The organism is Hamadaea sp. (genome assembly GCF_013362815.1).
Lineage (GTDB): Bacteria > Actinomycetota > Actinomycetes > Mycobacteriales > Micromonosporaceae > Hamadaea.
Map to the genome: position 1 here is coordinate 53121 of NZ_JABFVK010000019.1, position 56253 is coordinate 109373.

At 68.9% G+C, this 56253-nt stretch carries 55 protein-coding genes (1 of these 55 cut by a window edge); 27 read left to right on the plus strand and 28 right to left on the minus strand.

Features of this window, described 5'->3' with window-relative positions; genetic code table 11:
* Positions 1–87: 87 nt before the first annotated feature.
* Positions 88–918 carry an oxidoreductase gene (locus HOV77_RS11750; protein WP_290861308.1) on the minus strand — a complete coding sequence of 277 codons (831 nt, stop codon included), beginning with the start codon at positions 916–918 and terminating at the stop codon, positions 88–90.
* A 69-nt stretch (positions 919–987) separates the two neighbouring features.
* Between HOV77_RS11750 and HOV77_RS11755 the strand changes: the two genes are divergently transcribed.
* The gene (locus HOV77_RS11755) at positions 988–1440 is read left to right on the plus strand and encodes a MerR family transcriptional regulator (RefSeq protein ID WP_290861310.1); all 453 of its coding nucleotides are present in this window, start codon (positions 988–990) and stop codon (positions 1438–1440) included.
* Between the two features lie 218 nt (positions 1441–1658).
* On the opposite strand, the gene HOV77_RS11760 is transcribed toward HOV77_RS11755, so the two are convergent.
* On the minus strand, positions 1659–2588 hold the full coding sequence (locus tag HOV77_RS11760; protein WP_290861312.1) for a site-2 protease family protein: 930 nt from the start codon (positions 2586–2588) through the stop codon (positions 1659–1661).
* Between the two features lie 49 nt (positions 2589–2637).
* Between HOV77_RS11760 and ligD the strand changes: the two genes are divergently transcribed.
* The 4 genes from ligD to HOV77_RS11780 are packed head-to-tail and all read left to right on the plus strand — an operon-like array spanning position 2638 to position 5664.
* Positions 2638–3588 carry a non-homologous end-joining DNA ligase gene (gene ligD, locus HOV77_RS11765; RefSeq protein ID WP_290861314.1) on the plus strand — a complete coding sequence of 317 codons (951 nt, stop codon included), beginning with the start codon at positions 2638–2640 and terminating at the stop codon, positions 3586–3588.
* A gap of 23 nt (positions 3589–3611) precedes the next feature.
* The gene (locus tag HOV77_RS11770; protein WP_290861316.1) at positions 3612–4208 is read left to right on the plus strand and encodes a TetR/AcrR family transcriptional regulator; all 597 of its coding nucleotides are present in this window, start codon (positions 3612–3614) and stop codon (positions 4206–4208) included.
* A 59-nt stretch (positions 4209–4267) separates the two neighbouring features.
* On the plus strand, positions 4268–4888 hold the full coding sequence (locus HOV77_RS11775; RefSeq protein WP_290861318.1) for an L-threonylcarbamoyladenylate synthase: 621 nt from the start codon (positions 4268–4270) through the stop codon (positions 4886–4888).
* Between the two features lie 56 nt (positions 4889–4944).
* Positions 4945–5664, plus strand: a complete 720-nt coding sequence (locus tag HOV77_RS11780; protein ID WP_290861320.1) for a permease prefix domain 1-containing protein — start codon at positions 4945–4947, stop codon at positions 5662–5664.
* Between the two features lie 27 nt (positions 5665–5691).
* On the opposite strand, the gene HOV77_RS11785 is transcribed toward HOV77_RS11780, so the two are convergent.
* Entirely contained in the window at positions 5692–6012 is a 321-nt protein-coding gene (locus tag HOV77_RS11785) for a helix-turn-helix transcriptional regulator (protein ID WP_290861322.1), read from the minus strand.
* Positions 6013–6083: 71 nt separating this feature from the next.
* On the opposite strand from HOV77_RS11785, the gene HOV77_RS11790 reads away from it, so the two are divergent.
* The gene (locus HOV77_RS11790; protein WP_290861324.1) at positions 6084–7565 is read left to right on the plus strand and encodes an alpha/beta fold hydrolase; all 1482 of its coding nucleotides are present in this window, start codon (positions 6084–6086) and stop codon (positions 7563–7565) included.
* A gap of 134 nt (positions 7566–7699) precedes the next feature.
* Here the strand turns inward: HOV77_RS11790 and HOV77_RS11795 are convergent, their stop codons facing one another.
* From HOV77_RS11795 to trpB, 3 genes are all read right to left on the minus strand, one after another.
* Positions 7700–8431: a GntR family transcriptional regulator gene (locus tag HOV77_RS11795; protein WP_290861326.1), complete on the minus strand. Its 732-nt coding sequence runs from the start codon at positions 8429–8431 to the stop codon at positions 7700–7702.
* A gap of 94 nt (positions 8432–8525) precedes the next feature.
* On the minus strand, positions 8526–9239 hold the full coding sequence (gene trpA, locus HOV77_RS11800; RefSeq protein ID WP_363260073.1) for a tryptophan synthase subunit alpha: 714 nt from the start codon (positions 9237–9239) through the stop codon (positions 8526–8528).
* Positions 9236–10420: a tryptophan synthase subunit beta gene (gene trpB, locus HOV77_RS11805; protein ID WP_290861328.1), complete on the minus strand. Its 1185-nt coding sequence runs from the start codon at positions 10418–10420 to the stop codon at positions 9236–9238. Before trpB ends, trpA begins: the two co-directional genes overlap by 4 nt.
* 47 nt (positions 10421–10467) lie before the next feature.
* Here trpB and uppS point away from each other — a divergent pair, with 47 nt between their 5' ends.
* Positions 10468–11235, plus strand: coding sequence for a polyprenyl diphosphate synthase (uppS, locus tag HOV77_RS11810; RefSeq protein ID WP_290861505.1), 768 nt, complete (start codon positions 10468–10470; stop codon positions 11233–11235).
* A gap of 32 nt (positions 11236–11267) precedes the next feature.
* Here uppS and HOV77_RS11815 read toward each other — a convergent pair whose 3' ends face one another.
* Positions 11268–11828, minus strand: a complete 561-nt coding sequence (locus HOV77_RS11815) for an AAA family ATPase (protein ID WP_290861330.1) — start codon at positions 11826–11828, stop codon at positions 11268–11270.
* A gap of 55 nt (positions 11829–11883) precedes the next feature.
* On the opposite strand from HOV77_RS11815, the gene def reads away from it, so the two are divergent.
* The 3 genes from def (at position 11884) to HOV77_RS11830 (ending at position 15080) form a co-directional block, all read left to right on the plus strand.
* A complete protein-coding gene (gene def, locus HOV77_RS11820; protein ID WP_290861332.1) occupies positions 11884–12531 on the plus strand; it encodes a peptide deformylase in 648 nt (215 codons plus the stop codon).
* A 64-nt stretch (positions 12532–12595) separates the two neighbouring features.
* Positions 12596–14050 (plus strand): MFS transporter, encoded by a 1455-nt coding sequence (locus HOV77_RS11825; protein WP_290861334.1) that lies wholly within the window; start codon positions 12596–12598, stop codon positions 14048–14050.
* A gap of 184 nt (positions 14051–14234) precedes the next feature.
* Positions 14235–15080, plus strand: coding sequence for an LLM class flavin-dependent oxidoreductase (locus HOV77_RS11830; RefSeq protein WP_290861336.1), 846 nt, complete (start codon positions 14235–14237; stop codon positions 15078–15080).
* On the opposite strand, the gene HOV77_RS11835 is transcribed toward HOV77_RS11830, so the two are convergent.
* Positions 15081–15677, minus strand: a complete 597-nt coding sequence (locus tag HOV77_RS11835; protein ID WP_290861338.1) for a TetR/AcrR family transcriptional regulator — start codon at positions 15675–15677, stop codon at positions 15081–15083.
* Between the two features lie 91 nt (positions 15678–15768).
* Between HOV77_RS11835 and HOV77_RS11840 the strand changes: the two genes are divergently transcribed.
* Positions 15769–16878, plus strand: coding sequence for an FAD-dependent monooxygenase (locus HOV77_RS11840; RefSeq protein WP_290861340.1), 1110 nt, complete (start codon positions 15769–15771; stop codon positions 16876–16878).
* Here HOV77_RS11840 and HOV77_RS11845 read toward each other — a convergent pair.
* Complete coding sequence (locus HOV77_RS11845) at positions 16868–18967, minus strand: EAL domain-containing protein (protein WP_290861342.1); 2100 nt, start codon at positions 18965–18967, stop codon at positions 16868–16870. The two genes, HOV77_RS11840 and HOV77_RS11845, sit on opposite strands and share 11 nt — an antisense overlap.
* A gap of 159 nt (positions 18968–19126) precedes the next feature.
* Positions 19127–20119: an N-acetylmuramoyl-L-alanine amidase gene (locus HOV77_RS11850; protein WP_290861344.1), complete on the minus strand. Its 993-nt coding sequence runs from the start codon at positions 20117–20119 to the stop codon at positions 19127–19129.
* A gap of 236 nt (positions 20120–20355) precedes the next feature.
* Between HOV77_RS11850 and HOV77_RS11855 the strand changes: the two genes are divergently transcribed.
* The 4 genes from HOV77_RS11855 to HOV77_RS11870 all read left to right on the plus strand — a co-directional run bounded on the left by HOV77_RS11855 (position 20356) and on the right by HOV77_RS11870 (position 25205).
* A complete protein-coding gene (locus tag HOV77_RS11855) occupies positions 20356–20718 on the plus strand; it encodes a YciI family protein (protein WP_290861346.1) in 363 nt (120 codons plus the stop codon).
* A 10-nt stretch (positions 20719–20728) separates the two neighbouring features.
* Positions 20729–21970, plus strand: coding sequence for a sigma-70 family RNA polymerase sigma factor (locus HOV77_RS11860; RefSeq protein WP_290861348.1), 1242 nt, complete (start codon positions 20729–20731; stop codon positions 21968–21970).
* Positions 21971–22012: 42 nt separating this feature from the next.
* Positions 22013–22966, plus strand: coding sequence for a YihY/virulence factor BrkB family protein (locus HOV77_RS11865; protein WP_290861350.1), 954 nt, complete (start codon positions 22013–22015; stop codon positions 22964–22966).
* Between the two features lie 100 nt (positions 22967–23066).
* Positions 23067–25205, plus strand: a complete 2139-nt coding sequence (locus HOV77_RS11870; protein ID WP_290861352.1) for a glycoside hydrolase family 3 protein — start codon at positions 23067–23069, stop codon at positions 25203–25205.
* A 94-nt stretch (positions 25206–25299) separates the two neighbouring features.
* Here the strand turns inward: HOV77_RS11870 and HOV77_RS11875 are convergent, their stop codons facing one another.
* A complete protein-coding gene (locus HOV77_RS11875; RefSeq protein WP_290861354.1) occupies positions 25300–26529 on the minus strand; it encodes an FAD-binding protein in 1230 nt (409 codons plus the stop codon).
* A gap of 132 nt (positions 26530–26661) precedes the next feature.
* Here HOV77_RS11875 and HOV77_RS11880 point away from each other — a divergent pair, with 132 nt between their 5' ends.
* From HOV77_RS11880 to HOV77_RS11890, 3 genes are all read left to right on the plus strand, one after another.
* The gene (locus HOV77_RS11880; protein ID WP_290861356.1) at positions 26662–27981 is read left to right on the plus strand and encodes a hypothetical protein; all 1320 of its coding nucleotides are present in this window, start codon (positions 26662–26664) and stop codon (positions 27979–27981) included.
* A 175-nt stretch (positions 27982–28156) separates the two neighbouring features.
* Entirely contained in the window at positions 28157–28858 is a 702-nt protein-coding gene (locus HOV77_RS11885; protein ID WP_290861358.1) for a hypothetical protein, read from the plus strand.
* Entirely contained in the window at positions 28855–29040 is a 186-nt protein-coding gene (locus HOV77_RS11890) for a hypothetical protein (protein WP_290861360.1), read from the plus strand. The genes HOV77_RS11885 and HOV77_RS11890 overlap by 4 nt, the downstream gene beginning before the upstream one ends.
* Here the strand turns inward: HOV77_RS11890 and HOV77_RS11895 are convergent.
* From HOV77_RS11895 to HOV77_RS11920, 6 genes are all read right to left on the minus strand, one after another.
* Positions 29034–29303 (minus strand): DUF6582 domain-containing protein, encoded by a 270-nt coding sequence (locus HOV77_RS11895; RefSeq protein ID WP_290861362.1) that lies wholly within the window; start codon positions 29301–29303, stop codon positions 29034–29036. The genes HOV77_RS11890 and HOV77_RS11895 overlap by 7 nt on opposite strands.
* A 76-nt stretch (positions 29304–29379) precedes the next feature.
* A complete protein-coding gene (locus HOV77_RS11900; RefSeq protein ID WP_290861364.1) occupies positions 29380–30312 on the minus strand; it encodes a dihydrodipicolinate synthase family protein in 933 nt (310 codons plus the stop codon).
* Positions 30309–31319 carry an ABC transporter ATP-binding protein gene (locus HOV77_RS11905; protein WP_290861366.1) on the minus strand — a complete coding sequence of 337 codons (1011 nt, stop codon included), beginning with the start codon at positions 31317–31319 and terminating at the stop codon, positions 30309–30311. Before HOV77_RS11905 ends, HOV77_RS11900 begins: the two co-directional genes overlap by 4 nt.
* On the minus strand, positions 31316–33331 hold the full coding sequence (locus HOV77_RS11910) for a dipeptide/oligopeptide/nickel ABC transporter permease/ATP-binding protein (protein ID WP_290861368.1): 2016 nt from the start codon (positions 33329–33331) through the stop codon (positions 31316–31318). Before HOV77_RS11910 ends, HOV77_RS11905 begins: the two co-directional genes overlap by 4 nt.
* An 11-nt stretch (positions 33332–33342) precedes the next feature.
* Complete coding sequence (locus HOV77_RS11915; RefSeq protein WP_290861370.1) at positions 33343–34302, minus strand: ABC transporter permease; 960 nt, start codon at positions 34300–34302, stop codon at positions 33343–33345.
* Between the two features lie 80 nt (positions 34303–34382).
* A complete protein-coding gene (locus tag HOV77_RS11920; protein ID WP_290861372.1) occupies positions 34383–36011 on the minus strand; it encodes an ABC transporter substrate-binding protein in 1629 nt (542 codons plus the stop codon).
* Positions 36012–36149: 138 nt separating this feature from the next.
* On the opposite strand from HOV77_RS11920, the gene HOV77_RS11925 reads away from it, so the two are divergent.
* Positions 36150–36917: an FCD domain-containing protein gene (locus tag HOV77_RS11925; protein ID WP_290861507.1), complete on the plus strand. Its 768-nt coding sequence runs from the start codon at positions 36150–36152 to the stop codon at positions 36915–36917.
* A 94-nt stretch (positions 36918–37011) separates the two neighbouring features.
* On the opposite strand, the gene HOV77_RS11930 is transcribed toward HOV77_RS11925, so the two are convergent.
* Positions 37012–38199, minus strand: a complete 1188-nt coding sequence (locus HOV77_RS11930; protein ID WP_290861374.1) for a sialidase family protein — start codon at positions 38197–38199, stop codon at positions 37012–37014.
* Between the two features lie 149 nt (positions 38200–38348).
* On the opposite strand from HOV77_RS11930, the gene HOV77_RS11935 reads away from it, so the two are divergent.
* Positions 38349–40202, plus strand: a complete 1854-nt coding sequence (locus HOV77_RS11935; RefSeq protein WP_290861376.1) for a sialidase family protein — start codon at positions 38349–38351, stop codon at positions 40200–40202.
* Positions 40203–40296: 94 nt separating this feature from the next.
* Here the strand turns inward: HOV77_RS11935 and HOV77_RS11940 are convergent, their stop codons facing one another.
* On the minus strand, positions 40297–40965 hold the full coding sequence (locus HOV77_RS11940; RefSeq protein ID WP_290861378.1) for a FadR/GntR family transcriptional regulator: 669 nt from the start codon (positions 40963–40965) through the stop codon (positions 40297–40299).
* A 135-nt stretch (positions 40966–41100) separates the two neighbouring features.
* On the opposite strand from HOV77_RS11940, the gene HOV77_RS11945 reads away from it, so the two are divergent.
* Entirely contained in the window at positions 41101–43074 is a 1974-nt protein-coding gene (locus HOV77_RS11945) for a beta-galactosidase (protein WP_290861380.1), read from the plus strand.
* Between the two features lie 201 nt (positions 43075–43275).
* Here HOV77_RS11945 and HOV77_RS11950 read toward each other — a convergent pair whose 3' ends face one another.
* From HOV77_RS11950 to HOV77_RS11960, 3 genes are read right to left on the minus strand one after another with little or no spacing between them, the layout of a single operon-like run.
* Positions 43276–44220, minus strand: a complete 945-nt coding sequence (locus tag HOV77_RS11950) for a transglutaminase-like domain-containing protein (protein ID WP_290861381.1) — start codon at positions 44218–44220, stop codon at positions 43276–43278.
* Positions 44217–45077 (minus strand): MerR family transcriptional regulator, encoded by an 861-nt coding sequence (locus HOV77_RS11955; protein ID WP_290861383.1) that lies wholly within the window; start codon positions 45075–45077, stop codon positions 44217–44219. Before HOV77_RS11955 ends, HOV77_RS11950 begins: the two co-directional genes overlap by 4 nt.
* A 46-nt stretch (positions 45078–45123) precedes the next feature.
* The gene (locus HOV77_RS11960; protein WP_290861385.1) at positions 45124–46359 is read right to left on the minus strand and encodes an MFS transporter; all 1236 of its coding nucleotides are present in this window, start codon (positions 46357–46359) and stop codon (positions 45124–45126) included.
* Between the two features lie 58 nt (positions 46360–46417).
* Between HOV77_RS11960 and HOV77_RS11965 the strand changes: the two genes are divergently transcribed.
* Positions 46418–46870, plus strand: coding sequence for a MarR family transcriptional regulator (locus HOV77_RS11965; protein ID WP_290861387.1), 453 nt, complete (start codon positions 46418–46420; stop codon positions 46868–46870).
* Between the two features lie 33 nt (positions 46871–46903).
* Here the strand turns inward: HOV77_RS11965 and HOV77_RS11970 are convergent, their stop codons facing one another.
* Positions 46904–47563, minus strand: a complete 660-nt coding sequence (locus HOV77_RS11970) for a DUF402 domain-containing protein (RefSeq protein ID WP_290861389.1) — start codon at positions 47561–47563, stop codon at positions 46904–46906.
* Between the two features lie 140 nt (positions 47564–47703).
* Between HOV77_RS11970 and HOV77_RS11975 the strand changes: the two genes are divergently transcribed.
* Positions 47704–48699, plus strand: a complete 996-nt coding sequence (locus tag HOV77_RS11975) for a hypothetical protein (RefSeq protein WP_290861391.1) — start codon at positions 47704–47706, stop codon at positions 48697–48699.
* Positions 48700–48784: 85 nt separating this feature from the next.
* Here the strand turns inward: HOV77_RS11975 and HOV77_RS11980 are convergent, their stop codons facing one another.
* Positions 48785–49411 carry a response regulator transcription factor gene (locus HOV77_RS11980; RefSeq protein ID WP_290861393.1) on the minus strand — a complete coding sequence of 209 codons (627 nt, stop codon included), beginning with the start codon at positions 49409–49411 and terminating at the stop codon, positions 48785–48787.
* Complete coding sequence (locus HOV77_RS11985; RefSeq protein WP_290861395.1) at positions 49404–50525, minus strand: GAF domain-containing sensor histidine kinase; 1122 nt, start codon at positions 50523–50525, stop codon at positions 49404–49406. Before HOV77_RS11985 ends, HOV77_RS11980 begins: the two co-directional genes overlap by 8 nt.
* Positions 50526–50617: 92 nt before the next feature.
* On the opposite strand from HOV77_RS11985, the gene HOV77_RS11990 reads away from it, so the two are divergent.
* From HOV77_RS11990 to HOV77_RS12000, 3 genes are all read left to right on the plus strand, one after another.
* Positions 50618–51310: an SDR family oxidoreductase gene (locus HOV77_RS11990; RefSeq protein WP_290861397.1), complete on the plus strand. Its 693-nt coding sequence runs from the start codon at positions 50618–50620 to the stop codon at positions 51308–51310.
* Positions 51311–51380: 70 nt separating this feature from the next.
* Entirely contained in the window at positions 51381–51725 is a 345-nt protein-coding gene (locus HOV77_RS11995; RefSeq protein WP_290861399.1) for a VOC family protein, read from the plus strand.
* Positions 51722–52774, plus strand: a complete 1053-nt coding sequence (locus HOV77_RS12000) for an S-adenosylmethionine:tRNA ribosyltransferase-isomerase (protein WP_290861401.1) — start codon at positions 51722–51724, stop codon at positions 52772–52774. Before HOV77_RS11995 ends, HOV77_RS12000 begins: the two co-directional genes overlap by 4 nt.
* A 50-nt stretch (positions 52775–52824) precedes the next feature.
* Here HOV77_RS12000 and HOV77_RS12005 read toward each other — a convergent pair whose 3' ends face one another.
* Both HOV77_RS12005 and HOV77_RS12010 read right to left on the minus strand, forming a co-directional pair.
* A complete protein-coding gene (locus HOV77_RS12005; RefSeq protein WP_290861403.1) occupies positions 52825–53031 on the minus strand; it encodes a CsbD family protein in 207 nt (68 codons plus the stop codon).
* A gap of 233 nt (positions 53032–53264) precedes the next feature.
* Positions 53265–54065, minus strand: a complete 801-nt coding sequence (locus HOV77_RS12010) for a protein phosphatase 2C domain-containing protein (protein ID WP_290861405.1) — start codon at positions 54063–54065, stop codon at positions 53265–53267.
* Between the two features lie 112 nt (positions 54066–54177).
* Here HOV77_RS12010 and HOV77_RS12015 point away from each other — a divergent pair, with 112 nt between their 5' ends.
* Positions 54178–55158, plus strand: a complete 981-nt coding sequence (locus tag HOV77_RS12015) for a LuxR family transcriptional regulator (protein ID WP_290861407.1) — start codon at positions 54178–54180, stop codon at positions 55156–55158.
* Positions 55159–55502: 344 nt separating this feature from the next.
* Here HOV77_RS12015 and HOV77_RS12020 read toward each other — a convergent pair whose 3' ends face one another.
* Positions 55503–56253: the 3' portion of a pirin family protein gene (locus tag HOV77_RS12020; protein ID WP_290861409.1), read on the minus strand. It continues 218 nt past the right edge of the window; only the last 751 of its 969 coding nucleotides appear in the window; its start codon lies off the right edge, out of view; its stop codon occupies positions 55503–55505.

The window sequence follows — 56253 nt, forward strand, 5'->3', positions numbered from 1 at the left end:
GTGTCGCGTTATCCGGCATAAGGCGGCTATTCGAGCGCGGTATACCGCGTTATCCGGCGTACTGTGATGATCTTGCCAACTGAGCGGCTAGAGGTCGGTGGACAGCGCGACGTGCTTCCACTGCTCCAGTTCGCGCCGAACCAGGTCGAGTTTCGCCTCGATCCGGGCGATCGAGTCCTGGCCGAGCTGAAGGCGCAGCGGCGGCGTTTCCACCTCGGTGATGTCGAGGATGGCGTTCGCCGCCTTGACCGGGTCGCCTGCCTGCTTCCCGTCGTTGGTGCCCATGCTCTGCCGGACCGCTCCCGCGCCCGCTTCGTAGTCGGGGATCGTCGCAGGCTCGGTGCGCAGGCTCGCCGGGTTCAGGAAGTCGGTGCGGAAGCCGCCCGGTTCCACGATCGTCACGCGTACGCCGAGCGGGGCGAGCTCGCCGTGCAGCGCCTCGGAGAGCCCTTCGACAGCGAACTTCGTCGCACCGTAGAGCCCGACGCCGGGGGCGGTGGCGAAGCCGCCGACCGAGCTGAGGTTCAGGACGTGCCCCGAGCGCTGCGCCCGCAACACCGGCAGGGTGGCCTTGAGAGTGTTGATCACACCGAACACGTTGACGTCGAACAGGTCGCGGGCGGCCGCGTCGGAGACCTCTTCGACCGCGCCGACCAGGCCGTACCCGGCGTTGTTGACGACGACGTCGATCCGCCCGAAGCGCTCGACGGTGGCGTCGGCGGCGGCCTGCAACTGAACCGGGTCGGTGACATCGGCCGTCAGCGCGAGCAGATTCGCCGGCTCCTCGGGATAGGCCTTGCTGACGGCGGCGGCGTCGCGCGCCGTCGCGGCGACCTGGTGACCCCGCTCGAGGGCGGCCCGGACGATCTCGGCGCCCAGCCCACGGGAGGCGCCGGTGACGAAGAAGACTTTGCTCATGTCCCGAAGGTAGAAGCTAGAGTCGGCTCTAGATCAAGCCGGGAAACCACCGATGTGACAGGGGTCGCCATGGATCTGACCATCGGCGAGGTCGCCGAGCGCAGCGGGCTCAGCGTCCACGCGCTGCGCTTCTACGAGAAGGAGGGGTTGTTCGCCAACCCCGTACGCCGTACGGCAACGGGTCGCCGGCTCTACCACGAAGAAGACGTGGAATGGCTCGCCGTATGCACGAAGCTGCGTTCGTCGGGGATGTCGCTGGCGGTGATCCGGCAGTACGTCGAGCTGGCCCGGCAGGGTTCGGGCAACGAGAAGGAGCGGTTGAGTCTTCTGCGCGCGCATGAGGAGCACGTGCTGGACCAGATTCGGGAGCTGAACGAGTGCCTGGCCGTCATCCGGTACAAGGTCGGCATCTACGAGGGCGCCCTCGAACGCGGTGAAGCGAACGAACTGTGGAATCCGTCCCACGCCGAACCGGCCGAGCTGGCCGGCACGGACGAGGACTGCCACCGCGCCGCGGCGTGATTCCGGCCTCGTTGATCGTCGGCTTCCGACGTTCTTGGCGGAGATCAACGGAGAAAATGTGGGGCTATGGCACCGCGAATCTTCCGCTGATCATGGAACTCGGATGATTTCGGCAACGGCGAACCCCCGCCTCCACCCTCTTCCAGAAGGCTGATTTCCGCAGGCTGGGGGCGGGGTCGGGGGCAACGATGAGGGGGGCGGGCGGCGGCAAGAGCCGGCTAGAACCAGCCGCGCCAGAACTGGAAGAGCTGGTAGCCGTAGTAGATGCCGTTGACCGGCGTACCGGAGCTCTCGGTGATCCAGAAGGTCAGGTCGCCGAAGCTGTCGCGTACCCAGGGCAGGTAGAGCAGCAGGAACACGATGACCAGCCCGAACGGGCGGATCTTGCGGCCGATCTCCTGTACGCGTTCGGGTAGGTAATGCTCGATCATCCCGTAGCCGTCGAGGCCCGGGATCGGCAGCAGGTTCAGCGCAGCGCTCGCGACCTGCAAGTACGCCAGGAGCGTCAGCCCGGCCCAGAAGGCGGCATGCGGCTCGCCGAGGTCGTAGATGCCGGTGGGGCCGAACTGCGCGGTGACGAAGAGGAGGACGGCCGCGAAGACGATGTTCACCGCCGGTCCGGCCATGGAGACCAGGGCGTCGCGATGGCGGCTGCGCAGCCGTTCCGACTCCACCAGTACTGCACCGCCCGGCAACGGCAGGCCACCGGTTAGCAGGGCGAACAGCGGCAACACGAAGGTCAGCAGGGGATGGCCGTATTTCAGCGGGTTCAGCCGCAGGTAGCCCTTCTCGGCGATGGTGTCGTCGCCGCCCCGGTGCGCCACCAGGGCGTGGGCGTACTCGTGCAGGCAGAGGCTGACGAGCCAGCCCGCCAGGATGAAGACGAAGACGGCTGCCTGACTCGGGACGACGCCCGACCACATCGCCCAGCCGCTGGCCCCGGCGAGCGCCACCAGCAGCAGGAACAGCCAGGAGATCCCGGCACGCCGCCGCCGGGGCGGGCGGGGCAGCCGCCGGAGCGCCTTGCGCCGGTCCCGGGCCACCTCCGCCTCGATCGCACGGGCGCGTTCGTTCCAGCCTCCCTCGGCGGCCAGCCGCTGGAGCGGATCGTCGAGTGGGTCGAGGTAGTCCTCCCCGGCGTCGGTCACGAGGCGTGAGGCTACCGCAAATGTCTGTGGTTCTGGTTACTCTCAGGGCATGGGCGAGGAGCGGGCCGGCGTCGCGTTGACCAACCTGGATCAATCCCTGTTCGAGGGCGCGGAGGCGACGAAACGCGATCTCGTCGCATACCTCGACGCCGTCAGCCAGCGGATTCTGCCGGTGCTGCGCGATCGGCCGCTCTCGGTGATCCGCGTCCTGCGCGGGCAGAACCCGTTCATGCAGAAGAACGTCCCCAAATACACGCCCGATTGGGTGAAGACGGTGACGCTCTGGGCGGAGTCGTCGCACCGCGAGGTGTCCTACGCGCTCTGCGACGATCTTCCGACCTTGATGTGGTTCGCCAATCAACGCGCGGTGGAATATCACCCGGCGCTGACCAGGGCACAGCGTTGGGCGTACCCGACGCATCTGATCATGGACCTGGACCCGCCCGAAGAAGGCGGTTTCGCGCAGGCGGTGACCGCCGCGCACCTGGTCCGGGAGGCGCTCGCGCAGGCCGGGATGGCGGGCGCGGTGAAGACGAGCGGCGCAAAAGGTGTGCACGTGTTCGTGCCACTGGCCGGTGAGCCCGACGCTGAGGAGGTCGCGGCGGCCACGCGCGCGGTCGCGGCCCGCGCGGAGCGGCTGGACCCGCAGGTGGCGACGACCGCGTTCATTCGCGAGGACCGTGCGGGGAAGGTCTTCCTCGACTCGACCCGCGCGGGCGGCGCGACGGTGGTCGCGGCCTATTCGCCGCGACTTCGGCCAGGCACGCCGGTGTCCTTCCCCGTCGCGTGGGATCAGCTTGATCGGGTGTCGCCCCGAGATTTCACGATACGCACAGCGGTGTCCCTGCTTGGGGACAGTGATCCGTGGGCTGAGTCGATGCCCCCGCCGCAGCAGTTGGACCCGGGGCTGGTCGAGGAGGGGCACACCATCCCGATCGCCCGTGTGCAGGCGATGCACGAGGGCAAACGGCGCGCGCGGGCTCGTCGCGCCGAATCTTGAGGTTGATGGACTACAGTCCGGTTATGCCTCAGGAAGCCGAGCTTCTCGCCGCGCGTACGCCGGCTCGGACCGAGCGTGCCGATGCCGCCCGCAACCGCCGGGCGGTGCTGGACGCGGCGGCGACCCTGTTCCGCGAACGCGGGGCGGAGTCGGTGACGATGGACGAGGTCGCCGCGAAGGCGGGGGTCGGCAAGGGCACCCTGTTCCGCCGGTTCGGTGACAAGTCCGGGCTGGCCATGGCGGTGCTGGACGAGGCCGAACGGGAGTTGCAGGAGCGCATCCTGTCCGGTCCGCCACCGTTGGGCCCCGGAGCCGCGCCCGGTCCCCGCCTCGTCGCGTTCGCCGGGGCGTACCTGGAGTTCTTGCTGGCCAACCTCGACGTCGTCCGCATGTCGGAGACCGCGTCACCGAGCGCGCGTTACCGGATCGGGGCGTACCGGTTCTGGCATCTGCACGCCCGCATCCTGCTCGAAGGCACCCCCGATCCCGATTTCGCGGCGCACGCGCTGCTCGCTTCGTTGTCGGCGGTTCATGTGTCCGCGCTGCTGACCGACCTCGATGAGGAACGCGTACGCGAAGGAGTGGCGAGACTCGCCCGCTCGTTGTTCCTCCGCTCGTAAGCTTCGGCTGTGGCGCTGAGCATATGCTTCGCCTGTGGCGCTGAGCATATGCTTCGCCTGTGGCGAAGTACTTCGACGTGCATCCGGACAACCCGCAATCGCGGTCCATCCGGCAAGTGGTGGATCTGCTGCGGGAGGACGCGCTGATCGCGTACCCGACCGACTCCTGTTACGCACTGGGCATCCAGCTCGGCAACCGGCCCGGCCTGGAGCGGATCAAGGAGATCCGGCGGCTTGACGACCGGCACCACTTCACCCTCGTGTGCCGGGACTTCGCCCAGCTCGGCCAGTTCGTGAAGATCAGCAACTCAGTGTTCCGGCTGGTCAAGGCGGCCACTCCGGGCAGCTACACGTTCATCCTCCCGGCGACCAAAGAGGTGCCGCGTCGGCTCATGCACCCGAAGAAGCAGACCGTCGGCGTACGCATCCCGGACCACCGGGTCGCCCAGGCGCTGCTCGAGGAGCTCGGTGAGCCGATCCTGTCCAGCACCCTGCTGCTGCCGGGGGAGGAGGAGCCGATGACGCAGGGTTGGGAGATCAAGGACCTCCTCGACCATCAGATCGACGCGATCATCGACTCCGGGGAGTGCGGGACGGAGCCGACGACCGTGGTGGACCTGTCCGAGGACGAACCCGAGATCCTCCGCTACGGCGCCGGGGACCCGTCGCGCTTCGAGTGACCGCTGAGGGTTCTCCCCGATGGCGAGGGCGGGCCGGGCGGGGAAGACTGGTCGGCGTGGCTGGTGCTGTCGACGACTACGTCCACGCCCTCGGTCAGCGGTTGCGCGGTCCTCGTCGCCTACGGATCGGCATGCTCACCGAGGTACGCGAGGCGCTGACCGACGCAGTGGACGCCTGTCGCGACGCCGGACTGTCCACACCGGAGGCCGAGGAGCGTGCGGTCGCGGAGTTCGGCCCGATCCCGCCGCTCGCCGAGGAGTTCCAGGAGCTGCTGGCGGCCGCCCGGGGACGGCGTACGGCGTGGCTGCTGCTCGTCGTGATCGGCATCCACCATGGACTGTCGGAGGTGCTGGGCCGGGTCAGTGCGTGGCACCAGGACTGGGGTACGGCCGCGCCGGGTCCGGCGTACCTCGTGTTCGCCCGGTTCACCGACCTCTTCGTCGAGGTCGCCCTGGTCACAGCCGTTGCCGCCGTCGTCGCGATGGGCTGGGGCACTCGCCGACTCGGGCTGCGCCTGCCGCTCGTACGCGCGACCGCCGTGCTCTCGACCGTCGTCGTGGCGGCCACCTTCGCCGCCGGTACGCTGCTCACCCTGCTCGCTCCGGCCGGTTCCGCCGTCGGGCAGCTCATCTGGATCGCGCCGTTCTCCGCCGTGCTCGTGTCCGCTCGGCGTACCTGGACCGCGGCGCGCTCGCCCGCTCCGCCGCTTGGCCTCCTCGCGCCGGATCAGGGTTCACTGTCGAATCTTGGGCCAAGATTCGACCCAGAACCCTGATCCAGCCCCGAAACGGGGCTCGCCGGATCAGGCGAGGCGGAGGACGGACTCCACCGCCGTCGTGAACTGCTGCCAGTCCTGCTTGTCGGCGGCGAGCGTACGCCGACCGGCCGCGGTCAGCTCGTAAGTGCGCCGCTGCCGCCCGGAGTCGCCGGCCCAGTCGCCCTGAATCAGCCCGGCCGTCTCGAGCCGGCGCAGTGCCGGATACAGCGAGCCGGTCGGATAACTCAGTACGCCGCCGCTGCGTACGGCGAGTTCCTGGCTGATGGCATAGCCGTGGCGCGGGCCGTCTTCGAGCACGGCCAGCAGCAACGTTTCCAGGTGCCCGCGAAAGAGGTCCTGACGCACGCAGACAGTCTACATGCGTAGGGTGTATGGTCATACCGTCTACATGTAGACCGCCTACATAAGGAGACGTCATGAAACCCCTCCGAATCCTGCTGGCAGTCGTGCTGCTGGCGACGACGTCTGCGGCCGCGGCCGGCGAACGACAAGGACTCAGCTGGTCCAGTTGCGGCCCCAAGACCGACCCGACGTCGCAGTGCACCACTTTGCGCGTACCACTGGATTGGTCGCGCCCGAATGGGCGCAAGATCGACCTGGCGGTGGCCCGGCATCCGGCCGCGGACCAGGCGCACAAGATCGGCACGTTGTTCTTCCGTCCGGGCGCGGGAGTCCTGATCGTCAACCAGGTGGCGACGCCGGCGCACGGCGGGCTGGGCCTCATGCCGGGCGTGGTCGACCGGTTCGACCTGGTGGGCATCGATTCCCGGGGCGGTGGCCTGGACTTGTCCTACGGCACCGCCGACGCGACCGTCCACAGTGCTTCGCTGGGCTGTCAGCGCGCCTTCGACGACCCGGCGGTGAGCCGATTCCCGGCGGACTTCGCCCACTATGTCCAGCTCGTCCAGCACAACCGGACCGTCGCGGCGGGCTGCGACCAGGGCCTGATCCGGAACTTCGACGCCGAGACGCAGGCGCGCGACGCCGAGGCCCTGCGCGTCGCCCTCGGTGCGGAGCAGATGACCTGGTTCGCCTGGACCTACGCGAGTCTCATCGCGCAGACCTACGCGCAGCTGTTCCCGGGCCGGATGCGGGCGCTGGTGCTCGACAGCCCACTCGATCACAGCGTGCCGACCGCGACCTACGTACGCACCCAGGTACGCACGACGGAGGAGGCGTTCAACCGGTTCGTCGCCTGGTGCGGCAGCGATCCGAGCTGTGCCCTGCATGGCGAGGACATCCCGGCGATCTACGACGAGATCATCGCCCGGGCGAATCGGGAGCCGTTCCCGGTCGCCGGGCTGGATCACGGGCTCACCGGCGAAGAAATCGGCTACCTCGTGATGTACGTGCTGGAGAACGGCACCGTCCCGGCCGGCTACGGTGGGTGGTCCGATCTGGCTTGGGCGCTGGGGAATCTGCGTACCGGTGACACGACCGGGTGGGCCGGGGCGTACGCGGGCACGCTCGCTCCCGCGTACTACCACCCTTATCGGGCGACCGGCTGTGTCGACTTCCCGCGCGACATCACCGGGTACGCCGAGTTCAAAGCGCTTCGGCGGGAGCTCGCGCAGCTCGCTCCGCACACCGGAGGAGTGTCCGACTCGTGGGACTACGTCAGCGGATGCCTAGGCTGGCCGGTTGCCTCGACGGCACCTCGACGGCCCGTGATCGTCCACAATGCACCGCCGACGTTGCTGGTGATCACTCGGCACAATCCGCTCGCTCCGTACGAGCTTGCCGTCCCGGTGGCCGGCCAGATCGAGGGAAGTTCGACGTTGGTCTATGAGGGTGATGCTCACATCGCCTACTTCAACTCTTCCTGCGTACGCGACGCTGAGCTCGCTTTCCTGACGACTGCTGCGCCGGGTACGACCAGCTGCGCCGACGGCTCCTGACCGCTTGCTCCCGACCCGGGCGAGTTGATCAGGCTTTTACGGAGTTGATCAGGGACTTACGGACACGACACGCCGATCGAGCACGCCCGAAAGTTCATGATCGCGCAGAAAGACGCAGCGAAGGCGGGCGGGGGTTAGATGGCTCCCCAGTGGAGGGACAGGCCGGTGGCGGCCCGGTCGGCGGTGATCTGCATCATGCTGCCGAGGATCGTCGCGCGGTCCGCCACTAGGGCCGTCCCGTCCGGCGCGTACGTGATCCGGTCGCTGACCAGCACCGGTGCGCCCTCGTCCTCGTCGAGGTGCCGGGCCCCGTCGGCGTCGAGCACGTCCGGCCGGATCGTCTCGGCGGCCCGGGCCACCACCACGCCCAGGTCGGCCAGGGCACCGTAGAGACTCACGGTGGTGAAATCCGTGTCGCGTAACCGTTCTGCGTGCGGCTCGCGTACCCAGGAGATTTGATGAATGGCGCGGCGACCGGCGAACGCGCGGACCCGTTCCAGCCGCAAGCCGGTCTCGGTCTCGCGAACCCGCAGCCGCGCCGCGATGCGAGCGGGCACGCGGCGCTGCGCGCGAGAGATCACCGTGGTGCGGACCTCGTGGCCCTGCTCGCGCAGATCGTCGGCGAAGCTCCGCAAAGATCCCAGCTGGTACGCCAAATGGGGCGGTGCGACAAAGGTGCCTTTGCCCGGCTGCTGGACGATCAGCCCTTCGGCGCTCAGCTCGCGCAGGGCCTGCCGCAGCGTCATGAGAGTGACGCCGTACGCCTGGCTCAACTCGCGTTGGGCGGGCAGCGCCTCGCCGGGGGTGTAGTGGCCGTCGCGGATCTTCGCCGACAAGTCTTCCGCGATCTCCCGATACCGCGCCACTTTCCTCCTCCCAGGTTGGCTGCAGATCACGGTTATGCATGTCTCAACCGGCTGGTTTGGCATGCGTAACCGTGATCTGCTGCTTGCCCGAGGATCATCGCACGTCGAGCGCGGCGCGCAGCGACCCCACGAACGCGCCGACCTCGGTGGGACCGGCGCCGTCGAGGACGCGCCGCATCACCGCCGCGCCGACGATGACCCCGTCGGCCACCGATGCCGCCTCGGCGGCCTGAGCCGGGCTGGAGATGCCGAAGCCGATCAGCACGGGCAGGTCGGTGACCTGCTTGAGCCGGGCGGCGAGGGTGGCGGCGGAGGGTGCGAGGCGGTCGCGTTCGCCGGTGGTGCCCATGATCGAGACGGCGTAGACGAAGCCCTGGCTGCGCCGCCCGATCTCGGCCAGCCGGTCGTCCGGGGTGGCGGGGGAGGCGAGCAGGCTGACCGCGATGCCCGGGACCTGGAGCTGATCCACCTCGTCCAGGGGCAGGTCGGGCACGATCAGCCCGGTGACCCCGGCGGCGGTGAGAGCTTCGCCGAATCCCTTCCGCAGCGCGAGGTTGGCGTACGTGCTCGCGATGATCGGCACGCTGGTCCGCGCTTGAGCCAGGTCGTCGAGGATCGAGGCGGGCGTCGCTCCCCGGGTGAGCGCGGCGTCCGAAGCCTCCTGAATGGTCGGACCGTCCACAGTGGGGTCGGAGAACGGCAGTCCCAGCTCGATCTGGTCGGCTCCGGCGTCCTCGAACGCCCGCAGGTACGCCGTCCACCCAGGCGCGACTCCGCCGGTGAGGTACGGCATGAGCAGCTTCGTCACAGCTGCGCCTCCTCGATCAGGGTGGTGATGTCCTTGTCGCCCCGGCCCGAGAGCGTCACGAGAACGGTCGAGCCTGCGGGAAGCTCCGAGGTTCCGGCGGCACGGAGGACCCAGGCCAGCGCGTGCGCCGATTCGATGGCGGGCAGGATGCCCTCGGCCCGGGCGAGCCGCACGGCCGCCGCGATCGCCTCGTCGTCGGCGACCGTCACATAGCGGGCGCGTCCGAGATCGCGCAGGTACGCGTGTTCCGGCCCGACGCCGGGGTAGTCCAGTCCGGCCGCGATCGAGTGCGCTTCCTGAATCTGACCGTGCTCGTCTTGAAGGAACAGCGACCGGAAGCCGTGCAGTACGCCGATCGCCCCGTGCGAAGCGCCGGAACCGCCCGCCGCCTCGACCCCGATCAGCTGGGCGGAGGTGTCGACGAACCCGGCGAACGTGCCCGCCGCGTTGCTGCCGCCGCCGACGCAGGCGACGACGTAGTCCGGAACGGCGCTGGGCAGGTCCGCCGCGCACTGCCGGCGTGCCTCGTCACCGATGACGCGCTGGAACTCCCGCACCATCGTCGGATAGGGATGTGGGCCGATGACTGAACCGACGCAGTAGTACGCCTCGTCGGCGTCGGTGACCCAGTGGCGCATCGCTTCACTGGTCGCGTCTTTGAGCGTACGGCTGCCGGCGGTGACGCTCACGACCTCCGCGCCGAGCAGTCGCATCCGGAAGACGTTGTGCGCCTGCCGTTCGATGTCCCGCTCGCCCATGAAGACCTTCACCGGCAGGCCGAGCAACGCCCCGGCGGTGGCGGTCGCGACGCCGTGCATGCCCGCGCCCGTCTCCGCGATCAGCCGCGTACGCCCCATGCGGCGGGCCAGCAACGCCTGCCCGAGCACATTGTTGATCTTGTGTGAGCCCGTGTGCGTCAAGTCCTCCCGTTTGAGCAGCACGGTCACGCCGAGTTCGGCCGACAGCCGCAGAGCCGGCGTCAGCGGGGTGGGGCGTCCGGCGTACGCCGACAGCAGCGCGGCGAGGTTGCCGCGGAACCCGGGATCGGCCCACGCCTCCGCGAACGCTTCGGCGACCGCCTGGCAGGCGGGGATCAGCGACTCGGGGACGTAGCGCCCGCCGTATCCTCGCTCGCCGAAGCGGCCGGGGGCGGACGTGGCCGCAGCTGTTATAGAACTCATGAAACAGTTATAGAACAGTTGAGCGCGTGCCCGCAAGCCGGTAGGTTCTGCGCGTGATCTATCGGCTGTACGCCCAGCGCCTGCGCGCCCGCCTGCGACCCGAGCAGCTGCCCCGACACGTCGCGGTCGTGATGGACGGCAACCGCCGCTGGGCCAAGCAGCAGGGGTTCGACAACCCGAACATCGGCCACCGCTACGGCGCCGAGCATCTGGACGAGCTGCTGGACTGGTGTGCCGGGCTCGGCATCCCGAACGTGACGGTGTACGTCTGCTCGGGCGACAACCTGCGTAAACGCGACTCCGACCAGGTGACCCACCTGATGCGGATGATCGAGGAGGTCGTCGCCGAGCGGCTGCGCCACCCCGACGGTCAATGGCGGCTGCACGTCGCCGGTCGCCTCGACGACGTGCCTGCCTCGACGCGTGCCGCGCTCAAGCGGGCGGTCGACGAGACCCGGGATCGGGAAGCGCCCCTCGACCTCACGATCGCCATCGGCTACGACGGCCGCGAAGAGATCGTCGACGCCGTACGCTCCCTGATCGACTTGCAGTCCCGGCTCGGAGTGACCGCCGAGGAACTCGCGGAACGGATCAGTCCGGAGGACATCGCCGCTCACCTCTACACGAGCGGCCTGCCCGATCCGGACCTGGTCATCCGGACCAGCGGCGAGATCCGGCTCTCCGGCTTCCTCATCTGGCAGGCGGCGTACTCCGAGCTGTACTTCTGCGACGTGTACTGGCCCGGGTTCCGGTACATCGACTTCCTGCGGGCCCTTCGGTCGTACGCACGGCGGCAGCGGCGCTTCGGCGCCTGACCGCATTCGGGCGGCTCGGGCGCGCTCACGAGCTACGCGGGGGCGAGCGCCCGAGCAAGACGGGCGAACGCGCGTACCGGAGCGGGCGAGTCCACGAAGGACAAGATCCGGTCGGCGCACTCACGCGGGCTCAGTTTGCTCGTGTCGACCTCGACGTCGTACTCGGCGTGGCGATGCACCAGCGGGTAGTGGGACTCCGCCTTGCCGATCGGGCGGTCGCCGCGGGCAGCCTCCCGCCGCTGGAGCTCCGGCAGCGGGCAGTAGACCTTGACGAACACCACGTCGGCCGGGAACAGCTCCACACATTCCCGCAACCACTCCGGGCGGCGAAGGACGTGGTCCAGCACGACGTCGTTGCCGGCCCACGCCATCCCGGCAGCGGCCCGGTGGTAGCCCCCGGCCAGCCGCTGGAGCGTCTCCTCCAGCTCTTCCGGGGTCATCGGGCGCTGGTGGCGCATCGAGTTCAGGGCGTCGACCGGCATGAAGTAGTAGGGCCGGTCGAGCAGCGGCAACAGCTCTCGGGCGATGCTCGACTTGCCGGCGCTCGAGGTGCCGTTGAGCAGGATGATCTGGCCGATGCGCGGGGGCTCCATGATCACGACCCTACAACTGCTACGTTGCAAGGAGTCCGTCAAGGGAGGGGATCCGATGGCCGAGCAGCCCGTCGACCGTCGTGTACGCGTACTCGGCCGGCCGGTCGACGAGTATCCGGAGGTCCCGCCGGAGGCGGAGCGGGGCGCGGCGCTCCGGGTGACCGTCGTCGGCGAGGAGATCCTGCACCGGCCCTGCCGCGACGTGACCGAGTTCGGTTCGCCGGAGCTGACGAAGCTCATCGACGACATGTTCGCCACGCAGCTCGTGGCCCAGGGCGTCGGCCTGGCGGCCAACCAGGTCGACGTGGACCTGCGGTTGTTCGTCTACGACTGCCCCGACGACGACGGCGTACGCCATGTGGGGCACGTGTGCAATCCGGTGCTGGACGAGCTGCCCCCGGCCGAGCGGCGGTTGGTCGAACACGACGAGGGTTGCCTGTCCGTCCCAGGCCCGTACGCCCCCGTCTCCCGGCCGGATCACGCGATCGTGCGCGGTCAGGACAAGGACGGCAATCCGCTGGTCCTCGAGGGCTTCGGCTACTTCGCGCGCTGCTTGCAGCACGAGACCGACCACCTCAACGGCAAGCTCTACATCGACCGCCTCGGCAGCCGCCAGCGCAAATCGGTCCTCAAGGAGATGGAGCAGCGCAAGGAAGAGGTCTTCGCGCGCCGGGCCGAAAAAGCCGCCACTTTGGGCAAGTGACCGTGTAGAGAACGGGGCTTCGGCTCCGACCCGCTCGTGAACCGTTCACGAGAGGGGAAAGACGATGCACGAGGTGACGCAGCGAGCCGGCTGGCGCGAATGGGCCGGTCTCGGCGTACTCGGGCTGCCGACGCTGCTGGTCTCCATCGACGTCTTCGTGATGTTGCTGGCCCTGCCGCACATCTCGGAGGCGCTCGGCGCGACGAGTGCCCAGCAGCTCTGGATCATGGACATCTACGGCTTCATGCTGTCCGGCTTCATGATCACCATGGGTACGCTCGGCGACCGCATAGGGCGGCGCAAACTACTGCTGATCGGCTCGGCCGCCTTCGGTCTCGCCTCGGTGCTGGCCGCGTTCTCGACCAGCCCACTGGCGCTGATCGCCGCCCGCGCGCTGCTCGGCGTGGCCGGCTCCACGCTCGCGCCCTGTGCGTTGGCGCTGATCACGGCGATGTTCCGCGATCCGAAACAGCGTGGTCTCGCGATCGGGCTCTGGCTGGTCTGCTTCATGGGCGGGGCGGCCGTCGGTCCCGTCGTCGGCGGCGTACTGCTGGAGAACTTCTGGTGGGGCTCGGTGTTCCTGCTCGGCGTACCGGCAATGCTTCTGCTCATGATCCTCGGGCCGCTGATCCTGCCCGAGCACCGCGACGAGGCCGCGGGCCGGCTGGACTTCCTCAGCGTCGCGTTGTCCCTGGCCGCGATCCTGCCGATCGTCTACGGGCTCAAAGAACTGGCCCGCGTGGGCGCCGAGCCGGCCCCGTTTCTCGCGCTCGCGGGTGGGTTGTTCTTCGGCATCATTTTCGTACGCAGGCAGCAGCGACTCGACGACCCGCTGCTGGATCTGCGGCTGTTCGGAAACCGTGCGTTCAGCACGGCTCTGGGCTGCATGTTCGCCGGGACGATGCTGATGGGCGCGCTGATGATGTTCATCTCGCAGCACCTGCAACTCGTCGGCGGGCTCTCCCCGTTGCGAGCCGGGCTGTGGATGCTGCCAGGAGTCGCCGCGTCAGGGATCGCGTTCCTGGTCTCCCCGTTGCTGGCTCGGCGATTCCGGCCCGCGTACCTGATCGGCGGGGGCATCGGGCTGTCGTGCATCGGGTTGCTCGTCCTGACGCAGGTGCCGGCGCACTCCGCGCCCGCCCTGGTCGCGACGGGGTTCGCGCTGACGAACCTGGGCGCGGGCCCGTTCGTCACCCTCGGCACCGACCTGGTCGTGGGCAACGCCCCGGCGGCGAAGGCGGGCTCGGCGGCGGCGCTCAACGAGACCAGCGGCGAGTTCGGCTTCGCGCTCGGCATCGCAGTGCTCGGCAGTCTGGCGACGGCGATCTACCGCTCGTCCACTCCGCCGGCCGCCGGTGAGACCCTGGCGGACGCGGTGCTCGGCGGGGACAACTCGGTGATCGCCGCAGCTCGGGCCGCCTTTGTGACCGGTATGCACCTGGCCGCCGGGCTGAGTGCGCTGATCCTCGCCGGAGTGGCGGTCGCCGTCGTCGTCCTGCTGCGCCCCGCTACGCGCTAGCCCTTCGGGCTGCGCCGCGTCAGCCCGTTCGGGCCCCGCGTCAGCCCCCTTGGGCTGCAGATCACGGATATGCATGCTTCCCGAGCCCTCGGAAGCATGCATATCCGTGATCCCGCGCGGGCGCAGGGGTCCGGCGCGGGCGCAGCGGGGTCCGGCGGGCACGCCGCAGGGGTAGGGTGCGAGCGTGATCAAACTCGGCGCCGTCTTCCTTCCCCAGTGGGCCCCCGAGCGGTTGCGCCCGATCGCCGAGGCGGCCGACGAGGCGGGCCTGGACGAGTTGTGGCTGTGGGAGGACTGCTTCTGGGAGAGCGGCATCGCGACGGCGTCGGCCGCGCTGGCCTGGACCTCCCAGCTGAAGGTCGGCGTCGGGCTGCTCCCGGTGCCGTTGCGCAACGTCGCGATCACCGCGATGGAGGTCGCCACGCTGCATCGGTTGTTCCCGGAGCGCGTACAGGTCGGGATCGGGCACGGCGTCCAGGATTGGATGGCCCAAGTCGGGGCCAAGGTCGACTCGCCCGTCACGTTGCTGCGGGAGTACCTCGATGCGCTGAAAGCGTTGCTGCGCGGGGAAACCGTCACGACGCACGGCCGCTACGTCCACCTCGACGACGTCAAACTCGTGTGGCCGCCCGCCGAGGCCCCGATCTTCGTCGGCGCGGTCGGACCCAAGACGCTGCGTCTGGCCGGGGCGGCCGCCGACGGCACCATCCTCACAGGTGGGACGACCCCGACGCGTACGCGGGAAGCCCGGCAGCTGATCGGGGCCGACGACAAGCCGGTGGTGGTCTACCTCCATGCGGCGACCGGCCCCGACGCCCGCGTACGCCTGGAGGCCGAACGAGTCCGCTGGGGCTACGAGTCGCTCGACGACGTGGCGGTCTACGGCGACGCCGAGGCGATCGCGGCCGGCGTACGCCGGTGGGCCGACGCGGGAGTGACGACGGTGGTGCTGCAGCCGACGCACGACGACCCCGACCCGGAAGGGTTCGTCCGGTTCATCGCGCGCGACGTCCGGAATGCTGCTCTCTGATCAACTCGGTGTCAGCAGCGCCTTCTCCACCGCCGCCCACATCCGGCGCTGCATCTTCGCGGGATCGTCGAGTGCGCCCGGCTCGTCGAGGAGCATCTGCAACGCCGCCGACACCGCGCCGATGAACGCCCCGACCGTCGCGGCCGCCTCCACCAGGTTCAGCTCGTCGGCGTACGCCCGATGCAGGTGAGCGGCGATCTCCAGCTGGGAGTCCAGCTGCACCTGCAACGCCCGGCCCCGGACGGCCGGAGTGGAGTGCATCAACTGCAGCCGTAGCTGGGCCATCGTGCCGACCATCTCGGTGTTGCCCGTATTGACCTCGTGCAAGGTCCGGATCAGCACTTCGACCGGGCGTTCGCCCGGCTGCCGGTTCTCGATGGCGGCGATCGCCGCGGCCACCCGCAGGTCGGCCTCGGGAAACAGCAACTCTTCCTTGCTGGCGAAGTAGCTGAAGAACGTACGCGTGCCGATGTCTGCGGCCGCCGCGATGTCGGCGATCGTCGTGCCGTCGTACCCGCGCTCCGCGAACAACTCCGTAGCGGCGTCGATGATCGCCTGCCGGGTTCGGGCGCGTTTGCGTTCTCGCAGCGTCTCCATGCCGACAGCGTACTGCATCGAACGCGGATCTGCACTAAGCGCGAAACTGCACTGTTGCAATTCTGCACTGAGTGCAGTTATGGTTCTGGGCATGACTAACCGAACCGTTCTGATCTCCGGTGCCGGCGTGGCCGGGCCGACCCTCGCGTACTGGCTGGCCCGGCACGGCTACCGGCCCACGGTCGTGGAGCGCGCCCAGGGCATGCGCTCCAGCGGCAACCCGATCGACGTCCGGGGACCGGCCATGGCGGTGGCTCACCGGATGGGCATCGTCCCGGCGCTTCAGGCGAAGGCGACCGCGGTCACCGAGCTGACCTTCCTCAATGCGGCGGGCCGGCGGGTCGGCCGGATGCCGATGCCGCCGCAGACGGAGTCGATCGAGCTGCCCCGGATGGATCTGGCGACGGTGCTGCTGGACGCTGCCCGCGACGACGCCGAGTTCGTCTTCGGCGACTCGATCTCCACGCTCCAGCCCGATGCGGACGGTGTCGATGTCACCTTCGACCACGGCGAGCCGCGCCGATTCGACCTGGTCGTCGGGGCCGACGGCGTGCACTCGTGGACCCGGCGGCTTGTCTTCGGCGACGAGAGTCAGTTCGTGGAGCAGCTGGGCCTGTGGGTTGCCACGCTGGCGATCGACGGTCTCGGCCTCGATCCCCGGCAGGTGCTGATGTACAACGAACCGGGCCGGGCCCTGTCGCTGCATCCGGGCAGCGGCAAGCCGATCGCCGCCTTCATCTGGCGTTCGCCCGCCGACCCCGGTTACGACTATCGCGACACCGCCGATCACAAGCGGCGGCTCGCCGAGGCGTACGCCGGTGGCGGATGGCGGATTCCGGAGATGCTGCGGCACGCCGGTGAGACCGACGACCTCTACTTCGACGCGGTCAGCCGGGTCAGCCTGGAGCGCTGGTCGGCCGGCCGAGTGGTGTTGCTCGGTGACGCCGCTTCCTCGGTGTCGCTGTTCGGCGACGGGTCCACCTTGGCGATGGCGGGCGCGGCGACACTGGCCGACGCACTGGCGGCGCACCCGGCCGACCACGAGACGGCGTTCCGGGCGTACGAGGCGGCGCATCGGAAGCTGGTCGAGCCGAAGCAGAACGGCGTCGGTCAGGCGTCGAAGCTGCTCATCCCGTCGACACGACTGGGCATCGGCGTACGCAACGCCGCGTCGAACGTCCTCGCCGCGATCAGGAGGTGACCCGCAGGGCGGAGGTGGAAGGGGAGGGGTGGCGGGCGGCGGCGCGGACGGCCTCGCGGGACAGCCACACCGGCACCATGTCCCCGGGCATCGGCCGGGCCATCAGGTACCCCTGAGCCAGCGTGCAGCCCGTGGCGGCGAGCATCTGGCGGGTGTACTCGTTCTCGACGCCCTCGGCCACCGACCGCAGGCCGAGGGCGCGGGCCAACTCCACAGTGGAGCGTACGATCGCCGCGTCGTCGCTGTTGCGAGCCATTCCGCCGACGAACGACTGGTCGATCTTGATCTCACTCAGCGGCAGCTTCCGCAGGTGTTGCAGCGACGAGTATCCGGTCCCGAAGTCGTCGAGGGCCACCCCGACGCCCAGCTCGGCGAGCCGCTCAACGGTGCTGTGCGCCCGGGCGGCATCCGACATCAGGGCGCTCTCGGTGATCTCGATCTGGATCAGCTCCGGCGGTACGCCGTACACCGCGAGCCGGCGGGCCAGCTGGTCGACGATCTCGCCGCCGTGCAGGTCACGAGCGCTGACGTTGAGCGAGGCGCGCAGGTCGAGACCCTGCGACCGCCATTGCGCCACCTGCTGGACGACTTCGTCTATCACCCGCGTGGTGAGTAGTTGCATGACCGCGGTGTGCTCGGCGACCTGCAAGAGCTCGGCGGTGGGCACCGGTCCGCGGCGGGGATGCCGCCAGCGCAGCAGCGCCTCGACGCCGATCGGCTCGCCGGTGGTCAGCGAGACCTGCGGCTGATAGTGCAGGGTCACCTGCTCGCGCTCGGTCTCCAGGGCCTGCCGGAAATCGGTGAGCAGGCCGAGCTGGTGCGGGCTGGTGTGCCCGGACGACGGGTCGTAGACGGCGGCGGTGTCGCCGCGGCGCTTCGCCTCGTACATCGCGAGGTCGGCGTGCCGCATCAAGGTCGCGAAGTCTTCGCCGTGCTGCGGGTAGACGGCGATCCCGACCGATCCAGTGATGTCGATGGGCAGGCCGTCCAGGCGCAGCGGCTCGGCGAGCGCGGCCAGCAGCCGTCCCGCGACGACTTCGGCCTGGCTGACGTCGTGCAGGTTGGTGGCCAGTATCGCGAACTCGTCGCCGCCGAGCCGCCCGATCACCCCCTCGATCGGCTCCTCCCGCTGGAGTCGTTGCGCGACCGAGACCAGCAGGCGGTCGCCCACCTCGTGCCCCAGGGCGTCGTTGACGTGCTTGAACCGGTCCAGGTCCAGCATCAGCAGGGCGACGTGCGGCGCCTCGCGGGTCGCGATCATGTCGGTGAACCGGTGCTGCAACGCCCGCCGATTCGCCAGGCCGGTCAGCGGGTCGACCCGGGCCACCCGGGCACGCTCGGCCGACAGCCGCGCCATCCGCTGGACGGCGTACAGGGGGACGAAGATCAGCAGCACGAACGCCGCGTTCACGTGCGCGGCCACCGCCAGCACCGGGCTCAGCATCAACAGCGACGCCTTGAACAAGGTCTGATAAGGCAAGGTCTCGGTCACCCGGCGAGCGCGGGCCGGTCCCAGCCGCAGGCGGGCCGCGATCCAGGTCATCAAGTTGTACGCCAAGAGCCAGGCCAGCGCCGATCCGGCGATGGTGAGGGCGTCCTCGATGCGGTCCGAAATCGTCGACCTGTGAAAGGGGTCGGGATCGCCGATCACGACGACGAGGTACGCAGCACCGAGGGCGACTGCGTACTCCGCGGCGACGAGCATCGCTTGTCTCAGAGTGTGCTTGAGTTTGCCCGCCACCACGATGACCGAGAGCGTCTGCGCGACGATCGCTGGTCCGAGTCCCCAGCACAGGAGGATGGCGAAGCTGAAACACAGGCTGGGACAGACGACCGCGGTGTAGAGGCGGTCGCCTGCGACGAACGCGGAGGCGGCGGCCAGCACGGCGAGCCCGGTCATCATCCAGCAGGCCGGCTTGTGCGCGTACGCCCAACCGGCCTGGCCGGCCTGAGTCGCAAGAAGTGTGGCCGCCGTCCCGACGACCACCACGACGAACCAACCGTAGAGCCGAGGTCGCGCGGGACGCCGGTTCCTGGGCATGGTCAGCGCTACCACCGATCCGACTCCCCCCGGCGAGCTGCCCAACATGTCCGCAAAGCGTAGCTCAGCCGATGCGTACACAATAGTGGCAATTATTCGGACAGTTTCCCTTGTAATGCGACGGCGCCGGACCTTTCACCAAGGCCCGGCGCCGTACTCCTCCTCCCACCGGAGGGCTTGATCACAAGGGGGATCGGGGGAAGGCGATCACACCCTCGTGAGCCGTACGGCATCGGCGATGACATAGCCGGTGCCCGAGGTCCACCGGCTGACCGCGACGGCGTTGTAGTCGCCCGCGTTGAAGGTGTACGTCCCGAGGTTGACCCATGTCCCGCCGTTGGCCTGCTGGCTTATGTTGACGCTTTGATTGCCCGAGGCGGTCACCATGACGAAGGGTGTCGAATTGTTGTAGCCGGACAGGGCCGGATACCACGTCTCCACTTTGTACGTCGCGGTCGCCGGGATGTTGAACTTGTACCAGGCGGCGTCGGAGATCGCCTGCGGGTTGGCGAAGCGGTAGTCCGCGCCGTAGCGCTGGGCGGAGTAGCTCGACGTGCCCCAGTTGGCCGACGCGGTGAACCGGTCGGCGGTGGTGTTGTCCACGACCTGCTGCCAGGACGGCGGCGTCGAACCGTTCACATAGGACATGAAGGTCGTCCAGTTCCAGTAGGAACCGGGGTCGGTGTGCGTCGCGCCGGGCACCTCGTTGTGGCCGATGATGTGCGACCGGTCCTTCGGGATGCCGTACTTGTCGCACAGGTAGCGGACCAGGTTCGCCGACGCCTGGTACATCGCGGCGCTGGTCCAGTTCGGGTCGTCGATGTAGCCCTCGTGCTCGATGCCGATCGACTGGGTGTTGTAGGTCCAGTTTCCGGCGTGCCAGGCGATGTCTTTGTCCCGGACCGTCTGGGTCACCGCGCCGCCCTTGGACACGACGTAGTGCGCGCTGACGCCGGCCGACGGGTTCTGGAACCAGTTGATCGTGCCGGAGTACGACCCCTGCGCGGTGTGGATGACGATGTAGTTGATCGGGTAGCTGCTTTCGCGGCTGGACGCGGTGTAGTTGCTGGTGCTGGCCGGGACCCACGCCGCCGGGGGATAGTCGGTGCTCGCGTGGGCGACGCCGGGGGACACCAGAATGGTGCCGAGGCCGACGGCGAGAGTGCCGACGGCGGTTGCCGCGCGGCGAAGTAGAGACATGGGGGCCACAAGTCCTCCTGGGGGTAGGCCCTAGCGGGGTAGGCCGGAGCTTGCATCGGTGTTGAGAAATACTCAGACACTTCGAAGTTCTCTGTCAAGGCTTAACGAGAACTTCTCATAGGGCGTGAGTGATTAACGGCAGATTTCCGGACGGTATGGTGTCGAGGAATCGCCTACGGCTCCGACCCCCTCGCGAGAACGCCGGGCGACGGCGTACGCGAGAACGAGGAGAGATCATGAAGTATCTGCTGATCATCACGATGAACCCGACCGTGTTCGAGACACTGTCCGAGGCCGACCGGGAAGCGGTGTTCGCCGGGCACGACGCCCTGATCAAGGAGCTGAACGAGACGGGGGAGATGGTCGGGTTCGCCGCACTGGCCGATCCGTCGGCCACCAAGACCGTCCGCGTACGCGACGGCGTGCCGGCCGTCACCGACGGTCCCTACCTCGAGGCGAAGGAGTTCCTGGCGGGGTACTACGTCGTGGACTGCGAGACGCCGGAGCGGGCCGCCGCACTGGCCGCCAAGATCCCGGACGCGACTTTCAGCGCCATCGAGGTCCGGCCGGTCATGGAGTCCGCCGGGCTGGAGATGTGACCGGCTGCCCGTGAGCCTGCCGAAAGCCGTCGAGGACCTGTTGCGCCAGCTGACGCCGCAGGTCCTCGGCGTGGTCGCGCGCCGCTACGGCGACTTCACCGAGGCGGAGGACGCCGTCCAGGAGGCCCTGCTGGCGGCTGCGCTGCAATGGCCGGAGCAGGGCGTACCGGAGAATCCGAAGGCGTGGCTGGTGACGGTCGCGTCGCGCCGGATGACCGATCAGATCCGCAGGGCGTCGGCTCGCCGGCGGCGCGAGGAGACGGTGTACGCCCGCTCGCCCGCCGACGAGCTGGTCGCGACGGCCGCCGACGAGGTGACCGAGGACCGCGACGACACCCTGACGCTGCTGCTGTTGTGCTGCCATCCGGCGCTCTCGCCGCCATCGCAGTTGGCGCTGACGCTGCGGGCGGTCGGCGGTCTGACCACCGCGGAGATCGCCGGGGCGTTCTTCGTGCCGGAGGCGACCATGGCTCAGCGCATCAGCCGGGCCAAGCAGAAGATCGCCGCATCGGGCGGGACCTTCGAGTCACCGCCACCGCAAGACGTGCCGGAGCGCATGCGCGTCGTGCTCCACGTGCTCTACCTGATGTTCAACGAGGGGTACGCCGCTTCCTCCGGCCCGCACCTGCTCCGGGCCGAGCTGACCGGCGAGGCGATCCGGCTGACTCGGGAGGTGCACCGGCTGCGCCCCGACGACGGCGAAGTCGCCGGGCTGCTCGCGTTGATGCTGCTCACCGACGCTCGGCGCGGTGCGCGTACGGGGGTCGACGGTGATCTGATCCCGTTGGCCGAACAGGACCGCGGCCAGTGGGACGCCGAGCGCGTCGCGGAGGGCATCGACCTCGTCACGCGTACGCTCGCCGCCGCCCGGATCGGGCCGTATCAGGTGCAGGCCGCGATCGCGGCGGTCCACGCGGAGGCGTCCCGCGCCGAGGACACCGACTGGCCGCAGATCCTGTCGCTGTACCAGTTGCTCGATCGGCTCGCCCCGAACCCCGTCGTCACCCTCAACCAGGCGGTCGCCCTCGCCATGGTGCACGGACCCGAGGCGGGCCTGGCGTTGCTGGACTCCCTCGCCGGAGACGATCGGCTGACCGGGCATCATCGGCTGTACGCCGTCCGCGCGCACCTGCTGGAAATGGCCGGCGACGTCGACGGCGCGCTTTCGGCGTACCAGTTGGCCTCGAAACGAACGACGAGCCTGCCGGAGCGCCGCTATCTGGCTTCCCGCGCGGCTCGCCTCGCCCGCTGAGCCGGGCGTTTCCCGAAGCTCGGGCCGGGTAATCGACGGACCGTGACCGATGTGCAGCCGCCACCACCTGACGCCGGACCGTCGGGGCCGACGAAGCTGGGCGGCGGGCGTCTGCTCGCCGCGCTGAAACGCGTGGTCCGGGAGTTCTCCGACGACAACCTGACGGTGTGGGCCGCGGCGCTGACCTACTACGGTGTGCTGTCGTTGTTCCCCGGGCTGCTGGCGCTGGTCGCCGGACTGGGCCTGATCAGCGAGGATGCCTTCCAGCGCATGCTGACCCAGGTGTTGCCGCTGATCCCGGCGGGCGCGCGGGACATCGTGACCGGAGCCGCCGACACGGTACGCCAAGGCCAGGGGCATGCGGGTGTGGCGGCTGTGCTGGGTGTCCTGGTGGCGATCTGGTCGGCGTCGGGCTACGTCGGCGCGTTCATGCAGGCCTCGAACGTCATCTACGACGTACGCGAAGGCCGTCCGATCTGGAAGACGCTGCCGATCCGGCTCGCGGTGACGATCGTGATCGGCGTGCTGCTCATCGCGAGCATCCTCATCGTGGTGCTCAGCGGGCAGGTGGCGACCCGGCTCGGCGAGGTGCTCGGGCTGGGTTCGGCCACCGTGACCGCCTGGAACATCGCGAAGTGGCCGGTGCTGGTGGTCCTGGTGGCGCTGATGTTCGCGATCCTCTACTGGGCCTCGCCCAACGCGCGTCAAGGTGGCTTCCGGTGGATCAGCCCGGGTGGGTTCCTCGCGGTGGTGCTCTGGATCGGCGCGTCCGTCCTGTTCGGACTGTATGCCGCGAACTTCGGGTCCTACAACAAGACCTACGGGACGCTGGGCGGTGTCGTGATCTTCCTCGTCTGGCTGTGGCTCAGCAATCTGGCCATCCTCGTCGGCGCTGAGCTCGACGCCGAGCTGGAGCGCGGCCGGGCCATCGCCGCCGGGCATCCGGCCGACAAGGAGCCCTATCTTCAGCTGCGCGACACCCGCAAACTCCGCTGACCTGCTTTCTTTATTGCTTATATTGACTGCCTTACGAAGTGGGCAATAGCCTTCAGTCGATCGTTCGGTTCCTGCCGTCCCACCGGAAGGATTACCCCCAATGAACGTTCGGCTTCGACGCGGGCTGGCCATGGTGGCCGCCGGCGTCCTGACTCTCGGCGTCGTGCCCGCCCGCCCGGCGGACGCCGCCGGGCCCTCGTATCGCGACTCCCGGCTGCCGGTCGGCGTACGGGTCCAAGATCTGCTGGCCCGCATGACGCTGGCGGAGAAGATCGGCCAGATGACCCAGGCCGAGCGGGGTGCCGTGGCGGCCGACCCGACGCTGATCGCCCAGTGGCAGCTGGGCTCGGTGCTGTCTGGCGGCGGCTCCACGCCGGCTAGCAACACGCCGCAGGCATGGGTCGAGATGGTCAACCAGTTCCAGACCCAGGCGCTGAGTACGCGGCTGGGCATACCGATGATCTATGGGATCGACGCCGTGCACGGGCACGGCAACGTCTACGGCGCCACCGTCTTCCCGCACAACATCGGGCTCGGCGCGACCCGGGATCCGGCGCTGGTGGAACGGATCGGGCACGCCAACGCCGAGGAGGTCCGGGCGACCGGCATCCCGTGGAGCTTCTCGCCGTGCATCTGCGTCACCCGGGACGAGCGCTGGGGCCGGTCCTACGAGGCATTCGGTGAGGACCCGGCTCTGGTGGTGCGAATGGGCACGATCATCGACGGACAGCAGGGCCACTCGGTGTCCCAGTTGGACGATCACGATCGGGTGCTGTCGACCGCCAAGCACTTCGCCGGTGATGGCGACACCGAGTACGACGCCGCCGTGGCGGCGGCCAACGAGGGCCAGCCCTGGTGGGCGCAGAAGTACACCATTGATCAAGGTGTCACCGTCACGAGCCGGTCGGACTTCGCGAAGATCGATCTCGCGCCCTACGTGGTGGCCGTCGGCAAGTACGACGTGGGCACGGTCATGCCGTCGTTCTCCAGCGTGGACTGGACCGAGGACGGCGTCGGCAACCCGCTCAAGATGCATGCCCACCAGGAGCTGATCACCGGCCATCTCAAGGGCCAGCTCGGCTTCGACGGGTTCGTGATCTCCGACTGGGAGGGCATCCACCAGATCCCCGACCCGGCCGACCCGGGCAACGGCGGGCTCACCGCCTACAAGGTGCGTACCGGGGTCAACGCGGGCATCGACATGTTCATGGAGCCCAACAGCGCACTCCAGTTCGAGCAGCTGCTGCTGGCCGAGGTGACCGCCGGAAACGTCGCGATGAGCCGCATCGACGACGCGGTCTCGCGCATCCTGCGGAAGAAGTTCGAGCTCGGCCTGTTCGAGCACCCGTACGCCGGCCTCGACGACATCTCGCAGGTCGGCAGCGACGCTCACCGGGCGCTGGCCCGTCAGGCCGTCGCGGAGTCCCAGGTGCTCCTGAAGAACTCCGGGCACGCGCTGCCGCTGCGCCCGTCGGCGAAGGTGTACGTGGCCGGGCGCAACGCCGACGACATCGGCAACCAGGCCGGCGGCTGGACCATCAGCTGGCAGGGCAACTCCGGGGCGAACATCCCCGGGACGACGATCCTCCAGGGCATACGCTCGATCGCCTCGGACGTCACCTACAGCGCGGACGCCTCAGTGCCGGTCGGTGACGCGCAGGTCGGCGTGGTGGTCGTCGGCGAGACCCCGTACGCCGAGGGCTATGGCGACGTCGGCGGCCCCGAATGCGGCTGGTGCACGGTTCCGCAGCAGGAGGAGAAGTCACTGTCGTTGCAGCCCGCTGACAAAGCCGTCATCGACAAGGTGTGCGCCGCCGTCCCGACCTGCGTCGTCGTGCTCGTCTCGGGGCGTACGCAGATCGTCACCGACCAGCTCGGCGAGATGGACGCCCTCGTCGCGGGGTGGTTGCCGGGCAGCGAAGGCGGCGGCGTGGCGGACGTCCTCTTCGGACGCAAGCCGTTCACCGGGCGGCTGCCGGTGACCTGGCCCGCCTCGGCCGGCCAGGTCCCGATCAACGTCGGCGACGCCGCCTACGAACCACTGTTCCCGTACGGCTGGGGACTGCGTACGGCGCCACCGGAGGATGCTCTCGACGCGCTGCGGGCCGTCGCGCAGAACGCGGTGGTCGCCGGGCGGGCCCGGCCCGGGTGGCAGAAGCTCATGGCCGACGCCGAGCACGCGGCTCAGTCCGGGGACACGCTGACCGCGGTGCGGCTACTCGCTCGCGTTCCGCGTTAACGGTCGCCCCCGGCTGGATCAGGGTTCTGGGTCGAATCTTGGGACAAGATTCGACCCAGAACCCTGATCCAGCGCGCTTTCCGCCACGGACGGGCTAACGGAGGAGGGAGTCGAGGAGGTCGTTGCGGAACTTGCCCCGCGGGTCGAGTTCGCGGGTCAACGCGGCGAACTCGCCCAACCGCGGATACAGCTCGGCCAGCCGTTCCGGCGGCGTGCCGTAGACCTTGCCCCAGTGCGGGCGGGCGGCGTACGGGGCGAGGCGTTCCTCGATCAGCGTCAGGACCGGCTCGACCGCAACCGCGTCGGGTTTCCAGGTGAAGTGGATCGCCACGCTGTCCCGGCCGGACGCGGGACTCAGCCAGAGCTCGTCGGCGGCGATCGCGCGGATCTCCGAGATGTGCAGCACGGGCGCGATCCGCTCCCGGATCTCGGCGATCGCATCCAGCGCCTCCACGGCGCGATCGGCCGGGACGAAGTACTCCGACTGCAGTTCGTCGCCGTTGCTCGGGGTGAACTCCAGCCGGAAGTGTGGCAGCCGCTCGTGCCACGGCCCCGGTACGCCGAGTTGCGGCGTACACCACTCGGCGGGGCCGCCCGGGATCGGATGCCGGGGTCCGTCCGCCCGGACTGCGTCGAAGAGTTCCAGGGCGGGTTCACCGACGGACTTCACCCAGACCTGATCGACCGCGTCACCGGTCCAGGAGGTGAAGAGGCTGACGCTGTACGCCGAGCGCATGATCTCGGTGAAGTGCGCCCGGACGGCCGGACCGGGCAGGTTCTCGAAGACCGTCTGGCTCACCTCGTACGCCGGCCGCACCCGGAGGGTCAGGGCGGCGACGACGCCGAGCGCGCCCAACGCCACCACCGAACCGGGGAACCTATCGTCCCCTTCGGACAGTTCGACGATCGACCCGTCCGCGGTGACCAGCTCCACCGCGGCCACCTCGGCCGAGAGGCTGCGATTGCCCGCACCGGAACCGTGGGTGCCGGTGGACACCGCGCCGGCCACCGAGATGTGCGGTAACGACGCCAGATTGCTCAAGGCGTACCCGTTGGTCCAAAGGAATCGGGAGAGTTCGCCATAGCGGACGCCGGCCGAGACGCGGACCTTGCCGGCAGCGGTGTCGATCTCCATGACCACGGGCAGCGCGGCCGGGCTGATCAGCTCGCCGGAGGTGTCGGCGAGCCGGTTGAACGAGTGGCCGGTGCCGAGCGGTCGTACGCGTTCCGCCCGCGCGACCGCCTCGCGCAGCTCGGCGAGGCTGCTCGGCCGGTGGAGAGCGCGCGCGGAGTAGGTCACGTTGCCGGCCCAGTTGGTGATCACCCGGACAGCCTACTGGGGTGATGTATTTCGATTCGATAACGCCGACGTCGTCGTGCGCACCGACATCGGCGGTCATCGCGCTTTGAGGACGGCCGGAGACACCGGCTTTCCGTCAGAAATGTGGTGATGCTTGTGAAGGCACGCAGAACCCTCGTCTTGGGCCTGACCCTGCTGCTGGCCGGGTTCGGCACCGCCGCCCCGGCAGCCGGACACGACGAGGGACCGCCGCCGCCTCCCACGGGGGAGAGCCCCACGACCACCTCGAACATGCACCTGCTCGCGCACGTGAACCCGGGACCGGGGACGAACGCCGACGTCTACGGTCATCGGGGGTACGCCTACCTGGCGAGCTGGTCCGGCTGGAACTGCTTCAGCAACGGCGTACGCGTCTACGACCTGCGCGATCCCGCCCGGCCGCAGCACGTCTCCACCTTCGGCGACGCCGCGTCCGAGCCGTCGCTGGCCGGCACGTGGACCGAGAAGGTCGTCGTCCAGCGGGTCGACACGCCGTCGTATCACGGTGACGTCGCCGTGGTCACCTTCCAGACGTGCGGCTCACACGACGACGTCGCGTTCCGGGGCTTCGCGCTCTACGACGTGACCGACCCGGCGCACCCCACACCGCTGGCTCGCTATGCGACGCCGGGCGCGCGTGGTTCGCACGAGATCTGGCTCGGCGCGCACGGTGGGAAAGCGTACGTCTACACCGCGGTGCTGCGTTCGGAATGGACCAGCTCGCCCACGTACGACCCCGCGACCAACACCGCGACGACGCCCGGCCGCGCGGACTTCCGCATCGTCGACATCACCGACCCCCGGCACCCGGCCGACGTCGGCGAGTGGGGCGCGTGGAAAGAACTCGGGGTGGTCCCGGTGGAGAACCCCGCCTCGCCCTACTCGGGCAAACAGAACTTCACTCATTCGGTACGCGTGGACGAGCGGTTGACCACCGCGTACCTGTCCTATTGGGACCTGGGCACGGTGATCCTGGACATCCGGGATCCGGCCCACCCGCGATACCTCGGCAAGACCGATCCGGAGCAGGGCGCGACCCATTCCTCGGTGCTGTCGCCGGACGGGAAGACCCTGATCGAGACGCACGAGACGCTCGGCGGCCTCCCGATGATCTACGACGTCAGCGATCCGCGTCATCCGGTGGAGCTGGCGCACTTCGACATCCCCGGTGGCGAGGAGAACAGCGTGCACGACCCCAAACTTCGGGGCGGCCGGGCGTACTTCTCCTGGTACGCGCTCGGGGTCGTGGTCGCCGACGTCTCCCGGCCTTCGTCGCCGAAGTTCCTGGGGCAGTTCGTCCCCGACGACTGGACGCCGAACCCGGACTACTGCGACTACGAAGGCGGGTGCTCGGAGATCTGGGGCGTTTACGTCATGGACGACCTGATTCTGGCTTCTGACATGAACAACGGGCTTTACGTCCTGCGGATGGCCTGACGCGCGGTTCTATTTTGTGCGCGGGGGCTGATCTTGAACGGTTCGCGTTGCTATGACGACGTTTTCTATTCAAGGTCAGCCCGCTCAAGGTCGGCGTGCTCCAGGGCTGGCACGGTGAGAAGGCCCACCACCGTGGGAGCGTCACTCACAGCGAATATGTCGTTACGGTGGGCTGATGGAGATCGAAGCCCTCCGGCAAGCCACCTTGACCATGAAGGATCCCCTCGCCGACGGCTACCGCTCACTGACCGAGATCCGGAGCGCGTACCGGCAGTCGCTCACCGAACGGGACGCGATCGCCGCGTACCTGGTCCGGGAGGAAGGCTGGACGCTCAGCGAGGTCGCCCACGTGATCTGCGGCGTACGCCATCACACGGACTGGGCGGAGACGATCGTGACCTGGGCCGACCCGCTCGACGACCCACTGGACGCCGAGCGCCTGCTCTACCCGGCTCAGCAAACGGTCGAAGAACTCCGCGAACTGCACTCCCTAGCCACTGCCAAGATCCAGAACGCGCGTGAACACGAGGCGCAGCCGGACCCCGCGGGCGATCCGCTGGAGCGCCTGATGGCCGAAGAGGGCCGGTTGCAGCAGGTACGCACCTTCCACGACACCGCCGAGGCGGCGCGGGACGTCATCGGGGCGAACCTGGTGGCCCACCACGGCTGGCGGCCACGCCAGGTCGCCGCGCTGGCGGGGGCCGACGTCCCGGACATCACCGCGGCGTACGAGGTCGCCCGGTTGTCGCCGCCGTCTGAGGCGGACACCGAGTTCCTGCTGGAGCTGGCCGGCCTCACCGATCATCTCCGGACGGCCACGGAGAAGCAGGCCGCCCGGGTGGAAGCGGCGAAATCCTGGGTAACCACTGCGGCATGACCGAACCAGAACAGGAGCCGTTCAGCGGTAGCGACGACGGCTCGGACGACCGCGATCCCGCCGTGAACGAGGAGATCGCCCAAGGCGATCCCACCGACGCCCAGGTCGACCCGGCCGACGCCGAGGAAGACGCGTCGGCCGGTGGGACCGAGTCGGCCGGTGGGATCGACGAGGACTACTGAGGTTTGCCGAGCTGGTGCCAGTCGGTCTCTTCCATGTCCACGTCGTAGTGGTCGGCCGCCTTCTTGATGTTGGCGAAGGCCAGGTCGCGTTCGTCGTCACTGACGTCCTCGACCTGGTCGAACCGGGCCAGCGCGTTGCGTACGTGGTCGGCGTCGGTCAGCGGTTCCTTCCGCTTGTCGGGGAAGGCGTACACCGAATCCGGCAGGTCCGACCGTTTGGTGAGGTCACCGTGCTTGGTGTGGGGTTTCCAGGTGGTCTTCATACGAGGAGGCGTACCCCGGGCGCTCGGCGCTATGCGTACGCGAGCACCCGGGATCCGCGGCGCCCGAGATCGCGCGTCAGAGGAGAGCGGCGTCCGCCAGGAACTTGCCCACGCGGGCGATCTCGTCGGCGTCGAGCGGAATCTGGGGCAGAGCGGTCGTCGGGTGGTCGATCACCCCACGGAGGTGCAGGGCGGCCTTGAACGCCCCGAGCGCCGACGAGCTGCCGCCCATGCGCGGTCCGCCCACGGCGACCAGCCCGAACAGGCGGAACAGCCGCTCCTGCTCGGCCCGGGCGGCGACCCAGTCCCCGGCGCGGGCGTGCTGGTAGAGGCGTACGTAGCCGTGCGGGTCGACGTTGCCGAGACCGGGCACCACGCCGTCAGCGCCCATCCAGAGGGCCGAGTCGACGGTCAGCTCCGAGCCGGTGAACACGGCGAACCCGGGCAGATCCCGATCGCGGCGGCCCAGGAGCACCTGGCGGAAGCCGCCCTCGTCGCCGCTGGAGTCCTTGAGCCCGGCCAGTACGCCTTCGCCCGCCAGCTCCAGCAGGAGGTCGGCCGACAGTTTACTGTGGACGGAGACGGGCAGGTCGTAGGCGTACACCGGGATGCCGGCCTGTGCGGCGATCGCCTTGAAGTGCCGCGAGATCTCGAACGGGTGCGTACGCGTGTAGAACGGCGCGGTGGCGACCAGGGCGTCTGCGCCCGCGTCCACCGCTGTGCGTACGTGGTCGAGCACCCGGAGGGCCGTCATGTCGATGACCCCGGCGAGGACCGGAACCTGGCCGCCGACGTGGCCGATCACGGTGTCCAGGACTGCCTTGCGGTGCCCGTCCGGCAGGTACGCCACCTCCGACGACGAGCCGAGGATGAACAACCCGTCGACGCCGCCGGCCATCAGGTGGTCGACGAGCCGGATCAACGACGCCTTGTCGACCTCGTAGTCGGGGGTGAGAGGGGTGCAGACCGGGGGGATGACGCCGGAGAGTGCCGTGGCGGCGGTGCTCATTTACGCTCCTGTGCTTGGCTGATCAGTTCGAGGTCGGTCGCGCCGTTGAGAACCGGGTGATGGCATCGATACAGATGCCCTTCCTCCACGGTGGAGGAAGGCATCGAGGCAGAGCAGACGTCGGTGGCCTTCCAGCACCGGGTCCGGAACGGACAGCCGCTGGGCGGCCGGGTGGCCGACGGAACCGGCCCGACCAGGGGGATCGGGTCGATGGGGGAGAGCAGTCCGGGGGTGGCCGAGAACAGCGCCCGGGTGTACGGATGCCGCGCACCGCCGGGGACCGCCAAGGCCGGCGCTTCCTCGACGATGCGGCCGAGATACATCGTGACGACCCGGTCGCTCATCCGGCGTACGGTCGAGATGTCGTGCGACACGAAGACCATCGCCAAGTTGAGCTGCTGCTTCAGGTCCAGCAACAGATTCAGGATCTGCGCCCGGACCGAGACGTCCAGCGCGCTCGTCGGCTCGTCGGCGATGAGCAGCTTCGGTCGTAGCGCGAGGGCGCGGGCGATCGCGACCCGCTGCCGCTGCCCGCCGGAGACCTGGCTCGGCAGCACGTTCGCCACGCTCTTCGGCAGGCCGACGAGGTCGAGCAGTTCACTGACGCGCTGCTCCCGCTCGCGTACGCTGCCGACGCCGTGGACGTCCAGCGGATCGCGCAGCACCTGCCGGATGGGCAGACGCCGGTTCAACGCCGTCGACGGATCCTGGAAGACCATCCCGGTGTTCTCGCCGATGGCGATCCGGCGCTTCGACGGCGGCAACTTCCACAGGTCCGCGCCCTCGACCGTGACCGTGCCCTGGGTGGGTTTCTGCAGACCGACGAGCACCCGGGCGAGGGTGGACTTGCCGCAGCCGGACTCGCCGACGACGCCGACCGTCTCGCCGGCCGAGATGCTCAGGTCCGCGCTGGTCAGCGCGTACACCCGGTCGCGTTGGAACAGGCCGCCGGAGCGGGCCTTGTGCACCACGTGCACGTCGGTGAGCTCGATCAACGGTGCGTTCACAGCGCCTCCCCCGAAAAAGCCGGAGCGCCGACAGCAGCAGCGGCCGGATGGTGACAGGCGACCTCGTGCGCGCGATCCCCGGTGAGCGAAGGCCGCTCGGTCCGGCAGATCTCGGTCGCCATCGGGCAGCGGTCGGCGAAGCGGCAGCCGTTCGGGAAGTCGGCCGGCGACGGGACGACGCCGCGGATCTGGGTCAGCCGCTCCGCGCCCGACTCCAGCGAGAGCACCGATCCGAGCAGCCCACGGGCGTAATGGTGGGCCGGTGCGCCGACCAACTTCGAGGTCACCCCGGTCTCCACGATCTGGCCGCCGTACATCACGACCACCCGGTCGGTCACGTCCGCGACCAGCGCGAGGTCGTGCGACACGAGGATCAGGGCGAAACCCAGCTCCGCGCGCAGGCGCAGGAGCAGCTGGATCACCTGGGCCTGCACGGTCACGTCCAGCGCCGTCGTGGGCTCGTCCGCGATGATCAGCTTCGGGTCGCGGGACAACGCCATCGCGATCAGCACGCGCTGCCTTTGGCCGCCGGACAACTCGTGCGGATAAGACGAGAGGGTACGCGCGGGGTCCAGCCCGACGAGCTCCAGCAATTCAGCAGGAGTACGCCGGCGTTGCTGCTCAGGTTGCCGACCCGCCGTCCTCCCGGCTGATTGCGGATCGAGCGGGGGTCGGCGCCAGCGCCGGACTACCTGCTTGAGTTGGGACTTGATCGTCATCGCCGGGTTGAGCGAGGACAACGCGTCTTGGTAGATCATCGCGATGTCATGACCCATCAGCTTGCGACGGGCCGCCTTCGACAGCGTGAGTAGATCCTTCCCCTGGAACGTCGCGGTTCCGCCGATCCGGGCGCCGCGCGGTTGCAGGCCCATGACGGTCAGCGCCGTCAAAGACTTGCCGCAGCCGGACTCACCGACGAGGCCGAGCACCTCACCCGGGCGTACGTCGAAGGAGATGCCGTCGACGATGTCGACTCCGTTGTGCCGCCCCTCGAAGCCGATACGGAGATCGCGTACGGCGAGGATCGGTTCGCCGGTCGGCAGCGGCCGGGCGCGGGCGGCGAGCCGCTGCGCCGCCTCGGCGAGGCCGGGCAGCTCGACGACTTGACCGCTGCCCGGGGCGGCCGCCTCCAAGCGGTCCACATCGGACCGACCCTGAGTGGGGATGGACGGGCGGGCGGCGGGCGCGGCCCAGGCGTCGGACACGCCCTCGGCCAGGATGTTGAGGGCCAGCACGGTGATCAGGATCAGCAGACCGGGGAACACGGTCGCCCACCAGCCGCCGAGCAGCACCATGTTGCGGCCGTCGGCGATGACCGAGCCCCACGAGGGGTCCGGTGGGCGTACGCCTGCACCGATGAACGACAGCGATGCCTCGAAGACGATCGCGTCGGCCACCATGACGGTGCAGAACACCAGGATCGGGGCGGCGCAGTTGATCGCCACGTGCTTGAGCAGGATGTGCGGCGTACGCGCCCCGATGACCCGTTCGGCCGCAACATAATCCTCGCCGTATTGGGCGAGCACGTTCGCGCGTACCACTCGGGCGACCGACGGCATGTAGAGGAACGCGATGGCCCCCACGAGCACGGGGATGCTGCCGCCGAAGACCGCGACAAGGACCGCGGCGAGCGCGATGCCGGGGAAGGCCATGACCACGTCGAGGGTCCGCATGATGCCCTCGTCGAAGGCCCGGCGGGAGGTGGCCGCGATCGCGCCGATCAGCGCGCCGAGCACCAGGGCGATCGCGGTCGCGCCGAGACCGATGATGAGCGACCAGCGGGCGCCGTAGAGCAGCCGGGTGAAGATGTCCCGGTTGGCGCTGTCGAGGCCCATCCAGTGGTCCGCGCTGGGTCCGCCGCCGTCCGCCTCCTGGACGTACGGCGAGTGCGGGGCCAGCAACGGGGCGAGGATCGCGGCGAGGGCGACGAGCACGACGACGCCGATGGAGATCCACGAGGGCAGACCGAGCCGGCGGAACTGGATTCCGGGCCGGGAGAGGCGTCTTGCCAAGCCACTGCGCATCAGCCGGCGCTCCTCAGTCGGGGGTTCACGAGCAGGTAGAGGACGTCGACGACCAGGTTCACGACGACGAAGCCGACGGCGATGGTGAGCACCACGCCCTGGACCACCGCCGGGTCGCCGTCGCGTACGCCGTTGATCATCAGCTGGCCCATGCCGGGCAGGGAGTAGATCGTCTCGATGACGACCGCGCCGCCGAGGAGGTAGCCGATCCGGAGACCGAGGACGGTCAGCGGATTGATCAGCGCATTCCGCAGGACGTTGCGGCCGATGACCACGATCGGCGGCAGCCCGCTGCCGATCGCCGTACGCACATAGTCCTTGTCGAGCTCTTCCACCATGGAAGTTCGGATGATCCGGGTGAGCTGCGCGGCGACCGGCAACGACAGCGACAACGCGGGCAACGTCAGCGACTGGAGCCAGCCGCCGACCGAGTCGGCCGGGTTGATGTAGCCGCTGGTGGGGAACCAGCCGCGATCGACGGCGAGCCACTGGATCATCAGCAGGGCGAGCCAGAAGCCCGGTGCGGCCACCCCGACCAGGGAGACCAGCCGGATCAGCTGGTCCGGCCAGCGGTCCCGGAAGATCGCCGCGACGACGCCGAAGACGGTGGCGAGCACGACCGCGATGGCCAGGCCGAGGAAGGTCAGCTGCAACGTCAGCGGCAGCGCCGTCATGACCGAGTCCAGCACCGGCGCCTTGGTCAGGACGCTGGTGCCCAGGTCACCGTGCAGCAGATCGCCGACGAACCGGAGATAGCGCACCGGCAACGGGTCGAGCAGGCCGTTTTCCACCTGGAACTGGTGGATCTGCTCGGTCGTCGGGTTGGCTCCCTGGAAGTAGGCGTACTCCGGCTTGTTGTTGGAGAACCGCATGACGATGAACACGAATGCGATCACGCCGAGCAACAGCGGGATGAGGATCAGGATGCGGCGTACCAGCATCCGTGCGATGACCGCCATCGCGGGCCTCCTTTCGTGTGGCGGTCACCGGCCGTACGCGAGTACGGCCGGTGACCGGCGAACCTCCCCAGATCCGCGTCTCAGCCCTGGCGGGTGGCCTGCAGCAGGTTGATGCCGGGGTACGCCTGCGGCCGGACACCGGTGAGCTTCTTCGGGTCCCAGGCGGTCATGAGCTCGGTGTGCACGACCGGATAGAGCACCGCCTGCTCGGCGATGACGTCGAGGTACGCGTGCACGAGGTCGAGCTTCTTGGTGGGGCTGGGCTCCTGCGTCGCGGCGTCCATCTTGGCGAAGAGGTCCTTGGCGACGGCGCTCTTGTCCCACTTGGTGTACTTCATCCACGTCCCACCGGACGTGTAGTTGTAGCGCAGGATCAGGTCGGCGTCGAGACCGAACTGGTTCGGGTTCGACGCGGCCGCCACCACCTGGTAGTTCTGCGACTGGTCCATCTTGGTGAACAGCGCGGCGGTGTCCTGCGGCTCGAGGGTCGTCTTGACGCCGATCGCGTCCCACGAGTTGGCGATCGTCGGCAGGCAGTCGGCGATCCAGCTGACGTTGACGGCCATCAGGGTCACCGTCAGGTTCGTGACGCCGGCCTCCTTCAGCAGCGCCTTCGCCTTCTCCGGGTCGTAGGAGTAGACCGTCTTCGCCTTGGCGTACGACGGGTTCTGCTCGTTGAGGAAGCTCGTCGAGGCCGCTCCGTGGCCCTTCAACGCGACGTCGATCATCTTCTTCGTGTCGATCGCGTAGAACAGCGCCTGGCGTACGCGGATGTCGTCGAACGGCTTCTGCGCGGTGTTGAACATGAGGAACATGTGGTTCATGCCCTTGCCGCCCTCGACCGTCAGCCCGCCCTTGGTGAGCTGGTCGATGTTCGCGTACGGGATGTTGTCGGCGATCTGCGCCTCGGCGCTGCCACCGGAGATCTTCGCGACCCGGGCCGGCGCGTCCACGATGGACAGCCAGTTCATCTTCTTGACGGTGGGCTTACGCGGCCCGTTGTAGTCGGCGAACGCCTCGAAGGTGGTGTTCGACTTCGGGTTGTGCGCCGTCTGCTTGTAGGGGCCGGAGCCGATCGCCTTGCCGTTCTTGGCCGCGTCCCAGCCGCCGGCCGCGCCGAAGACGTGCTTCGGCATGATCTTGGCGATCGTGAGCCGGGGCAGCGCGTCCGGGAACGGGAACTTGAAGACCAGCTCGACCGTCTTGTCGTCGACCTTCTTGACCTCCTGCAGCCAGGCGGAGAAGAAGGAGTAGATCAGGGTGGACTTGTCGAGCGCGCGCTCGAAGGTGAACAGCACGTCGTCCACCGTCACCGGCTGACCGTCGTGCCACTTGGCCCCGTCACGCAGGGTGAACTTCCAGCTCGTGGCGTTCACGTCGGCGGGCAGCGCGGTGGCCAGCGCCGGGTAGGGGGCGCGGGTGATCGGGTCGGTGTCGACCAGACCTTCGTAGATGTGGTTGTTGGCGGCCATCGTGAAGGCGGAGGCCGTCATCGACGGGTCCCAGCTCTGGTTGTTGCCGTATCCGATGACCGCGGTGATGAGGTCCTTGTCGCCGCCGGCCCCGGCGGTGCTCGTCGAGGCGGGACCGCTGCAGGCGCCGAGAGCGGCCGAGATGGCCGCGGCGGCGCTCACCGACCCGCTGATGCGCAGGAAGTCGCGGCGGCTGCCGCTGAGGTTGAGAGCTGGCCGAGAAACCGGGGCGCTCACGGTGCCTCCTATGGGGGATGGGTTTCGGCTTATTGTGTTCCTCGGACATTGGACGTCCCACATCCCATGTCCTGTAGAGTGCACGTTAGGGGTCGATCCCGTCCCCGGTCAAGAGGAGATGACCTGGAGATGTCCGCGATGTTTCAGGCCGATCGGAACGGGGACGGTCAGCCCACCAAGGTACCTGGGAATCGCGTTCCCGCAGCTAGGGGCCGTCGGAGCCGATCCGTCGAGGTGCAGGAGGCGGTGAAGGGGATCATCCTTCAGCGCGGTCTGGGTACCGGCGACCCGCTGCCGACCGAGTCCGAGTTGATGCAGGAACTGGGCATCGGGCGCAATTCCGTACGCGAGGCCCTGAAAGTGCTGCAAGCGGTCGGCATCGTCGACATCCGCCACGGGTTCGGGATGTTCGTCGGGCGCATGTCGCTCAACGGGCTCGTCGACGAGTTGGCCTTCCACAGCCGGATGACGATGCCGGAGGAGCGCAACCACCTCGGCCACCTCATCGAGATCCGCGAGGTGCTGGAGAGCGGCCTGGTAGTGCTTCTGATCGAGCGCGGAATCGGGGCGGCACAGCTGACCGACGCGCTCGACGCGATCGTCCAGATGGAGGCCGAAGCCGACGCCGGCGAGCCGATCTCACCGGAGACGGACCGGCAGTTCCACGACGTCCTCTACCGGCCGCTCGCCAATCCGCTGGTGGGCCAGTTGCTCGGCGCGTTCTGGGAGGTCTACCACCAGCTCCGCGACGACCTCGGCTCGCCGGACGAGGCCCCGGCCGACGTGGCGCGCAAGCACCGCGACATCTATGAGGCCGTGCTGGCCGGCGACCCCACTGCGGCGGCGGCGGCGATGCGGGCGCACTTCGCCGGGGTTCGCTCCCGGCTCGCCCGCATCGCCGCCTAGCCTCGCCCGCGCGGCGTTGATCATGAACCTAAGGTCCCCCCGGCCGGCGTGTCGCCACCCCTAACCTCATGATCAACGCGAAAGGGACGAGGGGTCAGCGGAGGGTGCTGACGGGGACGCGGTGGAACTCGATGCGCTCGTTCGCGCCGAAGTCACCGGTCTCGTAGAGCACGCCGACCGTGTTCGCGTCCACCTGGACCAGGTCGGAGTACGCGGCGGGCAGGCCGGAGAGGGCCAGCGCCGGGGTGAAGGTGAGACCGGCGTCGTGGCTCACCCGGATGGTCAGCACCGCGCGGGCGGCCGGGTCGGCTGGGCCGGAGTACAGCAGGGGCGCGTTCGGGCCGCGAAGTTGCAGCACACTGCCTTCCACGACGGGACCGGCGATGGTTCCCTGGGGGTGGAACGGCTTCACCAGCGTCGCGCCACCGTCGGCGCTGTACGCGTCGGCTCGCGTACCGGGGCCGGTTCCGTTGTGGTCGCGGGTGTTGAAGTAGACCCGGCCGTCCGGCAACTGCGTCGCCGTCGTCTCGTTCACGTTGACGTAGCCGTCGGGGTTGTCGTCGACGTAACCGATCTGCCAGGTCGCGCCGTCGTCATCGCTGTACAGCGAATGCCCGCCGTAGTACTTGGCTTCCGCTCCCGTGTCGGTTGACCCCGCGGCCGGTGCGATCGAGTGGTTGGCCGGGACGACCAGCCGACCCGCGTGGGCGCCGCCGGCCAACCGCACTGCGTGGCCCGGCCCCGTGGCGTACCAGCGCCAATTGGGGAGCTTGGTCTGCGCGGTGATCTCGCTGGGCGCGGACCAGCTGGCCCCGTTGTCGTCACTGTGCTGGACGAACACGCGGCGTGACTGTTCCGCGGTGACCTCGCCCCGCAGGATCATGGCCTCGGTCGCGGTGCCCGCGTTGAAGGTCGTGAGCAGCACGATTCGGCCGCCGGTCGTGACGACGGGGGCGGGATTGCCCGCGGTGTTGTTCGCGTTGTCGTGCACGATCTGCAGCGGTCCCCAGGTGCAGCCGCCGTCGGTGGAGCGTTTGAGCACGGTGTCGATGTTGCCCGCGTCGCCCAGGCCACCGACCCGGCCCTCGGCGAAGGCAAGGACGTCGCCGTTGGCGGCGGTGATCACGGCCGGGATGCGGAACGCGCTGTAACCCTCGGTGTTCGCGGTGTACGGCGTCGAGGTGGTGCATTTGGCCTGGTCGGCAGCGGTGGCCGGGATGACGCTCGCAGTCAGGGCGCCGGCGGCGAGCACGCCCGCCCCGGCGAGTTTCCAGATATGCAAGGGGAACTACCTCCGAACGGGACATGGGATGTCCCACGTTCCAGCGACGTTAAGCCTGGATGTCGGAACGGTCAAGAGCATCTCTGGCGGACATCCCACGTCGGACATAGGATGTCCGGCAATCAGGTCCCCCTCCCGAAAGGCACGAGATGAGGTACGCACGCCGCGCGGCCGCCTTGGTCGGCGCGCTGGTGCTCCTGGCGGCCGGATTGGCTGCCCCGGCCAGCGCCGAGGATCAGGGCACTCCCGCCTTCGACGAGCAGGTCATCTATCCGCAGAAGAGCATGGGCTACTTCTGCTTCCGCATCCCCGCCCTGGTCCGGGCGGCCGACGGTGACGTGCTCGCGTTCGCCGAGGGCCGGGTAAAGGACTGCGGCGACGACGAGGACATCGACATCGTGCTGCGCCGATCCACCGACAACGGGCGTACCTGGGGTCCGTTGCAGGTCGTCTCGGAAGGCAACGGCACCACGCACGGGAACCCGGTTCCGATCGTGGACCGGAACACCGGCCGCGTCGTGCTCGTGAGTACGCACAACGGCTCGGCCCCGTGCCCGAACGGCTGCCTGCGACAGCCCTACGTGCAGGTGAGCGACGACGACGGCGCGACCTGGTCCGCCCCGCGTCTGATGTCGGAGGGCACGAAGCCGGAGTGGAACTTCTGGTACGCCACGGGCCCGATGCACGGCATCCAGCTCACCCACGGGCCGCACGCGGGACGGCTGATCGTCGGCGCGAACCACGAGAGCTACGACGGAGTGGGCGACCATCTCTACGGCACGCACCTGCTCTACAGCGACGACAGCGGCGTTACCTGGCACATCGGGGCGACCAGCGCCTTCACCGACGGCACGATCATCGCCCAGGAGGTGACCGTCGCCGAGCTGCCCGACGGCCGGGTGTACGCGCTCGCCCGCGAGCGGGGGACCGACCCGGGCCACCGGGCGGTGGCGTACAGCAGTGACGGGGGCGAGACCTTCGACCGTCCCTTCTCGACGATCGACCTTTCGATGCCCGACGTGCAGGGCTCGGTGCTGCTCTCCGGCGACCGGCTGTTGTTGTCCGCACCCGCCCATCCGGTCGCTCGCGAGGTCATGTCCGTACGCGCTTCGTTCGACGGCGGGCTCACCTATCAGCCCTGGCAGGAGGGCAAGGTCTTCTGGTGGGGGCCGTCGGCGTACTCGGATCTCGTCGCACTGGCGGACGACTTGACGGGTCTCGCCTATGAGGCCGGTGTCTCGACGCCGTACGAGTCGATCCGATGGGCTCGGTTCAACGACGCGTACCTGGCGACGCCGAACGGGACGCCGCCGGGGATTCCCAGTCCGCCGGCTCCCGGTCCCACTACGCCGGACCTCTCTCATTCGGCCGCCAACGTGGCTTACGTCCGCGGCGGCGCTTCGGTCACCGAGGGTCGCTTCGGTGGCGGGCTCACACTCGACGGCGTGGACGACCGGATCGAAGTCCCGTTCGACGAGTCGATCGACCTCGGCGGCGACGACTTCACCCTGATGACCTGGTTCCGCTACAGCGACACCACCGGCAACCATTCGCTGCTGTGGGCGTACCGGACGGGGAGTGGCACGACCCCGCAGATCTGGCTGCGCGCCGAACCGGGGTCCAACCGGATCCGGGCGCTGATCATGGTCGACCGCTTCAACATCACCGTCCAGTCCGCCGGCTCCTACAACGACGGCATGTGGCACCACGTCGTGCTTCAGCGGGTCGACGGCCAGTTCAAGCTGGGCATCGACGGAACGACGGTCGCCTCGGCCGCCGTGCCGCCCGGCTCGGTCACCGATGGCAAGGAGTTCGGTGTCGTCGGCCTGCACATCGGGCAACGCGTCGACGGGGCCGACCGGTTCCGCGGCACCCTCGACGAGGTACGCGTCTACAAGCGCGCCTTGTCCGCCACGGAGCTTGACCTCATCCGTAGGCAGAACCTGCCGATCGGCGGCCGGCTCGGGCTTCGGCTTCCGCTCGACTGCGTCACTGCGGCCTGACGCTCCTACCCCGACGGCGCTGGATCAGGGATCTAGGTCAATCACCGCCCAAGATTCGACCCAGATCCCTGATCCGGCGCCCAAGAAAGAGGGGTCAGGAGGCGCGGGCGATGCGCGCCTTCACGCCCCGGAAGTGCTGCTGCATCGCGTCGGAGGCCGCGACGGGGTCCTTGGCCCGCAGGGCGTCCACGATGCGCCGGTGGTTGGCGACGATGTCTTCCATCACCGAATCGGGTGCGCCGAGGATCGGCTCCACCTGGTGGTAGACCTGCCAGAACAGGTCGATGAGCTGTAGCACCAGCTCGTTGCCGCTGCTCTCGTAGAGCAGCGCGTGGAAGGCCCGGTCGGCTTCCAGATCGGTCTGCATCGCGGTCACCAGAGCGTCCAATGCGGACAGCCGCGACGCGCTCGTCGAGCCGGCCGCGACTCGGGCGATCAGTCCGGTCTCCAGGATCTCCCGGATCTCGACCAGGTCGTGCAGCGCCTTCACCGCGCCTTGCGAGCCGGACCGGATGCGGAACTCCAGCGACGGGCTCAGCACGTCGAGCGACGCCTTGCCGACGAACGTGCCGAAGCCGTGCCGGATCTCGACGATGCCGAGCGCCTGAAGGGCTCGGACCGCCTCGCGTACGCTGTTGCGGCTGGCCCCCAGCAGGTCCATGAGCTGCGGTTCGGTCGGCATCGCCGCGCCCGGTGCGAGACCGCGGTCGTGGATCAACGCCACGATCCGGTCCTGGACGGTCTCCCCGCTGCGCCTGGCCATCTTCGTCCTCCCGACATCCCACCTTGTCGGTACAGCAATTTACACCGCGTGCGCGCTTGACGGCGGGCCGTGTTGTCCCTAGTTTCGAGACGTGAGGCAGGACATCCCACGTCCTACAAGTGACCAGAGGTACCGATGAACCGAATCCATTACGGCGGCGACTACAACCCGGAGCAGTGGTCACCGGAGGTCTGGGCCGAAGACATGAAGCTCATGACCGAGGCCGGGGTCTCCCTCGTGTCGGTCGGCATCTTCTCCTGGGCCACTGTCGAACCTACCCCGGGTGCGTATGATTTCGGGTGGTTCGACCAAGTCATGGACAATCTGGCCGCGAACGGGATCGGGGCGAGCCTGGCGACGATGACCGCCTCGCCGCCGCCCTGGCTGTCGGTGAAGCATCCCGAGATCCTGCCCGAGCGCGCGGACGGCACCCGGCTCTGGCCGGGTTCGCGGCAGCACTACTGCCCGTCGAGCCCGATCTACCGGGAGTACGCCGGACGTCTGGTCGAGCAGGTCGCCCAGCGGTACGCCGATCATCCGGCCCTCACGATCTGGCACATCGGCAACGAGTACGGCTGCCACACCCGGCAATGCTTCTGCGACGTCTCGGCCGAAGACTTCCGGCGCTGGCTGCGGGATCGCTACGGCGACATCACGACCTTGAACGAGGCGTGGTCGACGACCTTCTGGTCACAGCGCTACTCCGACTGGTCCGAGGTCTTCCCGCCCCGGACGACGCCGACCTTCGGCAATCCCGCCCAGAAGCTGGACTTCGCCCGGTTCAGCGACGACGCGATCCTCCAGTGCTACCTCGTCGAACGCGACATCATCCGCAAGCACACGCCCCGCGTACCGGTCACCACGAACTTCATCGGGCTCGTGCACAAGCCGATCGACTCCTTCAAGTGGGCCGCCGAGCAGGACATCGTCAGCCTCGACAGCTATCCCGACCCGTACGATCCGCACGCGCACGTCGAGGCCGCGTTCGGCTACGACCTCGTCCGCTCGGCCAAGGGCGGCCGGCCCTGGCTGCTCATGGAACAAGCTCCGAGCGCGGTCAACTGGCGCCCGCGCAACGCCCCCAAGGCCCCCGGCGTGATGCGGCTGTGGAGCTGGCAAGCCGTCGCGCAAGGCGCGGACGGCGTGCTGTTCTTCCAATGGCGCCAGGCCCAGGGCGGCGCGGAGAAGTTCCACTCCGCGATGGTCCCGCACGGTGGGCCCGACACCCGGACTCATCGGGAGATCCAGGCCCTGGGCCGGGAACTTGCCGCAGCTGCCGAGCTTTCAGACTCACTTGTACGCGCAGAGGTCGCGATCCTGCACGACTGGGACAACTGGCGCGCGGTCGAAGGAGACGCCCATCCCGGCGTGACGGAGCTGCTCCCGGCGCATCGGGCCCATTTCGACCCCCTCTTCGACGCGCACGTGACCGTCGACGTGGTTCACCCGGCGACAGATCTTTCTGCGTACAAGATGATCGTCGTCCCGAACCTTTATCTCCTGAGCCGGGACGTGGCCGCGGCCTTGACCCGATATGTCGCGGACGGCGGGACTCTCGTGGTCTCGTTCTTCACGGGCATCGTGGACGAGCAGGAGCGCGTCTACCTGGGCGGATACCCCGGGCCGCTGCGTGAGGTCCTGGGTCTGAGGATCGACGAGTTCTGGCCGTTGCCGGTCGGGAACTCCATCGGCGTCGACGGCGGCAAGGGCACGATCTGGTCGGAGTGGATCGAGACCGAAGGCGCCGAGACGATCGCCACGTTCACCGATGGTGAGCTGGCCGGACGGCCTGCCATCACTCGCCACCAGTACGGCGAGGGGGTCGCGTGGTATCTCGGGACGCGGCCGGACCCGGCGCTGATGCGGACCCTGCTCGACCGGGTACGCACCGAAGCCGGGGTCGAACCGGTGCTACCGGGACTGCCCGACGGCGTGCAGGCGGTCGTACGCCACGGTGGCGAGGCCGACTACCTGTTCCTGCTCAACCACTCGGGCTCGGCCGTGACGATTCCCCTGCCTTCGCCCGCCGTCGATCTGCTCGGTTCTTCCGGTTCGCCGGTCACGTCGGTTGACTTGGCCGCACGCGGCGTCGCCGTGCTCCGTCACTGACTTACCTGCGCTCGGCTGGTTCTTGCGATGGCTCGCTTCGCGGTGGCGTCCCTTTGGCGCTGGATCAGGGTTCTGGGTCGAATCTTGCCTCATGATTCGGCCCAGAACCCTGATCTGGTGCCGAACGCAGGGCATAAAAAGGGCTCGCCCGCGTGGCCACGGGGGAAGCCATGCGGGCGAGCTACGCCGGAGACGTTACACCTATGCCGCGTTCAGCGCCACGTCTGTGGCCGCAGATACCGTTTCCACTTTTCGCGTTGTGAGATCTACGGCGAAGATCCCACGATCGTCGGGTGTATGGCAGATGACCCGGCCGCGCGGATGGAGCCGATCATCGGCGGCAAAGCGTTCGGAAAGCTCGCGTTCAGCCTCCTCCGAGCCGTTGTCCGCGGCGATCAGCAATGCCGCGATCTCGTCGGCGAGGATCACCCTCGGGTCCTCAGAGGACACCTCATCGGCGAAGTCTCCGCTCATCATGCCGAATCCGTCCCAGAGGAGAATCTCCTCGCGTTGCCGATGGGCCAGTTCGATCAGCACGTAGTCGAACAGGAACCACGGGCCCCCGATCGGCTGCCCCGGGCCGATGCCGTACTTCCACGGATCGGTCTCGCCGCGCCGGTACGCCGTCCACGCCTCGGCCGCCGTGACGAAGGGCGCGCCGGTCGCCGGGCGGGGCAGGTCGTGCACGTCCAGCGACGGCCAGTCGGCCGGATCGAGCTGGTTGTCGAGCCACACCCAGCGTTCGCCGTTCCAGTACTCGACGACGACGTGGTCGTGGAGGTAGTCCTCGCGGAAGTAGCTCGCGAATCCGATACGGCTGCGAGCGGGAATACCGTGCTGCCGCAACGCCGCCACGGTGAGCAGGGTGTAGTCGCGGCAGCAACCGAGCACCCGGTCGGTCACCTCGCGGGGTTCGGTGAGGGCGTACGGGTGACGCTGTTGGTCGGTCTCGAGAATCCGCTCGACCCAGCGATTGTTGATCTCCATGAAGTGCTCGTCCGGGAGCTTCTCGCCGGAGTGTCGATAGTGGATGATCGTGTTGCGGACGGCGGCGGTCAGCCCCGGCAGGTCGGCCGGCAGCTCGTCGAGCAGCTTGGCGAACCGGCCGGGATCGGAGTACGCGGAATGCGACGCGTACTGACTCATCGGAGGATCCTTTCGATCGGCTGGGCGACGTACGCGAAGGGATCGTCGTCGCCGACGTCGTCCAGGCAGGTGAAGTAGATCTCGCGGGACGGCCCGAACGGGCTCAGCTCGGTGTCGCGGACGAACCGTGTGACGGCGTCATAGGCGTGCAGGATCCGGGGATACAGGCATTCGCGCTTGGTGACCGTCGTGTACGCCTGAACGTGCGCGGGCTCGACGCGGATGGTGATGTTCGCCGTGGGTTCGGCCGGCCCGGTGAACGGTACGCACACCTCGACGGGAGCTTCGCTGTCCGGGGTGACCATGCCGTGGTAGATCCACCACTCCTCGCGCCCGAACCCGAGTTGCTCGGTCGCCGTGCCGCTCGTGGCGAGATGGGTCCGGATTTCGCGGGCCGCCGCGCTCATGGTGTCGACGAGCGTGGTCTGGTCGACCTCCCGCCGGATCGAGGCGACCTTCGTCTCCGGGATCGATCGGGTGGCCACCCAATACTCGGGTCGCTGCGGATCGGTGCTCAGCCACTCCGACCGCAGATAGTCGATCAGCTCCCGGCGTACGCGGTGCTGTTCTTCCTGTCCGTTCCACCACTGCGCCACCTGCCGGGCCATGCTTTCGGGGTCGGCGTCGAGGACCTCGGCGACCGTCGCGAGCGGCATGTCGAGCCGCCGGAGCAGCGAGACGAGCTTCGCGCGTTCGATCTGCTCCGGTGCGTACAGCCGGTAGCCGTTGACCGGGTCGACCTCGGCCGGCGGGAGCAGACCCGACAGGTCGTACAGGCGCAGCGCCTTGTGGGAGAGGCCGGTGCGGCGCGCGAACTCGCTGATCGTGAGCGCCGCCCGGCGGGTGTCGCGGGGCATGGGGTCAGTCTGCACCCGGCCCCTGGGGCAAGGTGAAGCCCGATTTTCAGTAGGCTTCCCCGATCGCCTCTTCGGGGGTGTTCTCCGCCGTGCGGGCCCCGGCGTTGAGCCGCGACCAGAAGACGCGCTCGCCGATGCCGTGCGCCATGAGCTTGCCGAACAGCAGGAACGCCAGTACGCCCACCGCCAGCACGGCCGCGCCGACCCAGAACGGCGACGCCGGAGTGGAGTGCTCGACCAGCAGGCCGGCCACCACCGGAGCCGGAGCGGCGGCACCCCATCGGACCAGGTTGAATGCGCCCGTCGCGACCCGGCGGTCGGCCGAACCCAGCCCGAGGGCGAGGTCGGTGAGCAGCGCGTTGGCGATACCCATGCACAGACCGGAGATCACCAGGACGACCAGCTTCTCGGGGGTCGTCGTCGACACGGCGAAGCCGACCAGGCACAGCAGAAGGCCGGTCAGCGCGATGCCGACCGTCTGCACCGCGCCGATGCGGTGGGCCAGCCGGTGCCCGATGCCGAGGATACCCAGGGCCAGGCCGAGTCCCCAGCCGGTGAACGCCAGCCCCAACGGGACGACGTCGAGGTGGAGGGCCAGGGGTGCGTACCCGAGGACGATGAAGAACGCGAAGTTGTAGGTGCCCGTGATGGCGCACAACGCGATGAACGCCTTGCGCTTGAAGGTGCGGCCGATCTCCGCCAGCTTCACCGGAGGTTGCGGAGCCGGTTCGCGCAGCCTGGTCGCGGCGACCGCCAGCGCGATCAGCATGAAGACACCGCAGGCGAAGAACGGCAGCCGCCAGGAGACCTCGCCGAGGAGGCCGCCGATCAGCGGGCCGGTGGCGAAGCCGAGGCCGAGCGCGGTCTCGAAGAGGCCGACGACCCACTCCCGCGACTTGGCCAGCGCGATCATGATGACCATCGCGGTCGCGAAGAACATCGCGTTGCCGAGACCCCATACTCCGCGCAGGGTGGCGAGCTGGCCGATGTTCTGGCTGAACGCGGCCAGGATGGCGGCGATGCCGACGGTGGTGACCCCGGCGACGAGGATCTTCTTGAAGCCGAACCGGCCGGTCGCCAGCACCGCCGGGATCATGCCGAGTCCCATCACCGCGATGTACGCCGTGAACAGCAGCTCGACCTGCCAGGGTGAAACGCCGATGGCGCTGCCGATCGCGGGCAGGATCGGGTCGACGACGGCGATCCCGGCGATCGCCAGGTACGCCGCGATGGCGGTGGCGTAGATCGCGCCACGGTTGGGTTCGTTCCGCCGTTGCGACATCGGCGTGCCTCCAGAAAATATCTGTATCGTACAGCTAACGAACCTGTATCATACAGCTATGTCGGACCGGCGGGAACTCGAGAAGATCGAGATGGAAGTGGCGTTGCTCATGCGGCGGGCCGAGGCCACGCGGCGAGCGGGCGATCAGGTGCCGCACCGGGCCCTCGATCGGGCGGCGTACCTGCTGCTCCGGCGGCTGGCCGAGCACGGGCCGGCGCAGATCAGCGCGCTGGCCGAAGCGCTCGGCCTCGACGGTTCGACGGTGACCCGGCAGGTCAGCGCGCTGGAGCGGGACGGGCTGGTGGAACGAAGCCGGGGACCGCAGGACGGCCGGGTGATCCTGGTCAGCCCGACGCCGGCCGGACTGGCCCGGGTGGAGTCGGTCCGCACCGCCCGGGTCGCGCTCTACGAGCAGATCCTCGCGGACTGGGACGATGCAGACCGGAAGGACTTGGCTCGGCTGCTGACCCGGCTCAACCAAGACATGGACGCCGTGATCCGTTCCCGCTAGCGTGCTTCGCCGCTCGCGGCTATCGCTGCTCGTCTAGCGGGCGCGTGGCCGGTCGTAGCCCGGCGGCACCGTCATCGGCCACGTCCAGCTCGGATCCGGCCGGTAGTCGGTCCAGGTCCCGTCGAACGGGAACTCGCCCGCCTCGATCACCTTCGTGAGGCGTACGCCCTCGGCCCGGACGGCGTCGGGATCGGGCACCCAGTAGTGCTCGGGGAAGGCGAGGCGCTCGGCGAACTCGTCCTCGTCCTTCCACTCCCAGCTGCGGTCGGGCCACACCCAGATGTCGAGATCCTGGTCGGTGGTGTCCACTCCGGCGAGATCGCCGTCGGACCACAGGACGGAGGGCTCTTCAAGGTTGCCGTACCAGCCGCCGAAGTTGTGCCGCCCGTCCCAGAAGAACCACACCGAGTGGGCCGACGCGGCTCCGGAGGTCTGCGGCGGGATGTACATGAGCATGTCCGGCCCGTAGCGCGTCATCGGCCTCAGCTCTTCGCGTTTGGTGATCCACTCCGCGTACGCCATGTCGCGGATGCCCTCGCCCTCCTCGGACAGGCTGATCAGAATCGGGGTGCCGTGGGCGATCCAGAGCAGCAGGCCGTGCTCGTCGTGCTGGACGACCCGGGCCAGCTTCAGGAAGACGAGGCGCTCGCCGACGAAGCCGCGATGGAGGAGGAGCTGACCCGGCGCGAACACTGGTCCAGCCTAGTCGATCTCGCCGGATGCGAGGTGCCATGCCTGGTGTCCGTTTTCCCAGCTCAGAAACCCGATGGGGGCTAAACCACATTTAGTGATTGCCCCTGTACAACGCGTAGTCGAGTGGCCAGACTGGGCGGATGGATTCGGGGGAGACCATGACGCAACGGGGCGGATGGCGCTGGGCGAGCCGGGTGGCTCGCCGGGAGCTGCCGGCCGTCCTGCAGATCCTCGCCGCCGGTGGGCTGGCGATCATCGTGGCGATGCTGCTCGGCTTCGACAAACCGATCGGCGCGCCGCTGTTCGCGATCACCACGCTGGAGTTCGTCTGCGCCCGCCACCGGCGGTCCGTCGCGATCTTCTTCTTCGGCCTCGGCTTCGGCTTGGCGATCGCCGCCGTGGCCTCCGGATACCGCTCGTTCGACCGGATCGTGCTCGACTTCGTCGTCGGCGTCGCGGTCGCCATGATCGTCGCGTTCCTCACCACGCCGCGTAATGCGACGCGGCAGGTCAACGCGACGCTGGAACCACTGCTGAACACGCTGACCGTGAACATCCGGACGATCGCGGGCGCGCTGCGTACGCGGGACGCCGAGTCGGCCCGGGCCGCCGTGTACGCCCTGGTCGACACGGAGAACGATCTGCGCCGCCTCAACGAGGTGCTGCTGGCCTCCCGGCGTTCGGCGGCCATCACGCTCTGGACCACGGGTCAGGATCTCGACGCCTATGCGGCGACCGCCCGGGAGATCGGGTACGCCGTCCGCAACATCCGGGTCATGGCAAGGCACGCTTGGTGGGGCGTCCTCCACGGCGGCGAGCCGGTGCCGATCGCGTTGCCGCCGATGCTGGAATCCCTGGCCGACGGCGTGGGACTGCTGCGCGACGAACTGCGTCGCGACGGCCCGCTCCGGGTGGCCCAGCCACAACTCGTCTCAGCCGCTCGCTGGATCGACGTCATGCGCGACGAACACCTCGGCCTCGCGAGCGCGGCGGTGGCGGCGGACGCCGACGCGGCGGTGCTGAACCTGCTCATCGCGACCGGCATTCCGTTGGCCAAGGCGGACGCTCTGCTCAACCACAGCAAAGCCGAAGCGGCGCTGAGCGAACGGCGCTTGGAGACGGCTCTCGCCGCCTGATCCCACGCCTCCCGCCCCGTCTCGGCGTGTTGATCATGACGGCGGGGGTGGCGACACGCCGCCCGAAGGGACCTTAGGTTCATGATCAACGGGAGTAGCCGTGGCGGACGGCGTACAGGGCGGCTTGGGTGCGGTCGTCGACTTCCAGCTTCATGAGGATCGCCGACACGTGCGTCTTCACCGTCTTCTCGGCCAGGTGCAGCTCCCGGGCGATCTCCCGGTTGGACCGGCCCGATGCCAACTGCTGCAACACTTCCCGTTCACGGGCGGTCAGATGATCGAGCCGGTCGCCGGAGACTCCGGTGCTCAGCGCAGTGGCGATCGCGGGCGGCAGCACGACGTGTCCAGCGTGGACAGTTCGGATCGCGTTCGCCAGAGCGGCCGGGTCGACGTCCTTGGCGACGCAGCCGGCCGCGCCCGCCCGGATCGCGGGCAGTACCGAGGGCGCGTCGGTGAAACTGGTGACCACCAGCACCTTCGCCGCGCTTCCGGCGTCCCGGAGCCGGTGGATCGCCTCGACGCCGTCCACACCCGGCATCTTCAGGTCGAGCAGGATCACGTCCGGCTGCGTGGCCAGCGCCTGCTCGACACACTCCGCACCGTCGCCCGCCTCGCCGACGACGGTTATGTCGTCATGAGTCTCCAGAAACACCCGCAGCCCTCGGCGTACCACTGCATGATCGTCCGCGAGCAGGACGCGGATCTCAGCCACGGGGGACCTCCAGGGTGACCGTCGTGCCGCCGCCGGGGTGCGAGGCGACCCGGAACGTGCCGCCGACCCGCCGCGCGCGCTCGCGCATGGAGGACAGGCCGAGCCGGGCGTTGGCGGCGGCCGGGACGCTCGGATCGAAGCCCGCGCCGTCGTCGGTGATCGTGCAGATCACGCCGCGGCCGCCGTCGACGAGTCGGACCTGGACCACTTGTGCCGAAGCATGACGCAGCGCGTTGTGCAGCGCCTCTTCGGCGACCCGCAGCACAACTTCCTCGACGGCGGGCGTCAGTTTGCCGGTCAGCTCGGCCACGAACTCCACCCGGGCGTCGTGCACCCGGTCGAGCAGGGCCACTCGGCGTCGCAGCGTCTCGACCAACCCGGTGTCGGCCAGCTCACGCGGCCGCAGTTCGGCGACGATCTGGCCGAGCTCCTCGGTCGCCTGGGCCGCCAGCCGCCGGATCTCCTGCAGCTCGGTCTCGGCCCGCGCCGGATCCTTGCGGACCCAAGCGGCCGCGGCCTCGGTCGTCAAGCGCAGGCTGAACAGCTTCTGCGCCACCGCGTCGTGCAGCTCGCGGGCCACGCGCTGGCGCTCCTCCAGTAGGGTCAGCTCCCGGCCCTGCTCGTAGAGCCGGGCGTTGGTCAACGCGATCGCGGCATGCGCGGCCAGTACGCCCAGCAGCCGCTCGTCGTCGGCGGTGAACTCGCCGCTGCGCCGGTTCGCCAGGAACAGCGCGCCGAGGATCTCCTCGCCGTCGGTGACCGGTACGCCGAGGAAGCCCTTCAGCACCGGATGCGCCGCCGGCCACCAGCCGAATCGGGGGTCCTTTCGCACGTCGGGCAGCCGTTGCGGCTTCATCTCGTGCAGCATCGCCGCGAGCAGCCCGTGCTGGCGGGGGAGCGGACCGATGGCGGCCCACTGCTCGTCCGAAACCCCGTCGACCACGAACTCGGCGAATCCGCCCTGATCGTCCGGTACGCCCAGCGCCGCGTACTCGCAGTCGAGCAGGGATCGGGCGGCCGTCACGATCGTCTGCAGCACCTCGCGTACGGACAGATGCCGGCTGACCGCCAGCACAGCGGTGCTCAGCTCGTCCAGCGTGCTGCGTTCGTCCACCCGTCAACCGTACGGGGCCTAGGTCGAAGGACCTAGGACGGCGGCGGCTGCGGACCGATTCGCGTACGCCGCGCAGTCCATAGCGTCGAGACATGCCTATCGCGATCATCACCGGGGCCGGCCGCGGGCTCGGCCTCGCCCTCACCCGTACGCTGTCGGCCGCCGGCTGGAGTGTCGTCGCCGACGCCCGTACTGCCACCGAGCTCGCGGACGCCGTCGCCGGGCTGCCCGGAGTCACCGCCATCGCCGGGGACGTGACCGATCCGGCCCACCGGACGGCGTTGATCGCCGCCGCGCAGCGCGAAGGCGGGCTCGACCTGCTGGTCAACAACGCCGGAGCGCTCGGGCCGAGTCCGCTGCCCTCGGTCGCCTCCGTGCCGGAGCAGGCGTTGCGGGACCTGTTCGAGGTCAACGTCGTCGCCCCCGTCGCGCTGACTCAAGCCGCTCTGCCGCTTCTGCGTACCGGGCGGGGGGTGGTGCTCAACGTGACCTCGGACGCCGCCGTCGAGGCGTACGAGGGATGGGGGGCCTATGGCGCTTCCAAGGCCGCCTTGGAGCACTTCGGCAAGGTCCTCGGCGTCGAGGAGCCGGCCGTCACCGTGTGGCAGGTCGACCCGGGCGATCTGCGTACGCGGATGCACCAGGACGCCTTCCCCGGCGAGGACATCTCCGACCGACCCCTGCCCGAGTCGGTCGCGCCTGGTCTGCTCGGGCTGCTGGCGCAGCGGCCGCCGTCGGGCCGCCTCAAGCTCGGCGACTGGATCCCTAGCGAGGTGAGCGCATGAGCGGCCGCAGGCCGATCATCGGCAGGCACAGTCTCACTCATGTGATCGCCGGCCGCAGGTCGGTGATCACATGAGCACGATGTGGGTTCCCTTCGAGGTGGCCGACTTCGAGCGCAGCGCACACCATTACGGCGGTCTCCTGGGCCTGCCGGTCATCGACCACTGGCAGCGCGACGGCGAACGTGGCGCGGTCTACGACGTGGGCGGCGGCCGCCTGGAGATAGTCCAGACCACGCGGCCGGCCAAGCCACCGGGTCTTGCCCTCGAACTACCCGACCGTCCCTCGGTGGACGCGGTTCACCTGGCGGCCGGCGTGGCGGCCGAGACGACTCCCGAGCAATTCCCCCGCGGGCACTACGGATTCGTGCTCGCCGACCCTGACGGCAATCGCGTACTCGTTTGGACGGAAGCATGACGGCGACACTGGAGTTCACCCTCGCTCCGGAGCTGGAGGCGCACGAGCCGCCCGAGGCCCGGGGACTGGCCCGCGACGAGGTGCGGCTGCTGGCCGGCTCGCCGGACGGCGTGAGCCACCACCGCTTCACCGATTTGCCGTCGCTGTTGAAGGCCGGTGACGTCCTCGTGGTGAACACGTCGGCCACGATGGCATCGGCAGTGGACACTGTGGACAAGACGCTCGTCGTGCACTTCTCGACTCGCCAGCCCGATGGGCGATGGGTGGTGGAGGTCCGGCGTCCCGTCGGCGGCTCGACTCAGCCCTTCTTCGACGCTCGGGCCGGCCAGCGGCTCACGCTTTCCGGTGGCGTGGTGGTCGATCTGCGGGAGCTGTATTCGGATCGGCTGTGGATCGCCGAGGTCTCCATCGATTCGGTGCCACGCTATCTGCGTGCCCATGGCCGTCCGATTCGATACTCCTATGTAGAACGAGACTGGCCCCTTTGGGCGTACCGTAGCGTCTTCGCGATCAGCACCCCCGACGACCGGGAGGGCAGCGCGGAGATGCCCAGCGCAAGCCGGCCGTTCACCGACGCGCTGGTCACCCGCCTGGCCAGCCGCGGCGTCGTGATCGCGCCGATCACCCTGCACACCGGGGTGGCCTCGCCGGAGGCCCACGAGCGGCCCTACCCCGAGCGGTTCGAGGTCCCCGCGACCACCGCGCGCCTGGTCAATCAGGCTCGCGCGGCCGGTGGGCGGATCATCGCCGTGGGCACGACCGCGGTCCGCGCGCTCGAAACTGCGACCCGGCCCGACGGATCGGTCCAGGCTGCGGCGGGCTGGACGGACGTCGTGGTCACTCCAGAGCGAGGGGTACGCGCAATCGACGGCCTGCTCACGGGGTTCCATGAACCGCGTGCCTCCCACCTGCTCATGTTGTCGGCGATCGCCGGTGAGCGGCTGCTCTCCGAGTGCTACCGGGAAGCTGTGGACAACGGATACCTGTGGCACGAGTTCGGCGATCTCAACCTGCTCCTGCGCTCTTCGGGCCGCTCCTCGGGAGTCTGAAAAAGGGCGCCGCGTCCTTCTTCGGTCGCGGCGCCCTTTCTATGACGGTGCTACATGTTCATGGCGTCCTTGGCCTTCTGGCCCATCTCCGACGCCTTGTCCTTGGCCTTCTCGCCCATGTTCTTGGCCTTGCCCGACATTTCCTCCGACTTGCCTTCCGCCTGCATTCGCTCGTCGTCGGTCATGTCGCCCATTTGCTCCTTGGCCTTGCCTTTCCACTCCTGGGCTTCATTGCGGATCTTGTCGTCCATACCCATGGCCTTCAGACCTCCTCGGGCTCGGTTACCGCGAGGATTACCCCGGTCTTGGTCCGCTAACCGCTGCTTGCCGATCGCAAATCGGACATTTTGCTCTCGTTTTCATGATCATGGTCAGTTCTGGGCTGTGATAGCGCTGTGATAGCGACGTGGAAATGACCATGATCATGAGCGGTCCGGTTTCGGGCGCGACTCAGCCGCGCTGCGGCGGGCTTAGCTGCTCTGCGTCGCGATTAGAGGCCGAGGAGCGCGGCGAGCTGGGCGACGCCGGGCAGCCGCCGCGCGCCCTTGGGACCGGCCTCGACGGTCGTCACGTCGGCGACCACGACCGTGACGTTGTCCGGCGCACCCGCCTGGAGGGCCAGCTTCACGAGCTGCTCGGCGGCCTGCTTCACCTCGGGATGGGTCTGGAGCGCGTGCGCGATGCTGTGGTCGGTGACGATGTCGGAGAGGCCGTCACTGCACAGCAGGAACCGGTCGCCGGGGCGTACGGCGACGGTGGAGCACGCCGTCGTGAAGTCGAGCCCCTGCACGGACTGCGTGATGAGGGACTTCTGCGGGTGGTGGCGGGCGTCGTCCTCGCTCAGTACGCCGCGGTCGATGAGCGTCTGCACGTAGGTGTCGTCCTTGGTGAGCCGACGGAGTTCGCCGTCGCGCAGGAGGTACGCCCGGGAGTCGCCGACATGCGCCACCGTGACCTCGGCCGCCTCGTCGGCGTCGGCGGACAGCAGCACGGCGGTCATCGTCGTGCCCATGCCTTCCTTCAGCGGGTCGTCGAGGGTGGCCTGGTAGATCTCCCGGTTGGCCGTCATGAGGTGGTCCAGCAGCGTACGCGCCGGTTCGTCGCCTAGCTCGGCGGTCTCCAGGGCGGCGAGCTCGCGGATCACGATCGCGCTCGCGTCCTCGCCCGCGGGTGCCCCGCCGACCCCGTCGGCGATCACGAGCAACCGGGATCCGGCGTACGCCGAATCCTCGTTGTTCGCCCGGATCAGCCCGAGGTCGGTGAGCAGAACGGAACGGAGGGCGAGACTCATCCCTCAAGGGTGCAGGGTAGGACGGTCAGATGTCTCTAGGCATTAGTACGTAATTTCTGGGGGAGCCCGCTCGGCCGTGAGAGAAATGTGCGGCAACCGTATCCTTTGGGCCGTGAACCCGGTGCCGATGGTTGGGCGCGCCGACGAACTGCGGGAGATCGTCGGCCAGTGGGCGCGCGTGGTATCGGGGGATTTGTCGGGTCCGGGGATGGTCGTCCTGACCGGCCACCCGGGAGTCGGCAAAAGCCGCCTGGTCGCGGCGGCCGTCGAAACGCTCGACCCTCGTCCGGCGACCGTGCTGGCCGGCACCGCCCGGCTGCACTCGCCCGCCCCGTACGACTGGCTGGCCGCCGTGCTGAGTGGGCGAGACATGCGTACGCTGCCGGTCCCGGCCGACGGTCTCGCTTGGCTCGCCCAGGAATCGCAGGCCCCGATCGAGCGGTACGCCCCCGACGCGCTCCTGCGTCTCGCCGTACGCACAGTGCGAGCCCTGGTCGGCGACGGTCCCGCCGTCCTCGTCGTCGAAGACCTGCACGCCCTCGACCCGGCCAGCCTGAGTCTCCTCGCCGAACTGGCGGCGGCGCCCAGGCTCCCGGTGCTGCTCATCGTGACCAGTCAACCGGCGGAAGCGGCAGTCGCCCGGCACTTGGTCGCGCGTACGCTGGCCCGCCTGTCCGGCGTACCGAACGCCATCCGCCAGCACCTCGGGCCGCTCGCCCCGGAGTTCGTCACCGAAATCCTCACTGCGGCCCACCCGGGACTGGCCGACGCCGACCGCCTCGGTGAGCGCGTCTGGCAGCGTACGGGCGGAAACCCGTACCTGCTCAGCGAATTGCTCGCCATCACGGCCGGACGCGGCGTCGAGGCCCTTGAGTCCCTACCGGCGGACGCGGGGCCGGAAGAAGCGGTCGAGCTGACCGCCCGGGAACTTCAAGTGCTGGAATGCCTCGCCGCCGGGATGTCGAACAAGCAGGTCGCGAAGTCGCTCGACATCTCCATCCGGACGGTCGCGGTGCACGTCTCCAACCTGCTCCGGAAGACCGGGTCGTCGTCGCGGACCGAGGCTGCTTTGTGGGCGGTCAAACGGCCTTGACCGCCGTTCTCTGGTGGTCTTCGCCTGGGCTCGCGTCGCGTCGCGTCGCGTCGCGTCGCGTCGCGTCGCGTCGCGCTCGTGTCGGGCTCGCGGTCGCGCTCGTGTCGGGCTCGCGGTCGCGCTCGCCTGGTGTAGCGCGCGCGTCGTGTCGGGCTGGCTCGTGCTTGCGCGTCGTGTCGGGCTGGGCTCGTGCTCGGCTGGTGTCGCGCGCGTTATCCCGGGATAACGCGGTCTTCCGCGCGGCGGAGGGGACGTTATCCCCGGATAACGCGCCGCGCCACCCCACCGGACCCCGCCCCACCCCGCCGCCCGCCCCGCCGGGCGAAATGGCGCGAAATGCGCGGTCAGCCGGCGCGACCGCGCGCCTTGAGCTGGCCGGGCGGCAGCGGAGGAGCCAGCAGCCGCTCGCCGTCGTAGCCGTGTACCTCGCCGAAGCCGCCCGTCCCGGCGTTCCACGCCTCGCGGGCCTGCGCGACCTCGTCCCCGGTACGCGCGACGAAGTTCCACCACATGACGATGTGCTCTTCGAACGGTTCTCCGCCGAGCAGCAGGAGAGCAGTGTCCACATCAGACTCGAGCTGGACGTCGGATCGGCTGGATCCCAGATACAGCAACGATCCCGGTTCGAGCAGTACGCCGTCCACCCGAGCGCCGCCGGTCATGGTGAGGACGGCGTACTCGAAGTCGGGTTCCAGCGGGAAGCGCGCGTCGGCTCCGGCCGCCACCGTCAGGTCCGCCCCGACGAGCGGGGAATACGTCGTCCCCGGTGACGCCGCGCCGTCGATCTCGCCGAGCATCACGGTCGCGGTCACCCCGCCTCCGTCGACCACCGGGAGTTCAGGGTGATGCTCGAAGGCCGGCTCCACATGCCGGTACGCGTCCGGCAGCGCGACCCACAGTTGAGCTCCGTGCAACAGCGGGAGATGGTCGCGCGGCGACTCCTCGGAGTGGGCGATGGCCCGGCCCGACGTCATCACGCCGAGCTGACCGGGGCGCACCGTCTGCAGGCTGCCGAGACTGTCCCGGTGCAGGACCTCGCCTTCGTGCAGCCAGCTCACCGTCTGGAGGCCCATGTGCGGATGCGGTGGCACCTGC

Excerpts from the sequence above, each read along its gene's own strand:
- HOV77_RS11845 (WP_290861342.1), bottom strand. The coding sequence starts at position 18,967 with ATGTTGGGCAGCTCGCCGGGGGGAGTCGGATCGGTGGTAGCGCTGACC.
- HOV77_RS11890 (WP_290861360.1), top strand. The coding sequence starts at position 28,855 with ATGACCGAACCAGAACAGGAGCCGTTCAGCGGTAGCGACGACGGCTCG.
- HOV77_RS11965 (WP_290861387.1), top strand. The coding sequence starts at position 46,418 with ATGTCGGACCGGCGGGAACTCGAGAAGATCGAGATGGAAGTGGCGTTG.
- HOV77_RS11825 (WP_290861334.1), top strand. The coding sequence starts at position 12,596 with ATGCACGAGGTGACGCAGCGAGCCGGCTGGCGCGAATGGGCCGGTCTC.
- HOV77_RS11895 (WP_290861362.1), bottom strand. The coding sequence starts at position 29,303 with ATGAAGACCACCTGGAAACCCCACACCAAGCACGGTGACCTCACCAAA.
- HOV77_RS11900 (WP_290861364.1), bottom strand. The coding sequence starts at position 30,312 with ATGAGCACCGCCGCCACGGCACTCTCCGGCGTCATCCCCCCGGTCTGC.
- HOV77_RS11885 (WP_290861358.1), top strand. The coding sequence starts at position 28,157 with ATGGAGATCGAAGCCCTCCGGCAAGCCACCTTGACCATGAAGGATCCC.
- HOV77_RS11850 (WP_290861344.1), bottom strand. The coding sequence starts at position 20,119 with ATGTCTCTACTTCGCCGCGCGGCAACCGCCGTCGGCACTCTCGCCGTC.
- HOV77_RS11870 (WP_290861352.1), top strand. The coding sequence starts at position 23,067 with ATGAACGTTCGGCTTCGACGCGGGCTGGCCATGGTGGCCGCCGGCGTC.
- HOV77_RS11940 (WP_290861378.1), bottom strand. The coding sequence starts at position 40,965 with ATGGCCAGGCGCAGCGGGGAGACCGTCCAGGACCGGATCGTGGCGTTG.
- HOV77_RS11955 (WP_290861383.1), bottom strand. The coding sequence starts at position 45,077 with ATGCCCCGCGACACCCGCCGGGCGGCGCTCACGATCAGCGAGTTCGCG.
- HOV77_RS11950 (WP_290861381.1), bottom strand. The coding sequence starts at position 44,220 with ATGAGTCAGTACGCGTCGCATTCCGCGTACTCCGATCCCGGCCGGTTC.
- HOV77_RS11975 (WP_290861391.1), top strand. The coding sequence starts at position 47,704 with ATGGATTCGGGGGAGACCATGACGCAACGGGGCGGATGGCGCTGGGCG.
- HOV77_RS11995 (WP_290861399.1), top strand. The coding sequence starts at position 51,381 with ATGAGCACGATGTGGGTTCCCTTCGAGGTGGCCGACTTCGAGCGCAGC.
- HOV77_RS11840 (WP_290861340.1), top strand. The coding sequence starts at position 15,769 with ATGACTAACCGAACCGTTCTGATCTCCGGTGCCGGCGTGGCCGGGCCG.
- HOV77_RS11945 (WP_290861380.1), top strand. The coding sequence starts at position 41,101 with ATGAACCGAATCCATTACGGCGGCGACTACAACCCGGAGCAGTGGTCA.
- HOV77_RS11915 (WP_290861370.1), bottom strand. The coding sequence starts at position 34,302 with ATGGCGGTCATCGCACGGATGCTGGTACGCCGCATCCTGATCCTCATC.
- trpB (WP_290861328.1), bottom strand. The coding sequence starts at position 10,420 with ATGAGTTCTATAACAGCTGCGGCCACGTCCGCCCCCGGCCGCTTCGGC.
- HOV77_RS11815 (WP_290861330.1), bottom strand. The coding sequence starts at position 11,828 with ATGGAGCCCCCGCGCATCGGCCAGATCATCCTGCTCAACGGCACCTCG.
- HOV77_RS12000 (WP_290861401.1), top strand. The coding sequence starts at position 51,722 with ATGACGGCGACACTGGAGTTCACCCTCGCTCCGGAGCTGGAGGCGCAC.
- HOV77_RS12010 (WP_290861405.1), bottom strand. The coding sequence starts at position 54,065 with ATGAGTCTCGCCCTCCGTTCCGTTCTGCTCACCGACCTCGGGCTGATC.
- ligD (WP_290861314.1), top strand. The coding sequence starts at position 2,638 with ATGGGCGAGGAGCGGGCCGGCGTCGCGTTGACCAACCTGGATCAATCC.
- HOV77_RS11755 (WP_290861310.1), top strand. The coding sequence starts at position 988 with ATGGATCTGACCATCGGCGAGGTCGCCGAGCGCAGCGGGCTCAGCGTC.
- HOV77_RS11935 (WP_290861376.1), top strand. The coding sequence starts at position 38,349 with ATGAGGTACGCACGCCGCGCGGCCGCCTTGGTCGGCGCGCTGGTGCTC.
- HOV77_RS11990 (WP_290861397.1), top strand. The coding sequence starts at position 50,618 with ATGCCTATCGCGATCATCACCGGGGCCGGCCGCGGGCTCGGCCTCGCC.
- HOV77_RS11770 (WP_290861316.1), top strand. The coding sequence starts at position 3,612 with ATGCCTCAGGAAGCCGAGCTTCTCGCCGCGCGTACGCCGGCTCGGACC.
- def (WP_290861332.1), top strand. The coding sequence starts at position 11,884 with ATGGCCGAGCAGCCCGTCGACCGTCGTGTACGCGTACTCGGCCGGCCG.
- HOV77_RS11925 (WP_290861507.1), top strand. The coding sequence starts at position 36,150 with ATGTTTCAGGCCGATCGGAACGGGGACGGTCAGCCCACCAAGGTACCT.
- HOV77_RS11790 (WP_290861324.1), top strand. The coding sequence starts at position 6,084 with ATGAAACCCCTCCGAATCCTGCTGGCAGTCGTGCTGCTGGCGACGACG.
- HOV77_RS12005 (WP_290861403.1), bottom strand. The coding sequence starts at position 53,031 with ATGGGTATGGACGACAAGATCCGCAATGAAGCCCAGGAGTGGAAAGGC.
- HOV77_RS11750 (WP_290861308.1), bottom strand. The coding sequence starts at position 918 with ATGAGCAAAGTCTTCTTCGTCACCGGCGCCTCCCGTGGGCTGGGCGCC.
- HOV77_RS11960 (WP_290861385.1), bottom strand. The coding sequence starts at position 46,359 with ATGTCGCAACGGCGGAACGAACCCAACCGTGGCGCGATCTACGCCACC.
- HOV77_RS11835 (WP_290861338.1), bottom strand. The coding sequence starts at position 15,677 with ATGGAGACGCTGCGAGAACGCAAACGCGCCCGAACCCGGCAGGCGATC.
- HOV77_RS11855 (WP_290861346.1), top strand. The coding sequence starts at position 20,356 with ATGAAGTATCTGCTGATCATCACGATGAACCCGACCGTGTTCGAGACA.